General features: G+C 55.4%; 62 protein-coding genes, 1 tRNA gene and 1 pseudogene (1 of these 64 cut by a window edge). 29 read left to right on the top strand and 35 right to left on the bottom strand.

What is annotated here, in order from left to right; genetic code table 11:
* Positions 1 to 723 precede the first annotated feature (723 nt).
* The 7 genes from Q0932_RS06290 to Q0932_RS06320 all read right to left on the bottom strand — a co-directional run bounded on the left by Q0932_RS06290 (position 724) and on the right by Q0932_RS06320 (position 6,973).
* A complete protein-coding gene (locus Q0932_RS06290) occupies positions 724 to 1,968 on the bottom strand; it encodes a His-Xaa-Ser system-associated MauG-like protein (protein ID WP_299350659.1) in 1,245 nt (414 codons plus the stop codon).
* The gene (locus Q0932_RS06295; protein ID WP_299350661.1) at positions 1,952 to 2,353 is read right to left on the bottom strand and encodes a TIGR03982 family His-Xaa-Ser system protein; all 402 of its coding nucleotides are present in this window, start codon (positions 2,351 to 2,353) and stop codon (positions 1,952 to 1,954) included. The genes Q0932_RS06290 and Q0932_RS06295 overlap by 17 nt, the downstream gene beginning before the upstream one ends.
* Positions 2,328 to 2,870: a His-Xaa-Ser repeat protein HxsA gene (hxsA, locus tag Q0932_RS06300; protein WP_299350663.1), complete on the bottom strand. Its 543-nt coding sequence runs from the start codon at positions 2,868 to 2,870 to the stop codon at positions 2,328 to 2,330. The genes Q0932_RS06295 and hxsA overlap by 26 nt, the downstream gene beginning before the upstream one ends.
* A complete protein-coding gene (gene hxsC / locus Q0932_RS06305; RefSeq protein WP_299350665.1) occupies positions 2,867 to 3,850 on the bottom strand; it encodes a His-Xaa-Ser system radical SAM maturase HxsC in 984 nt (327 codons plus the stop codon). Before hxsC ends, hxsA begins: the two co-directional genes overlap by 4 nt.
* A gap of 110 nt (positions 3,851 to 3,960) precedes the next feature.
* Entirely contained in the window at positions 3,961 to 5,370 is a 1,410-nt protein-coding gene (hxsB, locus tag Q0932_RS06310) for a His-Xaa-Ser system radical SAM maturase HxsB (protein WP_299350667.1), read from the bottom strand.
* Positions 5,371 to 5,631 carry a hypothetical protein gene (locus Q0932_RS06315; protein WP_299350669.1) on the bottom strand — a complete coding sequence of 87 codons (261 nt, stop codon included), beginning with the start codon at positions 5,629 to 5,631 and terminating at the stop codon, positions 5,371 to 5,373.
* A gap of 817 nt (positions 5,632 to 6,448) precedes the next feature.
* The gene (locus tag Q0932_RS06320) at positions 6,449 to 6,973 is read right to left on the bottom strand and encodes a hypothetical protein (protein ID WP_299350671.1); all 525 of its coding nucleotides are present in this window, start codon (positions 6,971 to 6,973) and stop codon (positions 6,449 to 6,451) included.
* Between the two features lie 434 nt (positions 6,974 to 7,407).
* On the opposite strand from Q0932_RS06320, the gene Q0932_RS06325 reads away from it, so the two are divergent.
* The 3 genes from Q0932_RS06325 to Q0932_RS06335 all read left to right on the top strand — a co-directional run bounded on the left by Q0932_RS06325 (position 7,408) and on the right by Q0932_RS06335 (position 9,965).
* Entirely contained in the window at positions 7,408 to 8,271 is an 864-nt protein-coding gene (locus Q0932_RS06325; RefSeq protein WP_282094181.1) for a hypothetical protein, read from the top strand.
* A 139-nt stretch (positions 8,272 to 8,410) separates the two neighbouring features.
* On the top strand, positions 8,411 to 8,662 hold the full coding sequence (locus Q0932_RS06330; RefSeq protein ID WP_282094180.1) for a helix-turn-helix transcriptional regulator: 252 nt from the start codon (positions 8,411 to 8,413) through the stop codon (positions 8,660 to 8,662).
* A 1-nt stretch (position 8,663) separates the two neighbouring features.
* The gene (locus Q0932_RS06335; RefSeq protein WP_282094179.1) at positions 8,664 to 9,965 is read left to right on the top strand and encodes a type II toxin-antitoxin system HipA family toxin; all 1,302 of its coding nucleotides are present in this window, start codon (positions 8,664 to 8,666) and stop codon (positions 9,963 to 9,965) included.
* A 79-nt stretch (positions 9,966 to 10,044) separates the two neighbouring features.
* Here Q0932_RS06335 and Q0932_RS06340 read toward each other — a convergent pair whose 3' ends face one another.
* Positions 10,045 to 11,424, bottom strand: coding sequence for a hypothetical protein (locus Q0932_RS06340; protein ID WP_282094178.1), 1,380 nt, complete (start codon positions 11,422 to 11,424; stop codon positions 10,045 to 10,047).
* A 3-nt stretch (positions 11,425 to 11,427) separates the two neighbouring features.
* The gene (locus Q0932_RS06345; protein WP_282094177.1) at positions 11,428 to 13,578 is read right to left on the bottom strand and encodes an ATP-binding protein; all 2,151 of its coding nucleotides are present in this window, start codon (positions 13,576 to 13,578) and stop codon (positions 11,428 to 11,430) included.
* Positions 13,579 to 14,047: 469 nt separating this feature from the next.
* Between Q0932_RS06345 and dcm the strand changes: the two genes are divergently transcribed.
* The 12 genes and pseudogenes from dcm (at position 14,048) to Q0932_RS06405 (ending at position 26,671) form a co-directional block, all read left to right on the top strand.
* Positions 14,048 to 15,094, top strand: coding sequence for a DNA (cytosine-5-)-methyltransferase (gene dcm, locus Q0932_RS06350; protein ID WP_282094176.1), 1,047 nt, complete (start codon positions 14,048 to 14,050; stop codon positions 15,092 to 15,094).
* 31 nt (positions 15,095 to 15,125) lie between these two features.
* Positions 15,126 to 15,557 (top strand): very short patch repair endonuclease, encoded by a 432-nt coding sequence (locus Q0932_RS06355; RefSeq protein ID WP_282094175.1) that lies wholly within the window; start codon positions 15,126 to 15,128, stop codon positions 15,555 to 15,557.
* Positions 15,542 to 16,855 carry an MvaI/BcnI family restriction endonuclease gene (locus Q0932_RS06360; RefSeq protein ID WP_282094174.1) on the top strand — a complete coding sequence of 438 codons (1,314 nt, stop codon included), beginning with the start codon at positions 15,542 to 15,544 and terminating at the stop codon, positions 16,853 to 16,855. The genes Q0932_RS06355 and Q0932_RS06360 overlap by 16 nt, the downstream gene beginning before the upstream one ends.
* Positions 16,856 to 17,363: 508 nt before the next feature.
* Complete coding sequence (locus tag Q0932_RS06365) at positions 17,364 to 18,242, top strand: zincin-like metallopeptidase domain-containing protein (protein WP_282094173.1); 879 nt, start codon at positions 17,364 to 17,366, stop codon at positions 18,240 to 18,242.
* Positions 18,239 to 18,442, top strand: coding sequence for a hypothetical protein (locus Q0932_RS06370; RefSeq protein WP_282094172.1), 204 nt, complete (start codon positions 18,239 to 18,241; stop codon positions 18,440 to 18,442). Before Q0932_RS06365 ends, Q0932_RS06370 begins: the two co-directional genes overlap by 4 nt.
* Positions 18,439 to 18,627 (top strand): annotated as a pseudogene (locus Q0932_RS06375) (hypothetical protein); the annotation flags it as partial. The gene Q0932_RS06370 and the pseudogene Q0932_RS06375, both read left to right, overlap by 4 nt.
* Before the next feature lie 22 nt (positions 18,628 to 18,649).
* Entirely contained in the window at positions 18,650 to 18,931 is a 282-nt protein-coding gene (locus tag Q0932_RS06380) for a hypothetical protein (RefSeq protein ID WP_282094171.1), read from the top strand.
* 174 nt (positions 18,932 to 19,105) lie between these two features.
* Entirely contained in the window at positions 19,106 to 19,696 is a 591-nt protein-coding gene (locus Q0932_RS06385; RefSeq protein ID WP_282094170.1) for a hypothetical protein, read from the top strand.
* A complete protein-coding gene (locus tag Q0932_RS06390) occupies positions 19,683 to 21,491 on the top strand; it encodes a relaxase/mobilization nuclease domain-containing protein (protein ID WP_282094169.1) in 1,809 nt (602 codons plus the stop codon). The genes Q0932_RS06385 and Q0932_RS06390 overlap by 14 nt, the downstream gene beginning before the upstream one ends.
* On the top strand, positions 21,484 to 23,376 hold the full coding sequence (locus Q0932_RS06395; protein ID WP_282094168.1) for a type IV secretory system conjugative DNA transfer family protein: 1,893 nt from the start codon (positions 21,484 to 21,486) through the stop codon (positions 23,374 to 23,376). The genes Q0932_RS06390 and Q0932_RS06395 overlap by 8 nt, the downstream gene beginning before the upstream one ends.
* 171 nt (positions 23,377 to 23,547) lie before the next feature.
* Positions 23,548 to 25,278 (top strand): ATP-binding protein, encoded by a 1,731-nt coding sequence (locus tag Q0932_RS06400; protein WP_282094167.1) that lies wholly within the window; start codon positions 23,548 to 23,550, stop codon positions 25,276 to 25,278.
* Positions 25,265 to 26,671 (top strand): UvrD-helicase domain-containing protein, encoded by a 1,407-nt coding sequence (locus Q0932_RS06405; protein WP_282094166.1) that lies wholly within the window; start codon positions 25,265 to 25,267, stop codon positions 26,669 to 26,671. The genes Q0932_RS06400 and Q0932_RS06405 overlap by 14 nt, the downstream gene beginning before the upstream one ends.
* 114 nt (positions 26,672 to 26,785) lie before the next feature.
* Here Q0932_RS06405 and Q0932_RS06410 read toward each other — a convergent pair whose 3' ends face one another.
* The 14 genes from Q0932_RS06410 to Q0932_RS06475 form a co-directional block, all read right to left on the bottom strand.
* Positions 26,786 to 27,784 (bottom strand): type IV secretion system protein, encoded by a 999-nt coding sequence (locus tag Q0932_RS06410; protein ID WP_282094165.1) that lies wholly within the window; start codon positions 27,782 to 27,784, stop codon positions 26,786 to 26,788.
* A 9-nt stretch (positions 27,785 to 27,793) separates the two neighbouring features.
* The gene (locus Q0932_RS06415) at positions 27,794 to 27,985 is read right to left on the bottom strand and encodes a DUF4177 domain-containing protein (protein WP_102938029.1); all 192 of its coding nucleotides are present in this window, start codon (positions 27,983 to 27,985) and stop codon (positions 27,794 to 27,796) included.
* On the bottom strand, positions 27,978 to 28,973 hold the full coding sequence (locus Q0932_RS06420) for an ATPase, T2SS/T4P/T4SS family (protein ID WP_282094164.1): 996 nt from the start codon (positions 28,971 to 28,973) through the stop codon (positions 27,978 to 27,980). The genes Q0932_RS06415 and Q0932_RS06420 overlap by 8 nt, the downstream gene beginning before the upstream one ends.
* Positions 28,974 to 28,975: 2 nt before the next feature.
* The gene (locus tag Q0932_RS06425; RefSeq protein WP_282094163.1) at positions 28,976 to 30,289 is read right to left on the bottom strand and encodes a TrbI/VirB10 family protein; all 1,314 of its coding nucleotides are present in this window, start codon (positions 30,287 to 30,289) and stop codon (positions 28,976 to 28,978) included.
* Complete coding sequence (locus tag Q0932_RS06430; protein WP_282094162.1) at positions 30,282 to 30,977, bottom strand: TrbG/VirB9 family P-type conjugative transfer protein; 696 nt, start codon at positions 30,975 to 30,977, stop codon at positions 30,282 to 30,284. The genes Q0932_RS06425 and Q0932_RS06430 overlap by 8 nt, the downstream gene beginning before the upstream one ends.
* Before the next feature lie 3 nt (positions 30,978 to 30,980).
* On the bottom strand, positions 30,981 to 31,631 hold the full coding sequence (locus Q0932_RS06435; RefSeq protein ID WP_282094161.1) for a virB8 family protein: 651 nt from the start codon (positions 31,629 to 31,631) through the stop codon (positions 30,981 to 30,983).
* Positions 31,632 to 31,635: 4 nt separating this feature from the next.
* Positions 31,636 to 32,415 carry a type IV secretion system protein gene (locus Q0932_RS06440; protein ID WP_282094160.1) on the bottom strand — a complete coding sequence of 260 codons (780 nt, stop codon included), beginning with the start codon at positions 32,413 to 32,415 and terminating at the stop codon, positions 31,636 to 31,638.
* Positions 32,412 to 33,560, bottom strand: coding sequence for a lytic transglycosylase domain-containing protein (locus tag Q0932_RS06445; protein ID WP_282094159.1), 1,149 nt, complete (start codon positions 33,558 to 33,560; stop codon positions 32,412 to 32,414). The genes Q0932_RS06440 and Q0932_RS06445 overlap by 4 nt, the downstream gene beginning before the upstream one ends.
* Complete coding sequence (locus Q0932_RS06450) at positions 33,553 to 33,711, bottom strand: hypothetical protein (protein WP_282094158.1); 159 nt, start codon at positions 33,709 to 33,711, stop codon at positions 33,553 to 33,555. The genes Q0932_RS06445 and Q0932_RS06450 overlap by 8 nt, the downstream gene beginning before the upstream one ends.
* A complete protein-coding gene (locus Q0932_RS06455) occupies positions 33,704 to 36,070 on the bottom strand; it encodes a type IV secretion system protein B4 (RefSeq protein ID WP_282094157.1) in 2,367 nt (788 codons plus the stop codon). Before Q0932_RS06455 ends, Q0932_RS06450 begins: the two co-directional genes overlap by 8 nt.
* Positions 36,060 to 36,338 carry a VirB3 family type IV secretion system protein gene (locus Q0932_RS06460; protein ID WP_282094156.1) on the bottom strand — a complete coding sequence of 93 codons (279 nt, stop codon included), beginning with the start codon at positions 36,336 to 36,338 and terminating at the stop codon, positions 36,060 to 36,062. The genes Q0932_RS06455 and Q0932_RS06460 overlap by 11 nt, the downstream gene beginning before the upstream one ends.
* A gap of 7 nt (positions 36,339 to 36,345) precedes the next feature.
* Entirely contained in the window at positions 36,346 to 36,636 is a 291-nt protein-coding gene (locus Q0932_RS06465; RefSeq protein ID WP_039004605.1) for a TrbC/VirB2 family protein, read from the bottom strand.
* On the bottom strand, positions 36,636 to 37,214 hold the full coding sequence (locus Q0932_RS06470; RefSeq protein ID WP_282094155.1) for a lytic transglycosylase domain-containing protein: 579 nt from the start codon (positions 37,212 to 37,214) through the stop codon (positions 36,636 to 36,638). The genes Q0932_RS06465 and Q0932_RS06470 overlap by 1 nt, the downstream gene beginning before the upstream one ends.
* Positions 37,215 to 37,278: 64 nt before the next feature.
* Positions 37,279 to 37,605: a hypothetical protein gene (locus Q0932_RS06475; protein ID WP_282094154.1), complete on the bottom strand. Its 327-nt coding sequence runs from the start codon at positions 37,603 to 37,605 to the stop codon at positions 37,279 to 37,281.
* A gap of 166 nt (positions 37,606 to 37,771) precedes the next feature.
* Between Q0932_RS06475 and Q0932_RS06480 the strand changes: the two genes are divergently transcribed.
* Positions 37,772 to 38,056: a hypothetical protein gene (locus Q0932_RS06480; RefSeq protein ID WP_299350681.1), complete on the top strand. Its 285-nt coding sequence runs from the start codon at positions 37,772 to 37,774 to the stop codon at positions 38,054 to 38,056.
* A gap of 110 nt (positions 38,057 to 38,166) precedes the next feature.
* Here Q0932_RS06480 and Q0932_RS06485 read toward each other — a convergent pair whose 3' ends face one another.
* Positions 38,167 to 38,556, bottom strand: coding sequence for a MerR family transcriptional regulator (locus Q0932_RS06485; RefSeq protein ID WP_282094152.1), 390 nt, complete (start codon positions 38,554 to 38,556; stop codon positions 38,167 to 38,169).
* A 433-nt stretch (positions 38,557 to 38,989) separates the two neighbouring features.
* Between Q0932_RS06485 and merF the strand changes: the two genes are divergently transcribed.
* Positions 38,990 to 39,199 (top strand): mercury resistance system transport protein MerF, encoded by a 210-nt coding sequence (gene merF, locus Q0932_RS06490; protein ID WP_282094150.1) that lies wholly within the window; start codon positions 38,990 to 38,992, stop codon positions 39,197 to 39,199.
* Positions 39,175 to 39,399, top strand: a complete 225-nt coding sequence (locus Q0932_RS06495; protein ID WP_282094149.1) for a GDCCVxC domain-containing (seleno)protein — start codon at positions 39,175 to 39,177, stop codon at positions 39,397 to 39,399. The genes merF and Q0932_RS06495 overlap by 25 nt, the downstream gene beginning before the upstream one ends.
* Here Q0932_RS06495 and Q0932_RS06500 read toward each other — a convergent pair whose 3' ends face one another.
* Positions 39,400 to 39,816, bottom strand: coding sequence for a helix-turn-helix domain-containing protein (locus Q0932_RS06500; RefSeq protein ID WP_282094148.1), 417 nt, complete (start codon positions 39,814 to 39,816; stop codon positions 39,400 to 39,402).
* Positions 39,817 to 39,886: 70 nt separating this feature from the next.
* Between Q0932_RS06500 and Q0932_RS06505 the strand changes: the two genes are divergently transcribed.
* Genes Q0932_RS06505 through Q0932_RS06515 form a run of 3 tightly spaced genes read left to right on the top strand, consistent with a single transcriptional unit; the run spans position 39,887 to position 41,840 of the window.
* Entirely contained in the window at positions 39,887 to 40,657 is a 771-nt protein-coding gene (locus Q0932_RS06505) for a transglutaminase family protein (RefSeq protein ID WP_282094147.1), read from the top strand.
* The gene (locus Q0932_RS06510; protein ID WP_035262762.1) at positions 40,657 to 41,292 is read left to right on the top strand and encodes a cation diffusion facilitator family transporter; all 636 of its coding nucleotides are present in this window, start codon (positions 40,657 to 40,659) and stop codon (positions 41,290 to 41,292) included. The genes Q0932_RS06505 and Q0932_RS06510 overlap by 1 nt, the downstream gene beginning before the upstream one ends.
* Complete coding sequence (locus Q0932_RS06515; RefSeq protein ID WP_282094146.1) at positions 41,289 to 41,840, top strand: methyltransferase; 552 nt, start codon at positions 41,289 to 41,291, stop codon at positions 41,838 to 41,840. The genes Q0932_RS06510 and Q0932_RS06515 overlap by 4 nt, the downstream gene beginning before the upstream one ends.
* Before the next feature lie 142 nt (positions 41,841 to 41,982).
* Here the strand turns inward: Q0932_RS06515 and Q0932_RS06520 are convergent, their stop codons facing one another.
* On the bottom strand, positions 41,983 to 42,510 hold the full coding sequence (locus Q0932_RS06520) for a hypothetical protein (protein ID WP_035262751.1): 528 nt from the start codon (positions 42,508 to 42,510) through the stop codon (positions 41,983 to 41,985).
* A gap of 75 nt (positions 42,511 to 42,585) precedes the next feature.
* Here Q0932_RS06520 and Q0932_RS06525 point away from each other — a divergent pair, with 75 nt between their 5' ends.
* Positions 42,586 to 43,176, top strand: a complete 591-nt coding sequence (locus tag Q0932_RS06525) for a Crp/Fnr family transcriptional regulator (RefSeq protein WP_164644535.1) — start codon at positions 42,586 to 42,588, stop codon at positions 43,174 to 43,176.
* On the opposite strand, the gene Q0932_RS06530 is transcribed toward Q0932_RS06525, so the two are convergent.
* The 7 genes from Q0932_RS06530 to Q0932_RS06560 all read right to left on the bottom strand — a co-directional run bounded on the left by Q0932_RS06530 (position 43,173) and on the right by Q0932_RS06560 (position 47,616).
* Positions 43,173 to 43,604 (bottom strand): cytochrome c, encoded by a 432-nt coding sequence (locus tag Q0932_RS06530; protein ID WP_282094145.1) that lies wholly within the window; start codon positions 43,602 to 43,604, stop codon positions 43,173 to 43,175. The genes Q0932_RS06525 and Q0932_RS06530 overlap by 4 nt on opposite strands.
* Positions 43,601 to 44,920 (bottom strand): multicopper oxidase family protein, encoded by a 1,320-nt coding sequence (locus Q0932_RS06535; protein ID WP_282094144.1) that lies wholly within the window; start codon positions 44,918 to 44,920, stop codon positions 43,601 to 43,603. The genes Q0932_RS06530 and Q0932_RS06535 overlap by 4 nt, the downstream gene beginning before the upstream one ends.
* 8 nt (positions 44,921 to 44,928) lie before the next feature.
* Positions 44,929 to 45,795 (bottom strand): CopD family protein, encoded by an 867-nt coding sequence (locus Q0932_RS06540; protein WP_282094143.1) that lies wholly within the window; start codon positions 45,793 to 45,795, stop codon positions 44,929 to 44,931.
* A 2-nt stretch (positions 45,796 to 45,797) separates the two neighbouring features.
* Positions 45,798 to 46,139, bottom strand: a complete 342-nt coding sequence (locus Q0932_RS06545) for a copper resistance CopC family protein (protein WP_282094142.1) — start codon at positions 46,137 to 46,139, stop codon at positions 45,798 to 45,800.
* A gap of 11 nt (positions 46,140 to 46,150) precedes the next feature.
* The gene (locus Q0932_RS06550) at positions 46,151 to 46,582 is read right to left on the bottom strand and encodes a cytochrome c (protein WP_299350689.1); all 432 of its coding nucleotides are present in this window, start codon (positions 46,580 to 46,582) and stop codon (positions 46,151 to 46,153) included.
* A 618-nt stretch (positions 46,583 to 47,200) separates the two neighbouring features.
* Positions 47,201 to 47,401: a hypothetical protein gene (locus Q0932_RS06555; RefSeq protein ID WP_282094140.1), complete on the bottom strand. Its 201-nt coding sequence runs from the start codon at positions 47,399 to 47,401 to the stop codon at positions 47,201 to 47,203.
* Positions 47,402 to 47,403: 2 nt separating this feature from the next.
* Complete coding sequence (locus Q0932_RS06560; protein WP_035262737.1) at positions 47,404 to 47,616, bottom strand: helix-turn-helix transcriptional regulator; 213 nt, start codon at positions 47,614 to 47,616, stop codon at positions 47,404 to 47,406.
* Between the two features lie 199 nt (positions 47,617 to 47,815).
* On the opposite strand from Q0932_RS06560, the gene Q0932_RS06565 reads away from it, so the two are divergent.
* Positions 47,816 to 48,415 carry a hypothetical protein gene (locus tag Q0932_RS06565; RefSeq protein WP_282094139.1) on the top strand — a complete coding sequence of 200 codons (600 nt, stop codon included), beginning with the start codon at positions 47,816 to 47,818 and terminating at the stop codon, positions 48,413 to 48,415.
* A 2-nt stretch (positions 48,416 to 48,417) separates the two neighbouring features.
* On the opposite strand, the gene Q0932_RS06570 is transcribed toward Q0932_RS06565, so the two are convergent.
* Positions 48,418 to 48,732, bottom strand: a complete 315-nt coding sequence (locus Q0932_RS06570) for an Arc family DNA-binding protein (RefSeq protein WP_058289260.1) — start codon at positions 48,730 to 48,732, stop codon at positions 48,418 to 48,420.
* An 84-nt stretch (positions 48,733 to 48,816) separates the two neighbouring features.
* Here Q0932_RS06570 and Q0932_RS06575 point away from each other — a divergent pair, with 84 nt between their 5' ends.
* From Q0932_RS06575 to Q0932_RS06585, 3 genes are read left to right on the top strand one after another with little or no spacing between them, the layout of a single operon-like run.
* Positions 48,817 to 49,011 carry an Arc family DNA-binding protein gene (locus Q0932_RS06575; protein ID WP_170695082.1) on the top strand — a complete coding sequence of 65 codons (195 nt, stop codon included), beginning with the start codon at positions 48,817 to 48,819 and terminating at the stop codon, positions 49,009 to 49,011.
* Between the two features lie 24 nt (positions 49,012 to 49,035).
* Positions 49,036 to 49,227, top strand: coding sequence for a hypothetical protein (locus Q0932_RS06580; RefSeq protein ID WP_058291186.1), 192 nt, complete (start codon positions 49,036 to 49,038; stop codon positions 49,225 to 49,227).
* Positions 49,224 to 50,255: a tyrosine-type recombinase/integrase gene (locus Q0932_RS06585; protein ID WP_282094138.1), complete on the top strand. Its 1,032-nt coding sequence runs from the start codon at positions 49,224 to 49,226 to the stop codon at positions 50,253 to 50,255. Before Q0932_RS06580 ends, Q0932_RS06585 begins: the two co-directional genes overlap by 4 nt.
* A 68-nt stretch (positions 50,256 to 50,323) precedes the next feature.
* Here the strand turns inward: Q0932_RS06585 and Q0932_RS06590 are convergent.
* Positions 50,324 to 50,397: transfer RNA gene (locus tag Q0932_RS06590), tRNA-Cys, on the bottom strand.
* Positions 50,398 to 50,541: 144 nt separating this feature from the next.
* Between Q0932_RS06590 and Q0932_RS06595 the strand changes: the two genes are divergently transcribed.
* From Q0932_RS06595 to Q0932_RS06605, 3 genes are all read left to right on the top strand, one after another.
* Positions 50,542 to 51,195, top strand: a complete 654-nt coding sequence (locus tag Q0932_RS06595) for a protein-L-isoaspartate O-methyltransferase (RefSeq protein WP_299350702.1) — start codon at positions 50,542 to 50,544, stop codon at positions 51,193 to 51,195.
* A 44-nt stretch (positions 51,196 to 51,239) separates the two neighbouring features.
* Positions 51,240 to 52,649, top strand: a complete 1,410-nt coding sequence (locus tag Q0932_RS06600; protein ID WP_299350704.1) for a TolC family outer membrane protein — start codon at positions 51,240 to 51,242, stop codon at positions 52,647 to 52,649.
* Positions 52,650 to 52,722: 73 nt separating this feature from the next.
* Positions 52,723 to 53,758, top strand: partial view of a hypothetical protein gene (locus Q0932_RS06605; RefSeq protein ID WP_299350706.1) — the 5' portion only. 104 nt of this gene lie beyond the right edge of the window; the window shows 1,036 of its 1,140 coding nt (coding positions 1-1,036); its start codon is at positions 52,723 to 52,725; its stop codon lies beyond the right edge, outside the window.

Genomic DNA, 53,758 nt, shown 5'->3' on the forward strand with positions numbered 1-53,758 from the left:
TTATCACAACAACGGCAATGGCCACGGCAAAAATGGTGGCAAGCATCGTCGCTGATAGAATGACCCGGAACGGTTAAACCTTTCCAACCGACACCAGGTTTCTCTGGTGCTCTGCTTCAAACCCGGTGAGCTTTATGCTTGTCGGGTTTGTTGCGTGTACTCCTTGAATGCTCTTCGCCACGAACAGGCGCTAATAGGCTGCACTGTGGGATCCTACTTGCCTTTAACGTAATCACCTCAAATGTCAGCAAAGCGCCGGGAGTTGTCGTTGGCCGCTCAACGATCAATGGCGGCTTTGTCCGCTTAGCAGTCGCTCATGCACCACGCAGCTAAGGTCCGGTATGAGCCCAGATTGACAAATGCCGCAATCAACACGAACTGGAAATAAGGGCGGAAAGTGTGAATTCGCCGCTTTGCAGCGAGATCCTTGAGATACCGCGAAAGCGGACCTTCAATGCCGGGCGGTCTGATCGGTCTTCTTTCGTAATGGTTCTTCAGGAAATCGGTCATTCTCTGCGGCTGCGAGAGCGCGTTACCGTTTCCCAAAGCAGACATACTGAATGTCAAAGTTTCGCAGGATGCTCCTCCTAAATCCAGCACAGTTGAGTAATATTGAGCCTTTCCGCCGGAAGGTCGTGGCCAGCAACATTTCCAAGCCTGCTCCAGCACACTGGAAAGGTGAATGACACATTGGACGTTCAGCTCTAGCAAATTAGTGACGTATCAATCCACAAACTTCACAGAAACGTCACTTTCATACGACAACGTTCCTAAGAATTCAGCAATGGCGTCGATTTCGCTATCGCTTGCCACAACCCCATTTAATGGAGACCCAGACCAAATCTTAAGTCGTTCATAAAATTCAATTCTATCATTACCATCCATGTTTTTGGGTTCGACAAAAAACAATGGATCGATATGCACGCGGATCGCATCGCTCAAATTCGCAATCGAACCAGAATGCGAATACGGACCTGTCTGCGTAACGTTGTAGAGCGGCGGTGTTCTGAATCCATAGCGGTCGGCTTCATCTAATGTGACGTTGAAACGGCCGTAGTCCACGCCGAAGCCATTTCGTCCAAAACCGACTTGTGGAAAAGGGATTGCATGAAAATCGAAATCTGTAAAATATGGTCCGTTGTGGCACCGTGAGCATCCTGCACGGCCGTAAAAAAGAAGGCCACCTTCAATCTCTCGATCTGTTAGCTTGGTATCGCTGAATACGAATTGATGAAACTTGGTATCTTTCACACGAAAGTTGAAGCGAATGAACGCCGCAATGGCCTCGGCAACATCAATGAAAGCAAGATCTTCCAACGCTCGATTTCTAGCATTCGCAACCTTCTGCCCCAGAATAGGATCAAGTTGAATCCGCTCTGTGAGTTCAGTGTACAGGCGTTTGGCTGTTTCGACGTCTTCCGTTTGCAGCTCTTCCGTATCGCGCCGATCAATCACCATCTCACCGATCTCGGCTGGAGGCAGATGAACTGCCACGACCAAGGGATCCAAGGACGGTGCATTCGCACCGAACTGGCTAACTAGTCTGCCAGATGCGCCATCGACCTTTCCGTCCCAAAAAAAAACTTCGAACCCGACGCCGCCTCTGCCCCAGAATGGCAACACGTTACGCGGCACGATGTCACCACCGTTGAGTACTCGGGCAGAACCGAACCCCTCACCTTCGGTTCCGATCGCGTTCGGCAAGCCATCGGTTGATCCAAAGCGATCAAGATGGCAGGACGCGCAAGCTGTGTCGTTGTTGAAAGAAAGGAGGCGGCTTTCGAACAGGAGCTTACCGACATTTACAAGGTCCTCGGATTGTTCGACGGACAACTGGTTTGCAGGCAGTAGACCGGCGTCCAAAGCTGCGTCCCGCAAGACTCTCTCGCGAAGGCCCTCTGCCAACGCGAAGGTCGACATAACGCCAGAAACGACGAGTGCGACCGCAGACCTAGTAGCGTATTTCATGAATTCTAATCACATCCCGAAGATCCGTGCCCTTTGCTTCGATAGCGAGAAGCGACATTTCGCTGAGTTCGTTGTCTGCGAGTCCCCAACGGAGGAGTTTCTTCCGCATGAGATCATAGTCTTGACAATCAAGCAGGCCAATTTCCGCAGCTTGCAGTGCGTCCGAGTTTTCCTCGGATGGAGATCCCACGAGCCGCTGCTTCGCCAAGAGATGCCCGCGCATGGCGTTGTCGCAGTCAAAAGTGAGATCAGCAAATTGCGCCTGGTTAAACCGCATGATCGCAAGCTTCCAAAGCGGCCAACCGACATAAGCGGCTGCTAGACCAATGATGACACCGACAACTGCGCCAAAAAGAAAGCTATTTCGCTGCGATGCCAAATGCATCTAGCACCTCCGGTGTGATCGTGCCGGTCACTTTCAGGCCATAATCCGTTTGGAATCGCGACAAGGCACTCTTGGACCCCGCGCCAATAATGCCATCGATCGCCCCATTGTAATAACCATATGCTTTCAACGCAGTTTGAACCTGTATGGCTATCCTCTGAAATGTTGCACTGTTTCCTGGCAGAACCTTTGCTGCAGCAGCCGGAGGGCTTGGCAGGATAGAAGTCGGCGGGGTACTCGTAGTGTTCCTGTTGGTTTGCGGCGTGTAGAGAGGTGCGGGCTTCGCGGCACGTGGGGTGGTGTACCCGCCCGAGGATGACGACCTGTGGCTTGAGTGTGAGCCATGGCTGGCGTGCGAGCTGTGCCCCGCCAAAGTATATTTGTGGGTTTGTCTGAACACGTCGAACATCGGCGTCTGATCGCTATCAATAAGTGTGAGATTAGAAACTGCAGCTTCTGAAGCTCCGCTCGGAAACCCGGCCGCTACCAGCGATGGAATCAGGAATCTCTTGCTCATTGCGCTCTTATCTCACTAAATCCACGATTTTCGGGGTACCATTCAAAAAAACCTGTGCATGAAGATCGTAACCGACAATCATCGCAGGTCGATAGAAATTTCTGTTTCCAGTCTGAAATAGAAAGTGTGCAGTATTCCCGGTAGGCTCGCGGAACCGTACAAAGAGGAAAGTTGTAAAGCTTGGTCCTAAGTCCCCGAGCAAGAGCAAGATCGACTGCAGTTGCGATGCCGTCGAATTCTTTCGATGTATCGCAGAACTCGGCATCCCAATTCATGCGGGCGTAACCAATATTCTCGAGCTGCATGATTGCCCAGACGTGTGCAAAGCGCAGATTTCGAGTGAGATGGTTCGCTAATTCTTCGAGCTCTGTGATATTGGCGTTAAGAACGACTGTTCGGAGTTCCAGGACAGCACCGGCCTTGGCCAGCAAAGCAAGGTTTCTTTCCAAAATCTCGAAGGCCCCTTGTTTTGCCACTATCCGGTCGTGGATGCTTCGATCTGCAGCGTAGATCGGGACCCCCCAAAGGATCGATGCCATGTTCAGTGATTTGAAGCTTGCTTCGTCAGAGGGCTCAAAATGCTGACCGTTTGTCAGGATGTGAAAGCGAATATCTGGCCGGGCCGATTGGGACTTTCTCAGAAACTCCAGCAACCGCGCTTTATGCAGAAATGGTTCGCCACCTGAAAGCCCGATCGTAGCCGACGTCGGCGCTAAGGCGACTGCCTGCAGGAATTGATCGAACATGTCCGTGTGATATTTTTTTGGTGGCTGCGAACACATGATGCATTTTTGATCGCACTGCTCGGTTATCAGCAGAGTGTTGTGGTTTGACGAGGCGCGGATAAGGCGATGGAGAGTACCGCGACCTGGGACAACCAACACGACATCCCCATCGAGGCTCTTGTAGTGGCGAGTATGAACGCGCAAGGAGAAACCATTGACGTCGAAGTCGGCCGTTTCGGTATCGTGTGACACCATCCTCGCATCGTGATCACTTGTAGTTGTCGATGAGCCAGGCAAGCTGGTTCGAAGACGAACGACCAGCGGTTCGACAATAGGAATTGGGTCAACCTTTAGCTGCAATTGTATCATGAATGCCTTTGTGCCAACATCGGGCTATACCTTGCCACCTGAAGCCAGCTTGCTATCGATTTGTGCACGTTGGGGTCGTCAGAATAGAGAAGTTCAAATGCGAAGTCGAAGAGGTCCATATGACTTCGGCAATGTTCGGTCTGGTGACTCGGGATATCGATTCGCCCATAGCGAGAGAGGTCGTCTATCAGATCTAGGCCACAATATGGCTTGTATACGCAGTGCACACAGTCTGGATCATCGAAGTTGGATGCGTGCAGGTTGAAAAGCGAAATCCTCTCTTTATCCAAACCAGCGTTTAGTGATCCAATTGACAAGTCAATCTGGCCGACACGTGACACCATGCGAGCTTCGTCCGTTGGGTAGAGCCTTCCGTCGAAATCAACCACAAGATAATCGACCCCCAACCAATTGGGATTGCGCAAATCGACATGGTTGTGGTGTCCACCTTGAAGAATCCGCCGCAAGGTGTGGCTGAGGTAGTACTCCTCGATCGTGTTTTCGGCGGTGGCATTGTGGCTGATCAAAGCACGCACGAAACGGCGGTAGTAGTCTGTCCATTCCTGGTGGGATCTATCCAAGCCATATTTTTTGCGGGCAAATCCTTGGTAGTTCACCCGCCTTAGAAAAATAGAACCAAAACCACGCGCTGCAAACGCAGCGATGACATCGGTCGGTTCCGGCGGGTCAGATGGGTCTAAAGTTGGAAGCGCCGATACCCGAGCTGGACCGATGCGGTGCAATGCTGCATCCAGATTTGCATTAAACTGCTCGTGCGCCGTTGCGGTTTTGGTGCGTTGCGTTTGATGGAGTTTGGATGTTCCATCAAAAGATGTACTGACGAAGGTGTCTTCAGCCTCTAGAAAGCGCCATGCATCTTCGGATACGTCCTGCAAGTTTGTGCAGACGACGAATTCAGAAATTGCAAATTTGCGTCGACAAAACGTGCGGACGGCCTCTAGCAGATCAAGACGCAAAAGCGGTTCGCCACCCTGAAATTCGATCTTAATTTCTGCAGTCGACTGACGATCAAGAAGTGCCAGTACCTGTGCAAGCTTTGTCTCATCCCAATCGAAACCTTTTGCAGTCTCGGCTGCCCGGGACACCTGACAGTAATCGCACATCAGGTTGCAGCGCAGGGTAGGAACAAGAATGACGTACCCCAGCGGCGTCGCAGAGTTGATCCTTTGCGTCCAACGGGACGCGAAACCGACGAATGCGGGATCACCGATATCATCAAACGCGTGTCCGCCCCGCCTCAGGAACGCGCTATCGCTTTCGCTTAACTGATTCTCAACATAACGGGTTAGGAAGGCCTCCGACGATCTGAAAAACGCGCCAGCGTCATCGCTAAACAAGAAGTCATTTTCGTCAAGCTTGCGGAATTGAAGGGGCCAGACCTTCATCTACTGAAAGAGCGCCGCATAAAGCGCTTTCCTGTCTTGCTGACCCTCTGTACGGATCTTCTGGCGCGCAAGTCCATACCAGATTTCTTGAGTGAGCATGGCCCGGTCAAGTTCGGTGTTCGATGAACAATCAATTCCAGCCTGAGTGACGCGGAACGTGATTCCTGGAAAGAGATATGCCAATCGGTCGACAGTATCTTGAGCAAACGGCATTAAGGTTGGAGAAATGGTAAATGTTGCTGTTTCGGGAAGCTTGGCCAAATATCGCATCCTAGTTGAAATGGTTTGCTGAACGGTTTCGTTACATACAGAATAATCTAGCTAATCCACCCTGGGTAAACCAGCAGAAACCTGCAACTGGAAGCCATACGAGACAAGTCCGATTTTGTGCATTGAGCCTACCAGTGGGAATTCAAAAGTCTGCTTTCGTGGGTACTATCTGTTGCAGCACAGACGTTATGGTAGGCTGACTTTGGGCCGGCAGCAGCCCTTTCTAACAGCGGTGGTTTTTCCAATACCGATCCCAGCGAGTAGCCCAACCTCCATCTACCATAGCGCAATTAATGTCTCCCACACTTGGAGATACGCACCATGAGGCCGTGCGGTTTCCTCCGGCAGAGCCGTCAGACCGACATGTAAGTGTTGGCCCGGTCAACATGATATGTCCGTGCCTGCTCACCCCAGTGCGGACACCCAGAAACGCCGCCAAGGCGTCGCGGGCGTCTTCAGCACTTGCGCTCGGACATGGATGGCCGGGCGAACAGGTGCCATCGAGCTCTCTAGCTGCTATTCCCGCTAGGCGAAGCCGCGGCCCTTCTTCACACCAAATCGGACCATCGCCATCCCAAACATGGGAAGGGGTACAGTTGAAGGTTTGACCGCGCGAAATGACTGGTACATCTGCTTTTGCACCAAGAGGACCCAAAACTAGAACAGCTAGTCCAAGAATAGCTTGGGGTATCTGACTGCTGGTGATCGCTGAATCCTTCATGTGTTTTGGTTTGTTACGATTCTAGCACCCTATTCGCTGCGTCGCATACTGCCAAGCGAAGGATGGCAAGCAAGAGCTTTTGCAGGTTCAGAGAATGACCGCAAAGTGGGCTGCGACCACAGCATCTTGACCGGTTTGTGAAAGGCAGGTTTGGGCCGTTAGTGACCATGTCATCTGTCCGTGAAACGGTCCTGTCCGGTCAGGCATTCGCGCACAGTGATGGTGTGGCCGCGATGGTCCAAGGGCTGTTCTGATTGGCCCTTTTAGACCTATTGGCACATCTGCGGCATCATATTGGTGTGACGACTGCCCGGTCGCCGACTGCTCGCTGGAATACTCAGTACCACCGCGATTGATGTCAGCGCCAAGCATGGCGTCCCGTGCCGCACCGTCGCCGTGATAGACCAGCCGATAATCTTTGACCTTATGCTGTCCACAGCGGCGACACCGCGCCCGCTCAACGGCCTGTGCGACCGTCTCGGGTGGTTTGCTCAATGCGAGCAATACCGGCACCGGCAGGCTGGCATGATGACCACAGGCACACTCGCACCAGATCAAATGTTTTGGGATACTGGTCAGGTGTGTTCCGCCAGCTTTGAGTCGTGCCGCCATGTGTCCGAGTATAGATTGCCAAAGGAAAGAGAGCGAAACGACCCCCGACAATTAGGGGGAATCCGTGTACAGAAAACCAATTCCGCCCAAATCCCGCCCAAGATCGGGCTGCGTATCCGTTAAGTTGTTGATTTTATTGGAGGCGAGTACCGGAATCGAACCGGTGTACACGGATTTGCAATCCAGAAAGACAGGAAGCAAAAACAACGGCTTAGGGGTGCAAAACACCCCCTGACAAAAAGTGAACAAAAAGCGAAAGTTTCAAAGCCAAATTTGCCGGTTCAAAACGAAAAAGGCCCCGTCACAGCGGCAACTGTGAACCGGGGCCAAATAGAAAAAGCCTGTCAGCTTTCGAAGCACATTAGCACAGGCCAGCGCCGCACCGCAAACGCTCAGTCTGCTTTTTCGTGGCCTCTGACCGGTGAGGTGGTCCAATGAGCTGGCGCATCGCAAACGAATGCGCCGAGCGCCGCTTTGGCAGTGCTGCGCGCAAGCAGATCATCATGTTTCTGGCCGACAAGGCGAGCGATGACGGCTCTGGCATCTGGTGTTCCAAGGGGACGATCCAGCGCCACACAGAGCTCAGCGAGAGCACGGTGAAGCGCACAATCATCGACTTCCTGCGGGAAGGCATTCTGATCGAGACAGGGAAGCGACACTGCAAGAACGGCTACACTGTCATTTACCGCATCGTTCTGGAGCGCGTGGCCGCGCTCGAACCCACGGCTGAGCCCGAGATTGAGACGGGGGTCACTGTGAACCCCGTCCAGCCTGAACCCGGTACGGGGTCCACGGTGAACGGGGTACGGGGTTCACGGTGGACCCCAAACCATCCTAAAACCATCCATAAACCACCTACGCGCAGGCGCGAGGCGGCGGAGGAGGTTGAAGATTTTGAATCTGAGAAGATCTTGGCGGCCTATCCCGAAGACAGGATCCGAGACCGGCGAACCAGTCTGCGCCTGATCGCAGCGGCCGTGAAAGCAGGGGTGAAGCCCGATGATCTGCTGCAGGCGGTCAAAGCCTATGCCAAGGAAAGCGAAGGCTATACGCGCAGCAAGGTCTGTTTCTCGGACAATTGGTTCAAGACGCGACGTTGGGAGAAAGGGCTTGTCCAGATCCAGGCCGACCGCGAGAAGGCGCGAGATGCCGAAGCCAAAGGACGCGCCAGCCTCGCCGAGTGGATCCACGAGCGGCATCCCTTGTGCCGCCATATCACCAAGCGGCAGATCGAAGACTTGATTGCGTCAAAGCTTGTGACGCCCGAGCAGGTTCGTGCTGCAGGGCTGAAGGCGTGAGAGCATTGGCGAAGTCTGGAAAACAGCTACCGATGCTGTCGAGCATTATGATGCTCAGATCATACTGCGGCTTTATGACTTGGAGATCATGTTGACAATTTATGATTTAGAGGTCATATCCAATGGCAGGAGAACCGCCATGAAGCACCTCGTTCGTACATCAAAAAACTTGGGCCACGCAATTCGCGAGGCTCGGAAGGCAAAGAATCTTACTCAGAAGGAACTCGCCTCGATGAGCGGTGTCTGGCAAGAGACAATTTCCAAGATCGAGAACGGCAGCGGCGGAGCCAAGCTGGAAACGGTATTCGATTTGATCGCGGCCCTGGAGCTCGAAATTACGGTGACCGAGCGCAGCAAGGGCACATCAGACGGGCTGGAGGACATTTTCTGACATGGGCCGCAAGCGCAGCTACACACCGCTGAACGTTTTCCTGAATTCGCGGCTCGTGGGCCAATTGGTACGTGAGCCCTCGGGCGGCGTCAGTTTCGCCTATGCGCGAGACTGGCTCGAATGGGAGCACCGGATGCCGGTGTCGCTATCATTGCCATTGCAAGAGAACCGCTACAGCGGCGCACCTGTGCTCGCCGTTTTTGACAACCTGTTGCCCGATAGCGATGTCATCCGCCGAAGGGTCGCGGAACGTGTCGGGGCCGAAGGCGTCGATGCCTTCAGCTTGCTTTCACAAATTGGGCGGGACTGCATCGGTGCGCTTCAGTTTCTGCCCGACGGGCAAGAGCCACAGCCAATGTCCGAGCTGACTGGAGAACCTGTCGACGAGGCACAGATCGGGGCCATTTTGAGCGACCTCGATCTAGCGCCACTGGGTATCCGCCGAGAGAATGATTTCCGCATTTCTGTCGCTGGTGCACAGGAAAAAACCGCGCTGCTTCGTAAAGACGGCCAGTGGATAGAGCCAACCGGTACGACGCCAACCACGCACATCATCAAGCCGCAAATCGGCAGGCTGCCCAACGGTATGGACCTGTCCGACAGCGTTGAAAACGAATACCTGTGCCTGAAGTTGATGGAAGCGTTTGGGCTTCGGGCTGCGAATGTCGAAATGGTTCAGTTTGGCGACAAGAAAGCCTTGGTCGTTGAGCGTTTTGATCGGCGCTGGACGTCAGATGGCCGCTTGATCCGTCTGCCGCAGGAAGATTGCTGCCAAGCGCTATCTGTTGTGCCCACGCAAAAGTACCAGAACGAGGGCGGCCCCGGGATCTCGGACATCATGGATCTTTTGTTGGGAAGTGATGATCCCAACATAGACCGGCACGACTTTTTCAAAGCGAACGTCCTGTTCTGGTTGCTGGGTGCAACAGATGGCCATGGAAAGAACTTCAGCGTCAGCCTCTTACCCGGTGGCCGTTTCCGCATGACACCGCTTTACGACGTGCTGACGGTGCAGCCGACCGTCGACGCCCGGCAGATCGAGCGGAAATACTTCAAGCTCGCTATGAATTTCGGAAACTCAAACCACTACAAAGTGGCAAATATCGTAGGCCGCCACATCGTGGAGACAGGAGTTCAATCCGGGTTGTCCCGCGCAGTCGTGCAGAGCCTGTTCGAAGAGCTGCAGGAGACTTCGAACGCGATCGTTGAGGCCACGTTCAATCAGCTTCCGGAGGGTTTCCCTGAGGCGCTGGTTTGCTCAGTCGACGGGGCTTTGAAGGCGAGGTTGCATCTGCTGACTTGATGCCGATGGTGCAATAGCGCAGTGTGGATTTGAGTTTCGGCTCATGTTACATCAGCAGTACATCCAAAGGAAACTTGGTTCAATCATCTGGACTCATCGTGAGAATGCCGGGTCTTGAAATGTGGCGAGCAAATTCTTGTGTCAACTTTGAGACCAATTCTTCCCTAAGCCGATAGAGAGTATTCCAGTTTGCAACCACTCCCCGTTTCGCGCTGAAAGTACAATTTAGGAAGACCGACAGCTTGCCCGGTACTAAGTCACCACCAACCAAGATGCTGGGTGTCTTCCACTCTAGCCCAGATTTGCTGGTCTTCCTGGCATGGAGTTTGGCATTATTGGCTTTAGAACCATCATCGTTTTGGAACGGCCATTCCAGAGCTAGAAGGTATAGCAAAGGACCATCCTTAGGTTGTGCATGATCGCAAGAAGCCCCAATCTGTACGAGCCGCAAAGCACACTTTTCCCAATCCTGTTCGTGCATTCCGAAGAAGGTGTCTTGGCGGAGTTTTTCGACCGAGAGATCGAACAAATCATTCAAAGCGTCTTGCGCATTCTCGAATGGAAATTCGATAACCGCTCCCAAATCTGAAGGTAAAATGGGTGCGCTATTGGGTGACGTGGCTCTCGACACATGGATGGCTGTGTTGATTGCGGCTTGCACTGGAACAGGAGCAAACTTGTCCGGGTGGGATACAATAGCGCTTTTCCAAGCGTCTCCCGCATCACCTTGCGGGTCATGTTCGGTTATCCTGTCCGCCAAGATGGGAACTAAAACGTGGTTGATTGCCTCTCTTGGGTTTTCTTCGGCCCGATCAATACCTGCTCCTGCCTGGGACAACCGAAAAAGAACATTTCCCAGCTCTTCGCTGAATTCTTCTGAAGAGCGCTTGTCCATCGGCACTAAGTTCACGATTGATCTTAGAACAGCACCTGCGGCAACGGAAACGTCGGTCTCCCAGCTCAGAAGCGCTTTCATTTGTGGGTTCTGAGAAAGCCGGCTTACTATGTCTTCTTGAAGTTTAGCAGGGTCTTTGACCGTTCCATCGCTCGTGTCGATGTACTCACCCTTCTGAAGTGCAGCAAAAAACACAGGTAAGTAGCGGGCATCATCACCTGTAAATCGCTCAAAAAGACTGGCTTTCAAGGCGTCTAAATCAGGTTCTTCTGCCCACAGAATTAGCCCATACGGGCCACTATCAGGGCAGATAACCTTTGTGATTACATCCTGTATCGCAGTAACCGCAACCTTGTTATCTGCAGTTCCGAAAGTCGCCCCTGTGACAAGGTTCTGATCCAGGAAAAGGATTCTAGTGCCAGGCAGGGCAGTCCAATCACCTACGGCTTCGTCCTCATATAGTTTTGAGTGACAATCTAAGCGAAGTGAATCCAGTGTTTCTTTTATACCCCTTAAGTGATGCTCTTTGTCGTCCACAACGACAAACTTGGAGTGCAAAAACATTAATTAGTCCTTCAAATCAGCAAATTGGAGCGCGATAACCGCTCCTTCAAATTCATCTGGCACATCCGCTTCTGAAAAATCAGGAAATACAAGCGCCCCGTCATTCAGTTCCATGACCATATTGGCGTAGTAAAGCCCCATGCCCATACCCTCAGGTCTTCTTGTATAGAATGGGCGAACAAGTTCAGAAGGCGCGTCCAGGAACCCTGGTCCGGTATCAGCGATGATGACAGCCGGACCACCCTCGAAGTCCTCCTCAATACCAATGTATATTGCGCGTCCAGTAACATCCTCATTCGGCCACTTGGCCCGCATCCAATAGATCGCATTGTCAATGATGTTAGTAATCGCACCCAGAGTTAGGCCATAAGCACAAGACACCATAACTTCCGGGGCATCGTCTTCGACAGCTGGACAACTCAGCCGTATGTTATGATGCCTGAAACGAATTTGGTTCAAGTCTCGCGCGCGGCGGATGAGTTTCCTCAAATCTACGGGCTTGCGATCCTTCTTGCGTAACAGGTCGGAGAACCCGTCCAGAAGCTTCATCATCTCTTCCACCTGAGATGCAACGTTCTCCATCTCAGGGCGGTTTTCCATGTTTTTGTAAAGAGACCTAACTCCTTGTTCGATCTCGTGAAAAACAACGGCTAAGCTGGTGCCTGAAATTCCCGTCGACAAAAGACGATTCTTCATCTCAGCATATTCATGCTCAATGCGATCCAACAAAGGGTCGATTTTGCCCGAAAGGTTGTTCTTACTTGCTATAACTCGGATCTTTGAAACAGGTTCCATAATACTGCGGACTTCGGGGTCCTGCGCTTCACCCAAGAGTTCTCTTATGGCTTTGCGGTCGACTTCGCGTTCGCGTTGCAGTGGGTCAATTGCGCCCAAAACCACTTGTTTAAACCGCTCGTAAGCATCGTTTTCTATGAAGCCTTCACGATTAGACTTTTCGATCAGGTCGGGACTCTCATCCTGACCAATTGAAACATGCCCAACTACAATATTGCGGCTGAGGCCACGGGTTGGGTTATTCACTCGCTTCAGGTCAAGGCCAAGCCAGTCGTTATTTCGCTCGCCGTAGTCATAAACGCGAATTCCATCCCGATAGACACGAATTCCCCCATTTTCGTCCAAGAAGTCCTTAATTAATTTCGTTTCTCCCATCTGCTTTGCAATGCGAGGAGTCAGGTCAAAAACATAAAACTCGCCAGAGACCGGGCCTATGCCTTCGATCGTTTGCAGGTCAGCAATTACTTTGCGTAGGGTCGCCGATTGCGCTTTGCCACTGAAGAGCGGATCGTCATCATCTACTTCGTGCGGGGGGACAAGGAGCGATACTTCACCTTCTTCTACCTCGCGTGTTTGGCGCGGAATTCCCGGAATTCCTCTGAATGAATAGTGATATTCAAAGTTCGTGCCATCAAATTTGAAAGAATATTTCCAGGGTGCTCGTTTAAGCAGTTCTATTGGGTCAGGTAACCGTTCTATCCATTGAGGAACGTCTGGAACCCGAAGAATAGCCCGGAAGTCATCCCTTCCCACCTGGCCGAACGGAGATGAAATTGATGTAATTTGACGATACAGTCGGCGTATCTCGCCACGTGTCCAACGTTTGTCGCGTAGTTCAGAGATTTGCAGCTCCGTGCCAGTGTTCTCTCCGAGGAAAACCTCCGGATCGCGCAGCTCGACCTCGACTTCGGCGTCAGAAAGAAACTCGTGTTCGATCATTTTATCCCAGTCAATATCGACTACGACCTCTTGTTCCTCCGCAGCGCGAGTTATCATTCGGATCCTGTTTCCAAGCTTGTGCACAGATAATCGCCCCAAGCCTTTGGACCCAAGGGGTAACCGCCCTTTTTTTGTTCGTTCATGCTTTGCGAGCTGCTTTTCTTTGTGATCGTGGGCAATGACAAGCCAGATGTCTTTGACGGTGTCTAGAGACATTCCAATGCCGTCATCAGAAACCCGAATAGATGGATGGTTCGTGCCGATTCCAGAGATATCAACGATGACTTCTGAAGCATCAGCGTCATATGCATTCTTGACAAGTTCAAAGACCGCAAGGCGAGGCGTACCAATCAATTGGTCGCCGAGGTGCTGAAGAAGGCGCGCTCTTGGTCTGAAATGCCTGTCAATTTTTGCTTGCATACTGGGCAGTACCTGTTTCTTCGTCGAGTTGAAAATTCCGCTTCCTGAAGCAGCTTATACTTAAAGTTGCGCGCAGCCTAGCCGACATGCGCTACAATGCGCCTTATCGGGTTGAGTATTTTTGCGGGCTTGTGTCGTTTGCCGTCTTTTGTAAATCCTTCGTTTTTCTAAACATAACGGCTGACTACCTCAATGGGGGTACATCGGTGTTTGAAGCGTACTACAGTCAAACCGCAACCAAGACCCGAAATGCTGTCATCCTAGTGGGTTCAGGAATGGTCTAAACTGCACGGGTGAAGCTGTGGAGCTGTCGCACAATGTATGGAAGGCTGGATCAGTTACTTCCAATCGGCTTGTTGAGAACAAAATAGGAACAAATTTGTGAAAAACTGATTGGATAGTTGCTATTACTGGCCTGGACCGGGCCGTTAAACCCATATATAGTGAATAAAAAAGAGGTGCGACCAGGATGAGCCAAGGCTTCACATTTATTGATCTTTTCGCCGGAATCGGTGGTCTGCGCCAGGCTATGGAGAGCATCGGCGGGCATTGTGCCTTCACGAGTGAGTGGGATAAGTTCTCAATACAGACCTACGAGGCCAACTATCGAGACAACCGGGCTATCGCCGGCGACATCCGCGAAGTAGCCGCTGAAGACATCCCGCCGCATAATGTTCTGTGTGCCGGTTTCCCCTGTCAGCCATTCTCTTTGGCAGGTGTTTCCAAAAAGAATTCGCTCGGACGAGAGCACGGGTTTCGTGATGAAGCACAGGGAACACTGTTCTTTGATGTTGTCAGGATCCTTGAGCATCATCGGCCTGAAGCCTTCATGCTCGAGAATGTCAAAAACCTGACGAGCCATGACAAGGGAAAAACCTTTGAAGTGATCATTGGCGCTTTGCAGGAACTTGGATACTCGGTTAAGGCTCAGGTCATCGACGCTCAGCACTTCGTTCCTCAACATCGCCAGAGGATTGTGATCGTTGGTTTCAAGGAAGACACCGGTTTCACTTTTGAGGACCTCCAGTTGAAGCCGAAGGGCAGTATCAAGCTTGGGTCGATCCTTCATCCTCAGAATGGAACTGAGGCAGCCGAAACTCCTTATACTGAGGGCCCGGATGCCAAGGTGAACCCAAAATACACACTGACGGATAAACTTTGGGAATACCTGCAGAACTACGCTGCCAAACACAAAGCCGCAGGAAACGGCTTCGGTTTTGGTCTGGTCGGACCCGAGAATGTCTCTCGAACTCTGTCTGCACGGTACCACAAGGACGGGTCTGAGATCCTGATTGATCAGGGGGAGGGTAGTAACCCTCGCCGTCTGACGCCACGTGAATGCGCTCGCCTTATGGGATATTCTGATAACTTCAGAATTCCGGTGTCCGACACCCAGGCCTATCGCCAGTTTGGGAACAGCGTTGCCGTTCCGGTGTTCAAGGAGGTTGCACGCATTATGGCACCTCATCTCGCGCACGTGATGGACAGCCGCCCGAAGGAGGCAGTCTCTGTCTGATGTTCACGACCCAGCTACCCGCAGCCGAAATATGGCGGCTATTCGCAGCAAGAACACGAAGCCAGAACTTCTGATCCGCCGCGGGCTTCATGCTCGCGGCTTTCGCTTTCGCCTTCATGAAAAGTCGCTCCCTGGGACACCAGACATTGTCCTTCGCCGATACAATGCTCTGATTGATGTGCGGGGATGCTTCTTCCATGGACATGACTGCGACCTATTCCGCCTACCGCGCACCCGAAGGGATTTCTGGGAGAGGAAGATTTCCTCGAACAAAGAGCGTGACGTCAAAACAGCAAGGGAGCTTCAGGCGATGGGGTGGAGGATCGCAACTGTCTGGGAGTGCGCCCTCCGTGGCTCAAAGAAATTCAATTCGGAAACTGTTATTGACTCCCTCACCCAATGGTTGTCCTCTGACAAAAAAATATTTGAAATCAGAGGCGTCGACTCATGTTCACCTCCCTGAGCAACCTTATTTCAGTAATGCAGGATGCGGGGGCAAAGCGGTTTTATGCGAAGCGTCTCGCCCCAAATGACAACTCGAAGAACCAAGTTTACTTGGGCGGGGGCTTTGATGCGCTCAACATCATTCCGCATGGTGATATCGAGACCGATTTTTCTGAAAAAGCTGGCGCTGTCCGGCGGCGCGACAAAGCTTCTGTCGAGTTCTATTGGATAGATAGCCAGGGAACATGGCGAGCACCCAACGCCCAACTCATTCTTTACCCCAAATATCCCGAAGTCAGGATGTCGGGCTTCCTGCAGAACGCTGCGAACGCACCGAAGGGCCTCATGGTGTCCCGCGCTGAAGGAAGGGTGATGTTCTTCGGTGTTTCCCCCGAGGGGCGCGTTTACGGCTACGTAGACGCCCATGACTCTGACGTAGTCGCCGAGCTTGACGCGCAGGGTGAGTTTCCGGCTGAAGGTGTATTTTCGAACATCACAAGACTTGCAAATACAGAAAGTCGCAACCCTCGTGAGATTCTTTTGGAAACACTTCGGAGCGTTCACGGCAAAGGCTGGATTTCCGGACAAAGACTACACTCCGATGGTATAGTCAGGCCGTATTCCGCACAGAATGGTGGTGGATATACCCTCGAAGCCGAACTGGGGATTATCCCCAACGGTATCGCGGAGCCTGATTTTATGGGGTGGGAGATCAAGCAATATTCTGTTCGGGATTTCGTGAATTTTCGTGCGAAATCACCAGTCACACTTATGACCCCAGAGCCAACCTCTGGAGTTTATGTCGACAATTTCGCGCTGTTTATGAATGACTTTGGTTACGACGATACCAAAGGTCGGCTAGGGCGCAGGAACTTTGGCGGTATCTACAAATACGGATCCGAAGCGCACGCTCGAACTTCAGTTCGGATGCTCGTTGAAGGATACGACCCTGTAACGGGTAAGATCGAAGATATGGGTGGGAGAATCTTGCTGGTTGCTCCGGATGATCGCATTGCTGCGGGTTGGGAGTTCAAGAATCTGCTCAACCATTGGAACCGGAAGCATGCAAAGGCAGCCTACTTGCCTTCGCTGTCATCCGGCACCCCGAGACAATATCGATACGCCGATAGAGTCCAGCTTGGGCAGGGGACTGATTTCTTCAGGTTCATGCGCCTCATCAGTCAAGGCGGTGTCTATCTCGATCCGGCTGTAAAGGTCGAAAACGGAAAACAAAAAAAGAGAAATCAGTTCCGGGTGCGCCACGCCGATCTACCGGGGCTCTATGAAAGCCTTGAAACGATTGTTCTGACACCTTAGCCGCTTTACTTCATTGCACTAAAGGGTTTTGCCCGTGTTTTTTTGCATACCTTCATGCCTGATCTCTTGCATTTGACATTAGAATTAATCGGAACCCGCGCTTTGCGCGCGCGGGCAAACGTCACCTAATAGACTGCACCGGGGCTCAACGGTCCGTTGGCCCGCTCACCCCGATTCAGACATCATTCTTTTTGTTTGGTCCGCCCAACATCCCTGTCCGGGTCGGTCAACCTTAGTCCATCCCCAAAATCAGCCACCATTTTCCCCTGTCTCGCGAGCGAGCCATTCCTCGCGGGGCAAATTGGCGTCTGATTTTGGCGCAGACATTTTCTTCGCAAATGTGGCCGATTGACAGCCCCGTTCAGGGCCGTGGGTCGGGCTTTGCCCTCTCCCACTCTGTTCCGCCGAATACATGCGTATTCGGTCAGATCAGGTGACCGAGGCGCAGCCCATCGGCGGAAAGGGGCGCGAAGCCTCACCCGCGTCACTTTGATCGAGGAGGCCAAAAATGGCACCGAAGTTTGATGTTTATGCCCATGTTACCGACACCATTATTGCAGAGATCGAGGCTGGCACACCGCCATGGCGCAAGCCGTGGACCGGAAGTGCGTCCGGCATTGCCCTGCCGACCCGACACAACGGCGAGGAGTATCGCGGGATTAATGTTCTGATGCTCTGGGTCATGGCGGCGAAGCATGGCTATGTGTCCAGCCGCTGGATGACCTACAAACAGGCGCAGGAGCTAGATGGTCAGGTCCGCAAAGGTGAGACGTCGTCCACCGTGGTCAAATACGGGACGTTCACCCGAGAGAACGAACTGGGCATCGAGGAGGAGCTGCCCTATGCGCGCGCCTACCGCGTGTTCAATGCGGAACAGATCGAAGGCTTGCCCGAGGACTACTATGTCCGGCCTGAGGCCCCGCGTGACCTTGGCACGGTGGCGGATCCTGAGCTTGAGGCGTTTTTCAGCCGCTCAGGGGCGGAGATCCTCACCAGCGACGACCCGCGCGCCTATTACAGCCCCGCGAAAGATCACATCCACATGCCGCCAGTTGCCACGTTTCACAATGCGGCAGGCTATTATGGAACATTGGCCCATGAGGTGATCCACTGGACAGGCAGCGAAAAGCGGCTGGAGCGGATCAAGAAGTTTGCGAACCGTGAGGCCTATGCTTTTGAAGAGCTGGTGGCGGAAATCGGCGCTTGTTTCCTCGGAGCTCAGATTGGGGTTGCGCCGGAAATCGACCAAAGCGCCGCCTATGTCGAAGGGTGGTTGAAAGCGCTCAAAGAAGACAAACGGGCGATTTTCCGCGCGGCGTCCGAGGCGCAGAAGGCAACCGACTTTGTTTTGCACGCAGCAGGTCAAGGCGAGGAGGAGGCGGCATGATCCCTGATTTTCACAGCGATGATTTTGCGACGGCGCGTCTGGAAGACACCGTCAGCCTGCGAAGCGCAGCCCGCGAGGCGCGCGCCACGCTTTATGCGGTATTGAACCGGCTGGAACTGAACGATCTGGACGGCGAGGAGCAGCCCTATATCGACGATTGTCTTGGGGCTCTCGCAATCCTTGAGGAGGCGTTGCGATGACTGTGGAAGAGATCAAAGCAGCAGTGGACGCGGGCAACCGCGTTCACTGGGTCAACAGCGGATATATGGTGACGCGTGATGGCCTCGGGCAATACCTCATCACCTTCACGCGGAACGGGTCTGCTATTGGTTTGACCAGTCTGGATGGCACCCGCCTGAACGGCAAGCCTGACGAATTTTTCATCGAAGAAAGCGCCGAGGTTTGCCATGCAGTATTCTGACATCAGGCAGGCGGCCCTAGAGGGCCGCGCCAGCGTGCATCTGCATGGGTTCTGCAATCTGCCCGATGGCGGGCAGGAGTACTGTGATGATCCAGCACTGATCGATGGCTGGGCGATCTATGTCAGGGTTGAGACCCCGGACGACCCGCAACAGCCCTTTGATCTGTACGAGCTGCCCGATCATCAAACCTATGCCAGCGCCGAAGGCGCGGCCCGCGCAATAGCGCTGCAATTGCTTGGCGATGCTGAGGCGTGGAACCACGACTAGGGGTGTCATGCCTTGCGCATGTGGCCGGGCTCTGCCCGGCGGTCGCAGCCTATGGCTGCTCCAAACGGAATACAGGCAGTTGGTGCAATATTATAATATTGAATCAATTGTGGCGAAATGCCATAACAAGGCTGCCTGTATGATGCTGGCAAGAAATAGGGATGATTACTTCACATGGGGCGACCGCGCGCACCACGGCATAAGCGACTAACGCAAAACCAGCGTTTTGCTATCGTGCGCAAGCGTGCGGAGGGGGTGCCGATCGAAGATCTTGCCCACGAATTCGGTGTCACGACCCGCAGCATCTTCTATACGTTGAAGGCCGACCAAAGCCGCAAGTTGGATGCACGCGTGCGTTCAGAACTAGTGAATGTCCGGCTCACGGCAAAAGAGCTTGCGGGCTTCGATGCGGTATTGACGCGGCATGATATCAACAGCCGGGCGGAGGGGTTGCGGCGGCTGATCCATGCCTCAAACGATCTCTTTGTTCCCGACGATGAACTGGCCAATCAGATGCAGGGGCTGTCGGCATCGCTCAATCGCACCGGCAACAACATCAACCAGATTGCACAGCGCCTGAACGAGGCAAAGCGCCAGGGCAAGACACCGCCCTATGGCAATTCTGCCCATGCCCAAGTCCGCGCCTTAGCCGGGCTGATCTTCGATATTGCGGACCAGGTTCAGGACATGGCGCAGCGCCGCCGAAGTGCGCTGTCTGGCGAGGTTGCCCGAGTTCTGGGAGGCTTTGCCGATGGCCCGGAATAGCGCCGTTGCCGCCGCGCAGGAGGCCTTCTTTGATGGCGACTGGAGCCGCATTCGCGGCAGCGTCCCCCGCGCACGTGCCAAGCAGATGGCGCGCGCCGCCATGGGGCATTCCCCCGCGATCTTCAAAGCCATTCGAGACGGCGGCACACACAACAAAACGCAGCTGGGCAACCAGCTGGAATACCTGACCACCAAGTCGAGCTTTATCATCGACAGCCGTGGCACCTATGACGGTCAGAGCATTCTGTCAGCCAAAGAGATCGAGCAGGTCACACGCCGGTTTTCAGCGCAGTGGAACGAGGGCTTTCATCCCAAGCTGGGGCACACTTCTCATTTGTTGATGGCCTTCCCGATTGGCACGCGTGGCGAGGATGTTGCCGAGATCACGCGCGAGATTTGCGAGCGGTTCTTTCAAGGCGACGGCAGCCATTTTGACTACATCGCCGCCGTGCATGAGGACCGGGATCACCCTCACGCCCATATCGTTCTGAATCGGCGCAGCAAGGACGGTGAATTCTTCTTTCTGAAAGAAGGGCACCACTTCAACTACGACAGTTTTCGCGAAGCGATGGTGGAGGTGTCGGACCGCTATGGGCTGCGGCTTGAGGCAACGCGAAAGCTCGAACGTGGGATCACGACAAAAAGGCCAAGCGATGTTGACCAACGTCGCGCGGAAGCCACGGGCCAGAAGCCGACCGAGCGCGAGCGCGTGGGCTCCGAGCTGGACCGCGCCTTGGCGGACATGGCGCAGAACGCGCGGCTCTATCGCGGTTTAGCAGCCGAAGCTTCGCGCGAGAACCAGCACGACATCGCGGCGGCTCTGGACAAGGCCGCGACGCTCTTGGCGCAGGGCAAACCGATTGAAGCAGATGGAAAGGTATATGGTATGGCCGAAGAACAGCATTCGTTTGATGAGGTCGTGGATGCCTTTCACGACAAGATCAACCAAGCTGAACGCATCGTAGCGGACGCCCCGGTGGAGCGGCGTGCGGCGCTGGAGCATGAGCTGAACGACATCTATCGCTCTTTGTCGCATCTCAGCCCAATGGGAACGCAGTCCCACACCTTGCTTGAAGACGCGTCCCAAAGTGGGATCTATTCGGCCGGGAATATTCAGGCCGACGCCCAAGGCGCTTTGCAGGATTCAGCTCTTTCCGAACGTCTTCACGAGGCTTTAAAAGGCACCGGCATTGACGCGCAGGAGGTGACACGTCGTGTCGAAATCGGCGCGGGCAACGCCGCGCTCGAGCAGCAATGGCTTGGACAGGATCTGAAGGCGATTGCCGAGAAGGACGGCTTTGACCTATCGCGCGCCGATGAGCTCGAAAAAGCGATCGACCGCCTGGACCAGGTGCACAGTGATCTGGGCCGTGTGTTGGCAGATGCTGAGGTTCTTAAAGACAGTGGGACGGTGGAGACCGACCGGCAGGAAGCCATCATCGACCAGCTGCCGCCGACCACTGCTGAAATCCTGAGCCGTATGAGGGACGACCCAACCGCAGAACCATTCCGAAACGATCAGGAACGCGAGACCTTGCGTGCTGAGATGGAGAAACTGGTCGGTGAAGAGGGTACCCCGGACTTGGCGATTGGCGATGAGACCACGCTGGAGGAACATATCGAAGACCGTCTGGACCGGCTTTATGCGGCCAAGGCCTATCTGCAGAGCGATGCCGCTCTGGCGAACAGTGTGGCGATGGAGCACGTCCTCGACGAGATCGCCAATGAAGAAATTGATGTTCAACGCGAGCGGCATGTCGATGCCGACGGCGAGAAGGGTGTGACGCATGGGTAAGACGCGGATCGCAATTGGCGTCATGAGCTTTGCTCTTCTCGGCGCTGCTTTGGGCTATGTGCTGGCCTCCGCCTATCTGACTTTCCACTGGTTCGGGGTCGGCGCGGATATCGATTTCCTGATGCTGGCGCGCAGCTACGGGGTTCTTCGAACAACCCATCCCGACGATATGCAGATTGTTCACTTGATCGTGGGGATCAGCACTTGCGCCGGTGTTTTGCTTAGCGCTGTGTTGATGAACGACGCGCTGACTAAATTTGGGGAAACCAACTGGCAGCACATGTCCGAGATGAAGCGCAACGGTTTCTTCGGCAAGCCTGGCCACGGCTTTGTTCTCGGTAAAATGGGTAAGCCCAGGAGCCGCAAACCCTTCGTGATGTCCAAGGTGTTCCCCCATGCCCTGATCGTCGCCCCGACCGGACGCGGCAAAACGACGGGGTTTGTCATCCCGAACCTTCTGACCTATCAGGGCAGTGCGGTGGTGCTCGACGTAAAAGGCGAAAACTTCGAAGCAACATCGCGCCACAGGGCAGCGCAGGGCGACAAGGTTTTTCGGTTCGCGCCCACTGACTGGAAGGATGGCCGCTCGCACCGATACAATCCTTTGCTGCGGATCTCGGCGCTGGAAAACGTCGACCGCCAGCAAATGGAGCTGCAGCTCTTGGCCTCATTGTTCCTCCAAGCTGATAACGACCGAGTTCAAGGACTCCTCGATGGCGGCATCGACCTATTTGTGGCGGCAGGGCTTTTGGCGTTTGAGCGCAAGCGGCCGACCCTGGGCGAGATTTACCGCATCACCGCATCTGGCGGGGACAAGCAGAAGGAATATCGCCGCCGAGCCGACGAAGCCGTTAATCCAGCTGCCAAGCTGATCTTCATGCGCATGGCCTCGACCAACAACGACACGCTCACCTCTTATCTGTCGCTCTTGATGACGTCCGGCCTGAAGCAGTGGTCAAACCCCGCCATCGACCGTGCGACCGCAACGTCAGACTTCGATTTCCGCGACATCCGAAAATCGCCGTTTTCGGTTTATCTAGTGGTCGAACCGCTGATGGTAAAACCGCTCGCGCCGTTGATCCGCTTGTTCTTCTCGGATTTGCTGGCATCGCTTCAGGATCATGAACCCGGCAAAGACGAACCCTGGCCGGTGATGATCATGCTCGATGAGTTCAACCGCTTGGGAAAAATGCCGATCGTGCTCGACAGCATCGAAACTCTGCGCTCCTACCGCGCAAATCTCGCGATCGTCACCCAGACCATCCCTGCGCTTGATGAAATTTACGGTGAAAATGCCCGGCGTGCCCTGCAGGGCAACGCGGGCATCAAGCTCTATCTGACGCCCTCAGATGAAAAGACCATCGAAGAGCTCAGCAAAGCCGTCGGCAAAACCACCAAGCGTGTTGTGACTCGCTCGCGCTCGGTCGGTCGCAACCCTTTTGCCGGGCGCAGCATGTCTGAACGGACCGAAGAAACCGCGTTGCTGCCCGAGGATAAGGCGCGACGCATGGATCTTGATGACATCGTTCTGGTGGTTGACGCGCAAATGCCGGTGCGCGCCAAGCGGATCAAATACTATGATGACCGGTTCTTTAAGCAGATCTTCGATAAGCAGGCTGGGAATCTGCCTTACCCCTCAGCGGGGGACCAGATGCGCGGGCTGCAAGGGCAGATCAAGGCGCTGGAGGCAAAGATTGGAGCGCTGGAGGTGCCAAGAGAGGCTGCCGTTGATGCCTTTGAAGTTTGCGGGAAACGGCGCGATGAGATTGAAGAATTGGCGTCCGGCAATCAAAATGCACAGTCAGCTGCTCAGGCCAGTTTGGGTGACTATCAGGCAGGAACTGAAAGGGTGGGAAGGTTTATGGAAGAGGCCGCTCGGGGATGACGGGCTGAGAGATGCTTTTCGCTTCACAAGAGCTATTCACGCACCGGATAGAACTGAACTGGCGTTCAATCGATTGACAGAGCTAGTAGGTACATGAATTCAAGTAAGGTCTTATGCTTCTTCGGCTTCTCCGCTAGGTTGTGAAGAATCTGGTTCGGGAAGCTCAGTATTTTGCCCAAAATTGTCTACTTAAACGTTCAAAACTTCAGATCGATAAAAGAGTTGTCGTGGAGGCCTAACCACGGCATGAATTGTCTGATCGGGGTCGGAGACAGCGGTAAGACCACAGTGTTGGACGCAATTGACTACTGTCTTGGTGCGAGACGTTCCGTGCAGTTTTCTGATTACGATTTTCACAAGACCGACACCAGCGAGCCAATAAAGATCTTGGCCGCACTTGGTGCACTTGAACCGTCACTTCTCTCAATTGATGCCTACAGCGACTATTTTTGCGGCTACAACCCGACTACGGGAAAATTTGAAGATGAGCCTGGCCACGGATTAGAAACAATTTTGGTGCTCCGACTGAAGGTTGAAAAAGACCTAGAACCACAATGGTCACTTTTGTCGAAGCGGGCGAAGGCTAAGGGTGTCGAGCGAAATCTACGGTGGGAGGATCGCCAAACTTCCTCCCCATTGCGACTCGGGGATCACCCCGACTGGCACCTCGCATGGCGACGTGGTGCGCTGTTTGAAAGGCTGACGGATGAAAAGCTGGCTCTAACGGAGGGCTTGTCCGATGCCGCTCGAAAAGCCCGAGCAGACTTTGGCAGTACAGCAAACAAGGAACTGACGGACAGCCTCGATGTGGTGAAGAAGTCTGCCGATGAGTTGGGCGTACCGACGGCTGGGGCGGTACACGCGCTACTCGATGCGAACTCAGTGAAGTTTGGCACGGGAGCGATTGCGCTGCATGACGCGAACAACATACCGCTTTCATCTTTGGGTACTGGATCAAAACGCCTGCTGGTTGCAGGCTTGGCAAGAAAAGTCGCATCATTCGCTAGCATCGCCTTGGTTGATGAGTTGGAAACGGGTCTGGAACCGCATCGGATACGAAGCTTGCTCAACACGCTGGGTGCGAAAGACACGTCGGCCACCCAACAGGTTTACGCAACGACCCATTCGCCAGTTGTTTTGAGAGAGCTAGACCACACCCAGTTGACGTTGCTGCGTGTTGACAAAACCACCGGAAAACACCGGGCCCATTCCGCTTCTGGGAGTGCTCAGGGATTGCTGAGAAGTAACCCAGAGGCTTTTCTGGCGAAGCGAGTAATCGTTTGCGAAGGCAAATCTGAAATGGGCTTCATAAGGGGGTTTGATCAGCACAGTAGCGGGTGTGGAAACGTCTCAATGGAAGCGCTTGGAACAGTGCTAGTTGACGGAGGTGGAGCCAAAAAGGTGCTTTCTCCAGCGAATGAACTCCTCCGCCTCGGGTACAATGTATCAATTTTCATGGATAGTGACGTTCCTCTAGAGGCCGCTGATGAAGAGGCTTTTGTTACTGGAGGAGGCACGGTATTCAAGTGGCCAAACCAATGTGCTCTCGAAGATGCAATTTTCCGGTGTGCCACCGGGCAGGTCATTGCGGCGTTGTTGGACTACGCCGTTTCGTTACCAAACGGTGACAAGGTCGACGCGCAGATTTGTACGGCATCAAAAAACCAATTCAATCTGGCTCAAGCAAAGAATTGGGCGGAAACAAATGCGCTTCAGCCTGCAACCGCTGGCATACTGGGCCAGGCAGCGCGTAGTGGAGACGGTTGGTTCAAGCGGATTGCGCCATATGAACATGTAGCAAAGAACATTTTAGCTCCCAGTTATTCCTCGCTACATGCCGATCTGACGGGCATCACTACAGCGTTGATGAATTGGGCTTGGGGTCACAATGACCGAACCTGATCCTCTCCAGATATCAAAAGGGTGCATACAGGCTCCCGCTGGATGCGGAAAAACCCACCTAATTGCGGAAAGTTTAAAGCGCTGTAAAACTGAGAAACCAGTCCTCGTTTTGACTCATACGAATGCGGCGGTTGCGGCGCTTCGGCAGAGGCTGGACAAGGGTGAAGTACCTCGATCTAGCTATCGTCTCGCGACCATTGACGGTTGGGCTATGAGACTGGTCGGCATGTTTCCATTGAGAAGCGCCGCAGACCCATCCATTTTGCAGCTGTCCAACCCAGGAACTGATTATCCTGCTATAAAGCAGGCTGCCCTCGGTTTGCTGCAAGGACGCCATATCGACAACCTTCTTGCCGCAAACTACTCTCGCCTACTAGTCGACGAATACCAAGACTGCTTGAGCGCCCAGCACCGAATTATATGTGAACTTGCGAGAGTGCTGCCGACTTGCATTTTCGGCGATGTCCTTCAAGGGATATTCGATTTTGGGGACACACAGGTAGACTGGAACGCCGAAGTTCTTCAGGATTTTCCGTTGGTAAGTGAGCTATCTACACCGTGGCGCTGGAACCTTGCCGGGGCTGGATCATTGGGCCGGTGGCTGCTGGACTTGCGACCAATACTTCTGAGGGGTGGCCAAATTGACCTCACTACGGCTCCATCAGAATTGGAATGGGTACCCATTGCAGGAGATCAGGATTTCGAAAAAATTCTTGCGGCAACTCATGGTACGTCAAAGGACATCGAGAGCTCGCTGATTATTTGCAGCAGCCGCAACCGTCAGAGGCAACAACAAATCGCTCAGTTTACAAAAGGTGCGTCAGTCGTAGAGAATGCGGACCTTACGGACCTAGTTTCTTTTGCTCGTCGTTTCGATTTTGCCTCTCCCAACGCCACCGCAGAATTGCTCAAAGAAGCCGCAAGCGTTCTTCGCGGAATAAGCGCGACCGAAATGTTAGCGAGAATTGTCTCACTAAAGGCAGGTACAAACCGGAAGCCAGCCACAGCTCAAGAAATGGCGGCCCTGAGTTTCGACGCGGAGAAGACCCCTCAAAAGGCGGCGGCCCTCTTGTCAGCTCTGAGCAATCAGTCCGGTGTGTCAGCCTTTAGAGGAGAAGTGTTTAGAAACCTTCTGAAAGCACTGCACGCATCTGCAAGCGCAAACGACTTTGCGGACATGGTGCTCAAGGCACGAGAGGAGCGGCGCTTTCATAGCCGTGCCCTCGGAAAAAAATCTGTCGGCAGCACGCTTTTGGTAAAGGGCCTGGAAGCCGATCAGGTCGTAATTGTCGATACACATGAAATGAATGCCAAAAACTTGTATGTTGCGCTCACCAGAGGGGCGAAAAGAGTAGTTGTATGCTCAGCATCTCAGTATTTGCCAGCCACATAGCACGTCAGAACAGTACGCTTCTTGAAAGTGCTGCGCGTTGCACGAATGGCTGGCCCGGTTAAGCTGCGATTCGGAATCCGAACGGTCGGTGGAGGTCGAATCTGGGCCGAATTCCTATTCCAGTCGCTTGGCTCGTTCCGCGACTCTCTGAACCACTGAAGCGGTCGCACCACCTGCCTGACGTATCCCAGCCCCGGCGATCTCTGCATTCGACCTCGTCCCAAACCTTGCCCGCGCTCGCGAGCCTTTGGTGCCCATCAAACCCTTGGCGAAGCCGCCCGGACCCGGAATGCTCGGCGGTCCGGCCATCATGAAGTTGCCTGAGATTGAGCGGACGATCAGCGGGGTGGCGATGATCATGCCGCCTGCGAGGAACATCATCATGAAGAAGGGCACAAGCGCACCGATGTTGCTCGCGCCGGAGGGATCTCCGAGTTCGGTCATGAGCGAGCGGGACATGCCGACGACGGTGGAAAACACCCCTGCAATCACGAGAGGGTAGAGCGCATAGGATACCGTGCTGGACAGCCAACGGTGGAAATAGTCCTTGCTGACGTCGAACAGCGAAAGCGCGATCATGATTGGAGCGATGCCGATCATGAAGGCCAGCATGATCTTCGCGAATATCAGAACAAGGCCGCAAAGCGCGCCGATGACGCCTAGGAGGAATGCGCCGATCGCGCCGATCAGGGCTCCGGCCATCCAATGCATGTTGTCACCTGCTGCGTTCAGGTAGTCGCCAAATTCCTCGATGAGATCGTCGAAGGCCTCGGCAAAGTAGGATGCACCTGCGCCGCCGCCGCCAAGCCCTGCCACCATGCCGCCCGCAAGTTGGTCTAGGCCATCAATCAGGGCGCTGGCCACCGCGTTGAATTGGACCCAGTTCATCGCAAAGAGGGAGATCAGCATTAGCTTGAGGGCGAACCAGAACGCAGTCCGCCCATCCATGGACTTGTACTGAAACACCATATTGAGAAAGACGCCGATCACAGCGAGTGTCGAGGCCACGGCAATGACACCGCCAAGCTGACCCGCGACGTTGCCAAAAGTGGTTTGGGCCGCGTCTTCCAGAAAGTTGTCGGTTGTCTCAACCATCCAGGTGACGACGCCCATCGGGTGCTCCTATGCTTTCTCGGTCGGTTTGACCCGCCAGATGTCGCGCTTCAGGAAGGCCTTTAGGATGTGTTCGCCGTCGAAATCCGGCACGACCGAGACCAGTTCCCAACCATCCTGACCAAGGGCCGTCAGCTGCGCTTCGATCTTTGGCGGCTTTGTTTTGGCGGTGTTGATCTGTTCAATCTTGTACTCAAACATGGTCTGTTTCCTTCGCTTGGGCTGGATCAATCGGCAGGTAGAATTCGGTGATGCCGCGCGCGCCTTCATGGCGACCGGCCTGGATGATCACATCTATCGAGCGGATGATGTAGTCGTTCATGTCCTGGTAGGTCATGGGCACATCTGTCTTCAGGGCTGCGATGGCGAGACGCTGGACGGCCAGCTGAGGCGTTTCAGCGTGCAGCGTGGTGAGTGAGCCACCATGGCCGGTGTTGATGGCCTCGAGGAAGGTCATGGCTTCCTTCCCGCGCACTTCGCCCAGAACGATGCGATCCGGCCGCATGCGCAGGGTGGAGGTCAGGAGGACATCAGCACTGCGCGTGGCTTCGTCGCGGTCAGACATCAGCGTGACAACATTGGGCTGCGTTGGACGCAGTTCGGCGGCCTCTTCGATCGTGATGATGCGTTCGTCGGTTGGCACGAAGGAGAGGATTTTGCGCGCCGCAACGGTCTTGCCCGTTGAGGTGCCGCCAGACACGATCATGTTGAGCTTGTGGATGACACAGAACTTGATCGCTGCGTCGATGTCGCCGGTGGCCACGACATCGCGCAGCTCGGCATTGCGCTTGCGTCTTGCACCCTCGTTGCTGCGCTCTTTTCCGAAGAGATAGGACAGTTTGATCTTCTCCAATGGCAGGTCGGCGAAGAACCGCAGGGAAATCGCGTAACCGCCATCAACGGCGGGAGGCTGGATGACTTGCGCGCGGATCGGGCGGTCACGGTAGGTGATGCTGACCGAAACGATGGGTTTCGTTCGGCTGAGCGTGGTGTTCGCGGCGGAAGCAATCTGATTGCCAAGGTCTTTGATTTCATTTGGCGAGAGCTGTTGATTGACGGACCGCATAAAGTGATCTCCCTGAAACTCGGCCCAAAGCGTGCCATCAGGATTGATGCAAAGCTCGATCAGCTTTGGGTCACGCGCCTCGGGGATCTTGTCCATCGAGCTTTGCAGATAGCTGGCCGCCATGATCAGAAGATCTCCAGATCGCGGTCGACCATCACTGTGACGCGGGCTCCTTGGTCGACATAGATCACGGGCGAGACGGAGAGATATTCGCCAATCACGCTTTGCGCGCTGTCCTGAAGGTCTTCGCCAATGCCCTCGAGGACATCTGAGGCGATCTCATCTTCGGTGTTCTGGGCGGCCACGGCGGGCAAGGCTCCGATCAGCGATATAAGGGCTGCTGACCCGAACCGCGTGCCAAAGCGGCTGTCGACGAAACCGGTCGTTCCGGAGCGGCCCAGTTCATCGCCTCCGAAGGCGCTGATTTCGACGGTCTGATTGCTGGGCAGAATGATCCTGTCCCAAGCGATCGTCACGCGTTGCTGCGCTATGTCGAGGCCGGATTGATACCGCCCGATCAGACGCGCGCCGCGTGGGATCAGGATCCGCGAGCCGTCATAGGCGTGGACATCTTCCGATACCATCGCGCGGACCTGACCGGCGAGCGAGCTGTCGATCGCTGTCTCGAGCACGGCCTGGATCATCGTACCCTGAACAACAGTGTTTGACGGGTTCACGATCACCTGGGCCTGGGTCACCTCAGCGGGTTCAGCGCCGTTGCGGACAAAGTCTGTGTCGCCATCAAGCCGTCGTTGCTGCGCGGCGGTTTCATTGTTGCCGTTACCCGAGCCGCCAAAGGCGATGATTGGGCTGGCGATGCGGGCTTGGAGTTCGTCAAGTTCGGCTTGCCGCCGCCGTTCCAGCTCCTGAAGGCGCAGTTCCTCGGCCGTGGGGCCGGTTGGTGCGGGCGTGCGCGGGGCTTCCAGGCGTGCAAGCTCCAGATCGTTCCGCAGACGCTGGATTTGCCGTGCGCGTTCTTCCAGTTCTTCGCGCAAGGCGGCTTGCGTTGCTGCTGCCTCGCTGCGCAGGGCGTCGATCTCTGCGCCTAAGGTTTCCAACGCTTCTGTATCGACGGCCGTAGTCTCAGGTGCTGGCGCGTTGCGAAGCGCCTCAAGCTCGCTCTGCATTGCATCCATTTGCGCGCGCAGTTCTTCTGTTTCGCTGTCTGCTTCCGGCTCCGGCGGTGGGATTGTGTCAATCGGTGCAGGCGTGGGCTCGAGCGCACCAAAGCCCGGTCCCGCTGCTTGGAATTCATCCGGTGAGGCGGTTTCCAGGCTGTCGGGTTCAGAGCCGCCAGAGAACAACAGCATGAGACCCCCAAGGGCCGCGATTGCCCCGATGCCCAGAGCGATAGCGAAAAATGACGGTCGCGCTTTTCGAATTTGTGGCTTATCTTCAAGCGATTCGAGGCGTTTCTTAAGTTCAGATGTTTCACTCATCGTGGTTTGCCTCGCTCATCTCTTGTACGCAGATCTCATCCTCGCTGAGCCTGAGAACCCATCGATCGCTGACACCTGAGACGCGGATCACGCCATCTGGCCGCGCGAGCGCATTCACACTGCGCTCATTGCCACCGGACCAGCGAAAGATCGCGGGTAACGGCGCATTCGCGGCAAAGCGGAAATAGGTGAAGGTGCCATCGTCCCAGATTTCGCGCGGGGTGATCTCGGAACGCGCGCTGACGCCATAGGCGTGGTTTGCTGGCGCGGTGGCGGCCACACGCGATTGTCGAGGGGTCGCCTCGGGATAGGTGAAGCGAATGACGTAGAAGGTCGGCGAGCTCGCCTCAGTCACGTTGAAATAATAGCTGCGCCGGTTGGTGTAGACGGTGATATTGGTGTGCGCGCCGCGCGAGACCGGCTTGATCGCAAAAGCCTGGCCACCGGGAACGCCGTTCAAAAGGAAGCCTTCGGTGTCGCCCGCAATGATCGAGCGGATGGTCTCGCCTCGGCCAAATTCAATGCTGGTCACATGGGTCAGGCTTGTGCGGATGCGGTAGACCTGCCCATCTTGATAGGTGGCCAGCCGGACGCGGGCGTCATAGGGACCCTGGCGCGGCTGAGTTTCGGCGAAAGCCGTGCCAGCAAGTGGAACAAGGATGGCGAGGATCAAGAACAGGCGGCGCATTAGTTACTCCAAACGATCCGAGCGGATCGCGTATTCGGTGACGGTGAAGCCAAAGGGGTTCTGCCAGACATCGTCGATTGACCGGCTATTCTCGGGCCGAAACTCAAACATCAGCGTTGCGGTAAAGAGCCCGTTTTGACTGCCGCGCGGTGAATTGAGCCGCTTGCGCAGGCGCACCTGGGCACGGTTGGCGCTGATGTGCGTGATCGACAACACCTCGACATCAAGCCGGGCATCTGTTCCGTAGGTGTCGGGCGGATAGGCCTCATGGCCGCTGGTCCACAATGCGCGTAGCCCGGCGGCGGCCGATCCGTCCGACTGATCCAGGACCCGCCGCACACGCACGTCATTGTCGAGCTGATTATACGTCTCTCGATCAATCACATAGCGGTAGACCTGTGCCTCAATGATAGCGGGGCGTTCCGTGAGTGAGACCGCTTCAACCATGGCATTGGGGAGGGCCATGCCGGTTTCGCTATCAAAGGGAACGATCATGGGCGGCGGGTCCGCGTCGAACAGGGCCACGAGGGCGGCGGCGAGGCAACCTGCCATGCCAAACCCCATGCCTGTCAGTCCCAGTTTCTGCCACATGAGCTCGCGTCTTCGTGCGCCGTAGACGAGCTCTTCTTCGATGAATTCCGCTCCGCTGTTCATGGGATCAGTCCGCGCGCAGGTCTGGAAGGGTGAAGTCCATATAGCGGCGCTCTTCGGCCAGCGTGGCGGCATCGGCAACGCCGGATTGGCCTGCGCCGACGGTCTGGATGGCTTCCAACTCCCACATGCGCGTCATAGCGATGGCCAGCTCGGCGGTGACGCGGGTGTTGTGATCGACGGCTTCCTTCAGTGTTTCCATATCCGGGATCAGCGATACCAGCTGCTCGACCCGTTCCAGAGATTGCGCGGCCTCTTCGTAGCTGTTCTCGGCCGCTGCCGACATCACCGCCCCGGTGCCTGCCTGGCTGGCAATGCGTTCCGCCCCTGGATTGCCGCTACTGGCCATGTCGGACAAACTGTCTTGGTCAAAGCCCGCATCCTCCAAGGCTTGTGTCATGCGACCTTCAATTTGAGGAGCTGCGTTGCCGATCAGGCCGCTGAAATCGCCGCTTTGGATTTGCCGGATGGTGCCAAGAAGATCGCCGAATTCTTGGTCTAATAGACCATCCAGATCACCGCCCATTGCCATCTCGATTATATCCGTCGCGCCGGTTAGGGCGGCATAGGTCTCGTTGAGCGTGTCCAGCTGCTGTTGCACCAGATCGAGCTGTTCGAGAAGCGTGTCGAGCTGGTCGGTCTGAATCCCGAAATCCTCCAGCATCTGCTGCAGTTGGCGAATTTCCTGAGCGATGTTGCGCGTGTCGACCGTCGGCACACCTTGAGCAGCTACGGGTGAGGCAACCAGCAACGCGCAGGTGGCAACAGTAGAAAGAAAACGGATCATCGGAGTGCCTCCAGATCGAATTGCATGAAGTCTTGTTCGCGGGCCTGTGCGGCTGCCATGGCCAGCTCGGTCGCGCTAAGCGGGCGGGTATGGGTGGCCTTGAGGCGCGTGCGAATTGCGATCAGTCGAGCGAGTTCGGCGCGCGCATAGGTGTTGAGCGACATGGCCGCGTGAATGTCATCTGTCTCGCCAATGCGGGTTATGATGTCCTGCACCCGAAGCGCGGCCGCTTGCACCGAGACCAAGGAGTAATCGCCATAGATCCCTGCACCGAACGAGGTCAGGCTCATGGTCGAGTTAGCAAGCAAAACGGGATCAATCGTGCCAAGCGCGTCAACGCCGCCGACGCGGGCAAGGTAGAGATTGTAGCGTTCGGGGACGACCTGAACGTAATGCTGGGTCTCAGCAAAGGGCGGCACGCCGCTGTAGCGCTGAACATTGCCAGGACCAGCATTGTAAGCCGCCAGACCGTGAATGACGTTGCCATCAAACATGGCCAGCATCTGCGCCAGATAGCCCGCGCCGCCGGTGACCTGGATGTAGGGGTTCTCATAGTAGGCCGGGTAAATCCCGAGATCCTGTGCTGTGCCTGGCATGATCTGGGTCAGGCCGAATGCACCAACAGGGGAGCGCGCGCCGATGGTGAAACGGCTTTCTTGCCAGATCAGCGCCTGCAGGAGGCAACGCCATTGCTTGGGCGACAGACCCGCCGCGCGCACGCCAGACATATGGTGCGTTTCCTGAGAAGCGCGAATGATCAGTTGTTCGATCGAGCCAGAGGCGTCGCCGAACATCTGGGCTGCGCCGGGGTTTGGATCAACCGGACCGTAAAGCGTTTCTGCGGCGCTTTCAGGTGATGAACCAGCTTCCAAACTCGCAACCAGTGCGCCTGAGTTCCCGCTGGCAAGCGTCGAGGCATCGAGAATGTCTTCTAGCGCCTGGAGTTGCTCTTGCTCGAGTTCTTCAAGCTCTTCGTCTTTGGACAGCCGATCCCGCTGCAGCGCCAGATCTTGTTCGCCCTGCTGCAGAACGCGCTCGCGTTGCAGAAACATGCCCGCATCAAATGTGGGCACGCCTTGGGCATAGGCCAATGGCGCGGCGAAACAGACCAAGCCCGCATAGATATGCAGGCGGTGCTTACTCACCGAGACCACCAATCGGCCCGAGCAGCTCGAAATTGCAGTTGCTGCGGCTGACCTCGGCAAAGGAGTTGAAGCATTCAGCTTCTGACGGCCGGTATTCCGCGCAGGCTGTCAGGGTCAAAAGGGTGAGAGTCAGCACGCAAAGTTTAAGCATCAATATGTCTCCAAAAATCGGGGTTCTGGCGATAATCCGCGCCGACCAGCGCTTCGCCTTTTTCCATGCCGCCAAGGATCGTGAGATAGGGCCCAAGGGCGCTTAGATCGGCATCGATCACCACCGTGCCTTGATCATCACGCACCAGCGCCAGACGGGAGTTGCTGCCGGTGCCGAGCAAAACGCTGAGCTCTTTCTCAGAAAGGCCCAGCATGGTGTAGTCGCTGGCTGAAGCGCGGATGTTGGGAAGCAGGAGCTGCGTCGGAACGGCCTCGACAATCGTTTTGCCGGTGCGGGTTTTCTCGAGTTGGCTTGCGTATTGGGTCATCATCACAACGACGGCGTTCTGCTTGCGCGCGGTCACGAGCCAATTGCTGAGCCGGTCCGCGAAATACGGGTTATCCAGCGCCTTCCAGGCCTCATCGATGATGATCAACGTCGGCTTGCGATCCTCGATCACCCGCTCCACCCGCCGAAACAGGTAGGAGAGAACCGCCATGCGTTCTTTCTCGCTTTCGCTGTCGAGAATCCCGGTCAGGTCGAACCCCACGACATCACCATCGAGCGAGAAGGTATCCTCGGAGCTTTGACCGAAGATCCAGCCATAGCGGCCATCCGCCGTCCATTCCTGGATCCGTTCAAACAGATCCCCTTCATCCGCCCCGGCCACAAAGAGTGAGGCCAAATCCTGCCAGTTGCGAAGGGCGGCATCGCTCGCCCCGGCGTTCTGGCGCACCACTTCTTGGATGCGGTTGATCTGGACCGGGCTTAGAGGCTTGTCAGCGCGATGTAACAGCGTCGCCAACCAATCCGACAGCCAGGCTTGCCCGCGCCCGTCGATTTCTGTGTGCAACGGGTTGAGACCGGTGGCTTCACCCGCCTTGATTGCGCTGTAACGCCCGCCATTGGCCCGCACCGCCATTTCCATGCCAGCGCGATAATCGAAGACAAAGACGCGCGCGTCGCATCGACGGGCTTGGGTCATGAGGAAGGCCGACAAAACTGACTTGCCAGAGCCAGGACGACCGAGGATCAAGGTATGCCCACCGGTCGGCTCTTTGTCCGGCTGACCCGTCTCATGGTAGTTGAACAGAAAGCCAGAGCGTTCAGGCGTCGGAAAAAGGGTGATCGGCTTGCCCCAAGGCACTTTGTGTCCGGGTTTGCCCAGTTGACCGCGATGCAACGCTGCGAGGTCGGCAAAGTTCGTATTGGTGATGGCGGCCTTACGGCTGCGCATCTGCCCATTGCCCGGATGCTGCGCGAAATAATGGGTGCGGGCGGCAAAACTTTCATTGGCCAGATTGACACCTTCACTGGCGGCGATGTTGCGCACCTCGGCAGCGATGGCCTCCAACTTTTCTTCGGTTTCGGCAAAGACAGTGACAGTCATGTGATGATCACCAAAGCTGAGCCGCTTGGATTCCAGATCATCCAGTGCGTCGACCAGTTCTTCGGCCAATGAGATGGCTCCGTCATCGCTGGCCTTCATCAAGCGCTGTTGCCGTTTAATCCGGCTGGCCATGATGTTGCTGTTGATCGGTGTGAAGGAGTGGGTGACGACCATGTCGATGGGCAGATTGAGCTCATCGAACATGGTGCAGCTTGTTTTTGCAGGATAGGTCTTGATCGCGAAGCTGGTGCCGAACCGCATGCCTGCAGTTCCGTCGTCCAGCTTGAAGCTTCGCCCCTGAAACGTAACCCGTGTGTTGGCCACATCCTCGGCAATAATACCAAAGCGCGATTTCGCGAAGAGCGGCCGTTCCTGACCTATGTTGAGCGCGCCAAGAAAGCCCAGCAGCTCGCCGCTTTCGGCCCCGAGCAGGCGCGGGTTCATCTCTGCAAAGGACGACAAGAAAAACCCGACGACCTCGCTGAGCTTGCGCAATTGCTTGGCGGTCTGGTCTTTGAGCTGGGCAATCGAGTCTGAGCGTTTCAGGCGCAGCCGCGCGCCAGGGGGCGGACGCTTTAGAACCGTGAGCGTGAGTGTTTTGTCGCGCAGGCCTGCTTGCGCCATCGCAGTTTGCCACCGGGTGTCGAGCGCCTGCGCAAATCCTCCGTCGGGCACCGGTGGCAACGTGGTCTCGATCGCTTTTGAAACCTTATGTACGTAGAAACTGTATTCCGGCCCGATCTGCGCGATGATCGCAGCAAAGAGGGCGCGGATCTTCTCCAGATGCGCGTCATCGCTGGTCATGCTGTTGACGCCGTCAAGACGGATGCACTGGAACAGTGCATTGCCGCGCGTGCGGATCGTCACATCATTCACGAGACTGATATAGGGAAGCATGCTGGCCATCGGGCGCTCTTGGCGCGCCCAGTCCGGCAGCATGGCAAGATCATCCGAAGGATCACGGAGCATAGCTGTCCCCCGAATGGATCTTGCGATTTGGCGTCGGGGGCGTTTCCTGCAGCGCGGTGACCATCACCTCGAGAAAGGCCGGATCCCAGTCAGCCGCTTTCCACAGCGCAGGATAGGCCACGGCTGCGATGATGATCACCGGCCAGCTCTGAACCCAGAGAAACAGCAACACAAACCCGAACAGCCAAACCATGGCATACATGATCGGCAAGCCGATGAGCTTTGGCGGCCGGATCAGGCCGAGGAAGAGGCGGGTTTGCGTTGCCATGTCGGTTTTACGCGCCCCAGATGGCGGTCACGATGGTCGGCGCAGCAGCGATGCCTGCAATGGCAACCAGCACCCAGAGGGCTTGGCGGAAATCCAGAATGCCAAAGAGCCAGGAGAGGAACACACCAATCAGGGCCAAGGTGCCGATAACAATGCCCAGGGGACCGGTGATCGTGTCGACGATGCCTTGCAGCAGGTTCTGGACCGGGGAGAGGTCGATACTTTGCGCGAGCGCGGGATTGGCAATCATCAAACTGGCCAAAGCCAGCGAAAGGATCATGCGAATTTGTGTGTGCATTAGGAGGCTCCAGTCAGTCGATCACGCACGGCCATGACGCGGCGCACGTGATTTTGGGTTTCTCGGTAGGGAGGAATGCCGCCATAGCGCGCGACCGCATCAGGCCCCGCGTTATAGGCAGCGAGCGCGAGTTCGGGCGTGCCAAACTGCGCCAACATCATCAAAAGGTAGCGGGCAGAGCCGTCGAGGTTGGCTTGCCAGTCATGCGGATCAACACCAAGTTGCGCGGCCGTCGCTGGCATCAACTGTCCAAGGCCAATCGCGCCTACGGGACTGCGCGCATTTGGGCGATAGGCACTTTCGATTTCGATATTGGCCTGGAACAGCGTCTGCCATTCCGTCACCGAGAGACCGGCGCGACGCAACGCCGGATGCCCACCATAACGGTGAGCGGTGCTTTCAAGGGCTGCGAGGATTTCGGGGCGGGGAACAGCGCGGGCGGGTGCATGAGGCGGAGCTTCAGGCGCAGGCGCTGCGAACACGATCAAATCTGGTGGGTTTGCGCCAATCCCGTTGACGTAGCTCTGCGCGAAACCTGATTGCGGTGCTTTGGTCTCGAGCTGGCCATCGGCCCGCATGGAAAGCACGAAGCCTTCAGAATAGGCGGGGACAGCAAGAAATGCCGCGAGAACGGAAAGTAGCTTAGCCCGCGTCGTCCAATTTGTGAGAGGCGATCTTGCCTTCGAGCATCGGGATCGAGACGATCGAAACTCCAAGTCCTGCAAGGAAGCTGGATAAGCCGTTGATTGTCCTGAACTCTCGAGCGGCCATGTTGTTGCGCGCAGTGACGAGCAGGCGACGCGTCTCGCCATCAGGCGAGACGCAATGCACGGTCCAAACTCCGGACCACTGAGCACCTGTACGTTTGGGCGTAACCCGGCACACAACATCCGCCGAATGACCCTCGGCAAGCAGCGTGCGCAGCCCGTCTTCACTGACAACATTGGGGGCGTCTTGCATCAAATTCATAGGATCGAGCCTTGCAGAATTGTGCATTAGCCCGGCAGTCCCTCATGGACTACCGAACCGATACAATATTATAACCTTGCAATCAATAGGTGCGTTTTGAGTTATTACACCTTTCATGCGTTGAAACGAATTTACTGCAACGGAGTGGCTGAGCCAAGATAATATGGTGCTTTTGAAACAAACATGGGCGATTATGATCGTTCTGAGCTGGAGTTCTGCGGCGATCGCGGGCAGTTGTCTGCCGCCTGCTCCGCCCTGGATGCCGACCAATGCCGATGACGTATGGGCCTATGCGGACCTGTTGATGCGTGATGCGGAGACGTATTTTACCGAAGTTGAGCGGTACTTCCGTTGCCAGGACCTGGAGCGTCGTGAGATCTTCGAGCAAGCGCGCGTCGCCAGCGAAGACTACGCGCGCGTTTTGGAGCTTCTGGACGACGTGAGGAAATGACACCTGTCCTCACGTAGAGAAAGATGCCTTTCAACAAAGCGGCGGCGAAGGTCGCCAACGCGCTGACGAAGTAAAATTGCGCTGCGACTGAACCAACGTCGACTTTCCAACTAGCGGGCTTTTAAAGCATCCAACATCGGACAGTCGCTTTGTCCCTTTGCGCAGTTCGCGACCAGCTCGACCAGAGCCTTCTCAAGTTTCCGAAGCTCCGCCAGTTTCGCCTGAACGTCCGAGAGATGCTTGCTTCCAAGTCGCTCGACCGTCTCACATGCATCGGACGGTGCATCGGCGAGATTGCGAAGCGCAACTGCGTCTTGGATGGAGAACCCAAGATTACGGCACCGTTTGATGAAGCGAAGCTCCGAAATCTCTGTGTCCGAATAAGCTCGTCGACCAGAAGCAGTGCGGACTGCCTTTGATATTATCCCCTCACGCTCATAGTAGCGGATCGTCTCTATTGAAACGCCACTAAGGCGGGATGCCTCACCAATCGCAATCATGTGATCAAACTCCGCTTGCTTCTGTAGTTACTACAGGATGCATAAGATCAGCCATGATGTCGAATCCTGAATCTCTTCAAGATGAAACCAACGGGCCAAACCGACTGCTGATCGGCGGCGCTGGTCTGTTGGCTTTGCTAAGCGCATCCTGCTGCGTGTTGCCGATTGGCCTTTCAATCATAGGACTGGGTGGCACGTGGCTGGTTTTGCTTGGGCCATTTGTCGAGTATCGCACCGAGATATTGGTTGTCGTGGGACTTGTACTTGCTTGGGGATGGTTCCGCCTTTGGCGGCGTTGGGTATGCGCAAAACGCAGGCGCTCAACTGTCGTTATGCTTGGCTTCACGACGCTGGCTTTCGCTCTCGCTGCCAGTTCACCTCTCTGGGAAGAAGACGCGGCGAGGACGATGTTTGCCTTGTTTAGGCAGTATCGATGAGGGGCTGGTTGCTTCCACTGAGCCTGGGCGGTTCGGGATTGGCCGCAGTTTGCTGCCTGACCCCTTTTCTACCTTGGCTGTTTTCGCTTTTTGGGATCAGCGGAGCACTCGGTTACGTCTATAGAGACGACGTGCTGCTGCCAATCCTTGCTGGATTTCTACTACTCACAGGATACGCGCTATGGCGACGCAAACGAGCGAAGTGAACCTTCAATCCACACTTACATGCCCCGAATGCGGGCACGTTGCCGAAGAGACGATGCCAACCGATGCATGTCAGTGGTTCTACGAATGTAAGTCCTGCCACACGGTTCTAAAACCGCTCGAAGGGGACTGCTGCGTGTACTGCTCCTACGGCACGGTCAAATGTCCTCCAATCCAAGAGGGAGGCTCGTGCTGCGGGTGATCAGTGCTCGTTTTCGCAATGCTCATGGTCAGCAAGTGACGCCAGAACGTAGCAGTCCTCGGACACACCAAGTCCATCACATCCCTTGGATATGCGGGTCAGTTCCTTTTCCAGCAACTTCAACCGTTTGATCTTCTCACGCACGTCTGAAAGCTGCGAAACGGCTATGTCTGTCGCGGTTTCGCACGATCTGTCCGGGTGGTCTTGCAACTCGATCAGGGACAAGATTGCCTCAATCGAAAAGCCCAGATCGCGTGCATGGCGGATGAAACTGAGCCGTTCCAATCCGGCTTTGTCATAGCGTCTTTGATTGCCGCTCGTGCGCTCGGCCTCCGCTAAAAGGCCCATTTCCTCGTAATAGCGGATGGTCGGCACCTTAACTTTTGTGCGTCTTGAAAGCTCGCCGATAGAAAACATGAAGAAACCTCTTGAACCTCTAGTCACTAGAGATTGTAGATAGAGTGGGACACAGCTGCAAGAGGCCACGATGACTGATCAATACCTGTCCCCAACACTCCTTCTGGATTTCGAGGCTGGCCCCATTATGCGCCTTGTTGCTGATCGTGGCTGGATGACCCTATCAAACGCCGACCGTATCGGTGCCGCCTATGACTTTGTCCGCAACGAAATCCGGTTCGGTTACAACTCCGATGATGCGCTGCCTGCGTCCAGGGTGCTGTCTGATGGCTATGGGCAGTGCAACACGAAAGGCACCTTGCTGATGGCGCTTCTGCGCGCCCTTGAAGTGCCGTGCCGCTTTCATGGCTTTACCATCGACAAGCGGTTACAGCGCGGGGTCGTGCCAGAGCTGGTTTATCCGCTTGCGCCTGCCAACATCATCCATTCATGGGTCGAAATCTATCACGGCGGGGCGTGGCTGAACTTGGAGGGTTTCATCCTGGATGCACCCGTCCTGGCGGCCCTGCAAAATACCTTTCCAGAGCGTAAATCGCTCTGCGCCTATGGTGCGGGCACGGATTGCCTTCAGAACCCAAACGTCGAATGGCGCGGGGTCAGCACCTACATACAAAAGACCGGAATCAATCACGACTTCGGCACCTTCGATGACCCCGATGCCTTTTATGCAACCCACCGTCAGCTGACCGGCGTGAAGGGGCTTCTCTATCGTGTCATCATTCGCCATTGGATGAACCACCGCGTCAGGAGGATGCGCAAAGGCCACGTGCCGGATATTCCCGGCGGCGAAGCAGCCCTTGTTCCAGATCAATCAATCCCTGAAACGCAGGAGGCAACCTAATGCCTGGATGCTGTGGACACGATGCCAAATTCGAAGGCGTCTCGGACGACTATAAACGGCGGCTTTGGATCGTCATTGCCCTGAACGCAACTATGTTCGTGGTCGAGATGGCTGCGGGTCATCTGGCCAACTCGCAAGCCCTGCAAGCGGATGCCCTCGACTTCGCAGGCGACGCCCTGACCTACGGCATTTCGCTGGCGGTCATCGGGGCTTCAATCAGAGCGCGCACGAACGCCGCCTTGTTCAAGGGGATCAGCCTTCTGTTGATGGGGTTGTGGGTCTTCGGCTCTACCGTCTACCGCGTCTTCTACGTTGGTGTCCCAACCGCCGAGATCATGGGTGCAGTGGGCTTTCTTGCCCTGCTCACCAATCTGGCGAGTGTTCTCTTGCTTGTCAGATACAAAGACGGCGACGCCAACGTTCGGTCAGTTTGGCTGTGCTCGCGCAACGACGCTATTGGAAATGTCGCGGTCATGTTTGCTGCGTTAGGCGTCTGGGGCACGGCAAGTGGCTGGCCGGACTTGATCGTCGCAACCGTCATGGCGGGACTGTTTCTGTCCTCGGCCTATCAGATCGTGCGCCAGGCTCTCGCGGAGCGCCGCCAGATGATCGAGCACGGGCATGTAGAAACATGATGCAGACAGCTATCATCTATCTCGGCTTCGGGGTTGCAGCAGCGACGCTCATAGCAATCCTATGGTCGATTGTTTTTCCCAAGCGCCGCATATGGCCGCCGAAACAGTATACCGCCCTTACGCCAGTGTTCGTCTGGGTGCCGACTTTCACGCTGTTCGGCATCCTCATTGTCTTGGGGATACTGGGCTGGGGCAACGTCGCCATTCCGAGTTGGCTGCGCTTCGGGGTCGGACTTCCACTAATAGTGATCGGCAATATCATTGTTTGGCTGGAGGTCTCACACTTCGGAGTGCCCCAGACGGGTGGTGCCAAGGGCACGCTGCGCACCGAAGGCATGTATCGGTATTCTCGAAATCCGCAATATGTGGCCGATATTGCTATCGTCGGCGGGTGGATGATCTTGTCAGCTGCGCCCTGGGTGTTCGCGGTTGGCGCTCCGGTAATTGCGATATTGGTGGTCACCCCATTTGCTGAAGAGCGTTGGCTAAAGGATCAGTACGGCACTGCGTTTGAGGATTATGCTAAACGGGTCAGACGGTTTTTCTGAACAGTTGAATGAGCGACAAAACCGACCTTCGCTATTTTACGCCAACCTGCCGTCCAAAGTTGCTCAATCTTATGGTGACAGTCTCGGGCAAAATACCCGTTGGCTGTGCAAGCTCCAATCACTGCGTCTTGGTTGGATCGCATCAGTGATGCGGATCTTCACCTGAGGCCATCTGTATGTGGTGCGCCTGATGGTGCGCACCGATGGTCATAACGCCGAAGAACCCGAGACCAAGGACGCGGGCAAGCTCCTGTTCGGTTTGAACCTCGATGTGCATGGTCACTCCCCCCGTGGAGGGTTGAGCAGTCACTGTCCATCCGGTTGCCGTTTCCAACATCGGTGAATGTGCCGTCGCCATGCGTGCGACGGCATCGGCCACAATCCCTTCGCCGGTGACGCGAAACTCGACTATCCTGCCTTCGGTCTGAGTGTTCACGGTCGCTTGGGTCGTGACCAACTCCATATCCACGAGGTGATCGCGCAGCGCCTGAATATTGACCTTGGTCCAGTCGGTACCGGGGTCGTCTGACAGGATTTGTACGATTTCCGAAATTGCGGCGAAGGCGGACTGCCCTGTTTCCAAAGGGCCGTCCGAGCCCTGATGGGCATGTTGGGCGGCGGCTGGAAGGGCTATGAGCGCCACGATGGCGCAAAGTGTCGTTCTGATCATGGTATGTCCGTTCTTGCATTTGGGGTTGGTGGCTTGCTACACCCCAGACGCAGATCCGAATATGATTGAAATCACATGTTACCCACCCCGTTCGGCGCATTGGATGAAAAATCTCTGTCTCAAATGCGTTATTCCATTGGAGACCACGTGTTCCGGCAGGGCGACACCACAAAGGGCATATTCTTTGTGGCGTCAGGTGGCATCTGCCTAACTCGCGTGACGGAATCTGGAAACTCCGTAACGATCTACAACGCTCAGACTGGCGACATGTTTGCCGAAGCATCCATTTATTCGGATCACTACCACTGCGACGCGATTTGTACTGCTCCATCCGAAGTTGTTCGGATTTCGAAGCAAGCCATCCAGAAGCAACTACGTGAAGACACGGCTTTTTCGGAAGGGATCACCAAGCGATTGGCGGTGCAGGTGCAGGATTACCGCCAGCTATTGACGCTGCACGCTTTGAAATCAGCGAACGACCGCGTATTGCTGGCGGTAGAATTGGGCAAGCTGACCGGTTCGGTCACACAATTCGCCAACCAGATCGGGTTGACCAAAGAAGCCTGCTATCGGGCCCTCAGAGATCTGTCTGATCGGGGATTGCTGACAAAAACCGGGCGCGGGCGCTATGCTCCCACGCCACGTAGCGAAGACCGCCTTCCTTAGTTGTGCGGTGGGTTGCGACCGGCTTGAATTTGCTGAACGCGGTCCGGCCAGGTTGATCTGATATAGGTCAGGATGTCCCAAATATCGTCATCGGTGAGAGCATCGCCAAAACCCGGCATACCGCTTGCGAAGCCGGTGACACCGCGCGCAGCCAATGCTTCCTCTCCACCAAGCCGAGTGTATTCGAAGAGAAGCTGGTTATCGTGGTGCCATGTGTGCCCGGTCTCATCATGGGGTGGTGCAGGCAGAACGCCGTTTTCGTCGGGCGTGCGCCAGTCGGGCTGCCCTTCGAGATTTGCGCCATGGCAGGACGCGCATTGTTCGACGTAGAGGACCCGCCCATTGGCCAAGTCCCGGTCATCCAGTTCGTGACCGGCGATTGCGCCAGTCGCGACGCTACAAGCAGCGATGATCAGAATGCGTTTCATGCGACTTCCACCCATGTTTTCATACCCGCCGCCTGATGCCCCAGCATGTGACAATGCAACAGCCATTTTCCGGGGTTGTCGAACACGCAGACGATGTCGCGGGTCTCCCCCGCGTCCACAAGTGTTGTGTCCCGGATAGCGCCCAGTCCGTCGTCAGCCCCGACCTCAAAGAAATGATGCCCGTGCAGATGGATGCCATGCGGGAAACGGGTGTCGTTCACCAGACGAATACACGCTGTCTGCCCACGTTCGAACAGATGAAACGGGGTATCCGTCAGACCGGACTGCCCGTTGAACGCCCAGATATCGCCACCCATCATACCTTGCATCATGCGACGGCTCATGGCCCCACCTTCCATGGTAAGCGTCAGGGAAACCGCATTGTCTAAGTCGGGCTGCGTAACCTCGTTTGGTGGCAACGCAGAAATCTCCGATGGTTGCCGCTCCGTGTTCGCGTCCTCAACGGGGATTTCACCCAGCAAGTAGGGGCCGTCCTGCGTGGGAAACATGAAGGCGATTTGGTCCGGGGAAGTGACATCCGCGATGATGTCCGCGCGTTGGGCCGGGGCGAGAATGAGACTGGATAACTCCTGTGGACTGACAAGGGGCATTCCGTCATTTGCAACGATCTTGCCGTCGACACCTTCAATCTCAACCGGGAAAATCCTGTCGGTCGCGACATTGATCAGACGAAGTCGCACACGATCACCACGACGGACGGGCGTGCTCGGTTCGACAAGAGCACGGGCATAGTTGCCGAGCCGCCCCTGATGCGCCTGATCGTGCATATTTTCGAAACCATCGGCCAGCGTGCCCGCTTCGGTCATGCGCCAATCATCTATCAACACGATCAAATCGTGATCCACGTCCGGTGGCGTCAACTCGTCCACGATCAACGGGCCATAGAGCCCCTTTGCAACCTGTTCCCAAGATCGGTTGTGCGAATGGTACCAGAAGGTGCCTGCATCCGGCGCACGGAAACGATAGGCGAACTCGGCATCCGCTTCGACGACGTCTTGCGTCAGGCCCGGAACGCCATCCATTGCATTGTCGATACGCAGCCCATGCCAATGCACCGTCGATCCCTCGCCGATCTGGTTCCGGAACCAGATGTCAAAGACTTCGCCCTGACGTGTCCGCAGCACTGGTCCGGGCGTGCTGCCGTTGAAACCCAACATTGGCGTAGCCGGTTCTCCGTCGGGCAGGATTTGCGCGCTGACCGGCTGCGCAATCAACTCCGCAGGGGTTGACGCAATCGAGATACGCGGAACCAGTGCCGCCACGCTTGTCGTGATCAGGAATTCTCGTCTGTTCATGGAAAACCTCAGTTCGGAAGGGTCAAAACACTGGTGAGTGTTGCCGTTGCCGCAAGCACCACCAGTATGACCGCCGTTTCAATTTCGATGGAGCGCGCCAGATGCCGCGCGGCTTTGCTGTCCCCGGCCTGCATGGCGGGAACAAAACGAAGTTTGTTTGCGGCTGCCAGAATCAGGATCGCGCCGACAAGCACCAGCTTGATCAGAAGGGTTTGCCCATACCCGGTTGACAAGAGTGCCCTCAGATCGCCCAGCAACAGCCAGGCCATCAACAGGCCTGCCAGGATCAGCACCGGGACAATCACTGCCGCCGCTTGCCCAAAGCGATGCCCCAGCAGGGCCGCGTTGTCCAAGTGCTCTGGCAGTCGTGACAGGCTCCGCAAGGGGCCAAGGATGCCAATCCAGAACGCTATGCCCATAAGGTGCAAAAGAAGGAGCAGGCGGACGCCAGTTTGCTGCAAGTCAGGTACGTGCCCGATCTTTGCAAAGGACCATAACGCTATGGTCCCGCCCGCGAGAGCAATCCTCGGCCCAACACGGGGAATATACATTCCCGAGATTATGAGTGCCGCACCAGCAACCCGATATACCAAGACGTCCCCAACCGGTGTTTGCCACAACAGCCCGAGCATTTCGGGGTCGGTCATGCCATCGGCTCCACCCGTCAGAGCGGCCCCGCGCAGCATGAAGCCGAACACCGCTGCGAAAATGGCAAGTCCCGCCAACACCACAGCCTTCGCCTTGATCCGGCGGCATAGTGGTAGCACCAGATTTGGAAAGGCCGCTAGAATGATCACAAGCCCGGTCGACCCAACGACGCTAAAATACAGCGTCAGTTTGGCGAATATCGCGGCTATTTCCCAGATATCCGGCATGGTCATTCCACCGTGAACGAGAATTCGCCCTGCATGGCGTGCCCGTCTGAACCTAATCCCCGCCATTCGATGCGGTAGGTGCCTTTCCCCATGCCTTCGAGGGGCAGCGTGAACACACGGTCAAAGCTCGTCTGATCCCCGAGATCAAGCCGGACAGACGGATGATCCTGATGGAGCATATCCACCCGTGTAAGACGTATATCATTGGCAAAGTTGAAGCTGATCTCGGGCGGGACTTCCGTGATTGTCGCGCCATTCTCAGGCGTTGTGTGATCTACGGGTGAATGCGCAAACGCACTGGTCGCCAGAACGGTCATCAACGCAAATGTGGTAAGTTTGTTCATTGGGGTATCCTTTAGTTAATTCCGTTGGCGCGCTGGATTTCGCGGATGTAGGAGATGACCATGGCAACGTCGCCACGGGTCAAGCCTTCGACCGGTGGCATGTCACCAAAACTCCAGTGATGGCTTCTGACTCCGTTCGCGACAGCGCGCTGAAAGGATTCGTCAGCGTGATGGCTGGGCTCATAGATCACATGGATCAATGGTGGTCCCGCGCCCTCAACACCAACAGCGTTGGTGCCGTGACAGGCGGTACAGGTATTCTCGAATATGCGTTGGCCTATCGCTGCGTTGCCGTCGATTTGCGGCATCTGGATCGCAACAATTGCGTTACCTCCAACAGGTTCCACTTGCGCGACTTCCTCTGCGGGGCCGGGTCGAAGAACGAGGTATGCAGCGACGGCTGCCACAGCGCACGCGCCGATCACGATGTTTTTTTTGTTCATGGAATGGTCCTAACCTTGTGAAACAGGGGCGGGCCGCAGTGTTCCTGCGACCTTTCTAAAACGCTGATCACTCACGCAAGCAGCGCTGAAATCCTGATTCAAAGGTTGGGTGGTCTGTCCGGGTTGTCCGGCTCTTCCAGAGTTGAGAGGTGGCCAACCTGCCAACCCAATACGGCCTCGGATTGGTCAAAAACTGCGTCGGAAGTTAGCAGTATTAGCGCGAGAGAATTGCACAGGAATGGATTGCATTCGTCATGCTCTATCCCATCTGATCCAAGCAGTGTGCTGCTCGTCAATTCCCCCAAAGCGTGGCCAGTGTGATTTTCGACCACAGGCATGACCTTGTGCTCGTCACAATGCCCACCAACGCAACCCATGGATAAAGCATGCGAAGCGCTGCTCAGCCCCGTCATAAAGACCAGAAGAACAACAAGCAGTATTGAGGTTATGTTTCGAAGGCACTTCACACAGCGAAGCTATCTCAGTTTCCGATCCATTACAACGCGAGCCCTCTGTCAGGTGGTATGAACTCCAACCGCCCTAAGAAAAAAGCCACTCACCCGATAGCAGACCTCCAGGCAACACGCCGCATTTGATAAAATGAGATTCTTCCGGCCGTTAGCTGCGGTTTGCGCCAATGTCCGTTTCAGCGGGATGATCTGAGCAGTTTGATGTTTCAGGATGACCATCATCGTAAAGCGCCGCCTGCGTCTCACCATTGTCCCAATGATACAGCAAGCCAATTTCTTCGCCTGTCTCAATACATGTAATGCGGCCGATGGCTTCGGCCGTTGTGCGAGCACTCTCAAATTCGGGCAAAACTAGCCCCTCTCGTTAAACAATTCCTTTGGATCGACGCCGAGAGCATCCGCGATCCGCTCCAGAACATCGATTGATGCCGAATTTTTGGCGAGCTCGATCTCGCTGATATAGCTGCGATCGACTTCCGCAGCTAAGGCTAATTGTTCTTGGCTCAATCCTCTGGAATTTCTTAGATTCCGTACATTTAGCCCTACTCGTTCCCGCAATTTCATGGCCTGTATTCGGCCAGATCACAAGAACTGCTCTACGGAATATATTCCACAAAACGCGCGCGAGCATCACAAATGATGTTCTCGTATATGGTGTGAAGGGGGCTGTTGGAGCTACATTTACAATAATACAGTAATGTAGCAAAAGGCATATATTGATATGTGGTGCAGATCTATCAGGAATTGGTTCTTTGGGGTCGCAATGTCTCTGCTTTCCAGTGTGGCTCCACAGGCGGCAAAAGCCTATCAGGTTGACTGCGCCATTCTGCTTTGCCTGGCTGGTGGGTGGCCCGCGTCAGCAGAATGCGCTCATGCCCGTGCTGTGTTCATCCGTCGGATCACGCCTTGGCCGATTGAGCCACCTCTGCAAATCTGGCGTTGTCCGATGGGTGTTGCGGAGCGCGCGCCTATGCAAAGCACGGCCCCGACAACTTGGGAGGCCAGCAACCAAATCGGCCAGACACTTGGTCACGTCATTCTGGCACAGGTGGTGGAAAGTGGCGCAGACATCGACATCAGCGGCCTAGAATTCGATTTCGTGCGCTCGATCCGCGTCTGGGATGTTCGGCACTACAGCCATCGCGAACGTGGTCGCGACGATGATTGTTCTGAGAGTTACAACATGCGCCTCGGGACCTACGGCACGCGGGGCGAATTCGGCTGGCAACGCACGACACCAGCGGCCGCCCCGCAATGGGTTTTGCCGTCGCGACGCTGTTCGTCATCGAATTGGCGACGAGGCGTCGGCGTTGAATGGGAGGATCACGAAGGCAACCACGGATATGAGTGGGTGGCCTATTAGGGCTATTCCCCGATATCCTTCATGCGTTCAGAGATATCGACCGCAATGCGCTCATACAAGGCTGCTTGCTTGTCTCTGGGAGAGCCGGGCTTCGGGCTTCTTCGGCGGATGCGCTTCGCGAGCCAGAAGAGCAGCCGCGCGGCGGGGTCTTCCAGTTTTTCCGGCACAGGGGCCGGATAATTTTCTTCGAGTAGGGCAACGACCTCAGCATTCATACTGCGGTGGTTGGCCTCAGCCGCGAGGCGTATCCTATCGCGCAGGCCGTCCGGCAGCCGCACGATAAATTTATCCTGATTCTGAGAGCTTTGTTCTGCCATGGTGGCACTGTGCCATAAAAAGCGATTGACGCAATAGTGGCTAAATGCCACTAACGGGATATTGTTTCAACCTGGAGGCGTTTCATGAACAGTCGTAAACCAATGCAACTTCGGCTTCCGCAAGAGCTCAAGGAGTGGATCAAGGCGGAGTCCGATCGCAATGGCAACTCCCAGAATTCTGAGGTGATCCGCGCAATTCGCGCGGCAAAGGACAGGCGCTCCACTCCCGCTTCAATCGGAAATATCAATATAGATCAGGGTGATAATGCGCGTTGTTAACGAGGTGAGAGAGGTGTCGATAAGATGACGAAAGTAAGTGCACAGACGAAAGCGAAACAAGCGGCCTCGGCTTTTATCCGCGAGGCGCGGGAGGCAGGTTGGCAACGCGCGAAGTTCGAGATCAAGCCAGATGGCAGTGTCATCGTCGATGCCAACATGGTCGCGCCAGAGGCAGCTGACGACTTTCTCAACAGTGATCTGAGAATGGGCGAATGACCCGCAAGAGCCTTCCAAAATACGTCTACAATGACAGAGGATACCTTCGGTTCATCCGGCGTTCGCGCGGCATCTCTGTCATGATGCATGAGGAAGCGGGCACTCCGGAATTTTGGGATCATTACAATCGCCTGCTTAAAGGAAAGCCAGCGCCTGCGCCGGTGAAGCGTAACTTTGAGGCCTTAATCCTGAGCTACTACGAGAGCGACGCCTACAAAAAGCTGAAGCCCCGGACGAGATCCGACTATCGGCGGTATATCAGCCACATTCGTGAGATCTGGGCCGAGAAAGACCCGGCCAGAATCGAGACCCATCATATCTACGAATTGCACCGCGCTAATGCGGATCACTGGCGGCAAGCCAATTATCTCGTCCAGGTCATGGTCGTCTTGATGAACCACGCACGATTGATTGGCTTTATTAAGAAGGAGCACGGCAATCCGGCGAAGGGCATTCCGCTTTTCAAGCAGCAGAGCGACGGCTGGGAGCCGTGGCCAGATGATGTTCGCGCCGAGTTCGAAGCGCTGGCTTCAAAGAGGGCGCGGCTGGTTTACGAGCTTTGCGTTGGCACAGGCCAGCGAATTGGCGACGTCGTAAAGATGAAGTGGGCACACTTTTCCGACGAAGGATTCGATTTCACTCAGGGTAAAACCGACAAGCCGCTGTGGATCCCGCTCACTGACCGTCTCAAGGCTCACCTGGACGGGCTCGAGCGAACGGACGGCACGGTCGTGACCGACACCAAGGGCAGGTCGGTCAGCTATCGCATCGTCGCTGAGGAAATGCGCTCCATCAAAAAGAAGATGAAGCACGAGAAGGCGAGTTACTACAAAACGCACGGTCTCAGGAAAAATGCGACGATCGAACTTTATCTGGCTGGATGTGATGACGAAATGGTCAAGGCTGTCACCGGCCACTCAGGCGTTGAGATGCTGAAAAAATACGGCGGGCCGATCCGCCAGAGGGAACTAGCTAGGCGCGCTCAAGAGGCAAGAAATCAAATGGAACGAAGCAAGACCGAAACGTGAAAGTTTCAACACTTGTTTCAAAAAAGGCAGTGAAGGAGATGTGGAATGACGCAAGTCATTGATTTTATTGGAGGCGAGTACCGGAATCGAACCGGTGTACACGGATTTGCAATCCGCTGCGTCACCACTCCGCCAACTCGCCGTCCGTGGTGTTGGCCGGACTTAGCTGATCTGTCGCAGGGCCGCAAGAGGTGAAGCGACGGAAATACCATCGCCGCCCGTTGATGATCCCGAGCTTCTGTGGCAAGACAGTCTGAACCCCGAGTCTGAACGAATGAGTTTAGTTATGACCGACTACACCGCTCTCCGCACGACCATGGTCGACACCCAGGTGCGCCCATCGGATGTCACCAAGTTTACCGTAATCGAAGCAATGCTGAATATTCCTCGCGAAGCCTTTGTGCCACGTGACAAACGCGATGCTGCCTATGTTGGCGAACATGTCGCGATGGGCGGTGGTCGCGTGATTCTGGATCCACGCACTTTGGCCAAGATGCTCGACGCAGTGGACATCCAAAATGACGAGTTGGTCCTCGATATCGGATCAGGGCTGGGATATTCGGCAGCGGTTATTGCCCGCATTGCCGAAGCGGTGGTTGCCGTTGAAGATGATGCCGATCTGGTTGCCGAAGCGCAGTCGACGCTTTCTGAACAAGGTGTAGACAACGTCATTATGCACGAAGCGCCGCTGACCGAAGGGGCGGCGAACCACGGCCCTTACGATGTGATCATGTTGCAAGGTGCGGTTGGTTTCATGCCTGAGAGCATCACATCGCAATTGAAAGAGGGCGGGCGGATTGTTTCGCTTGAAATGGACGGTGCTTTGGGCACAGTGCGTGTTGGATACATGCTGAACGGTGTGTTGAACTGGCGTTTTGCCTTCAATGCGGGGGCTCCGGTTTTGCCGGGCTTCGAAAAGCACCGCGCCTTTACACTGTAACGATTTCTGGCTGGTTTTGGCCCGCACAATCCTTCGGGGGACTCATGGCAAGGCATTTTTTCGACAATATTCGTGCCGGAGCTCTGGCAGTGTCACTTGCGTTTACGATGCCAGCAGCCACATCGGCCGAGAATCTCGCCGATGCGCTTGCTCACGCTTATGAGCATAGCGGACTTCTCGAGCAGAACCGAGCATTGTTGCGGGCGGCAGACGAAAACGTTGCGCAAACCTATGCCAGTCTTCAACCCATCCTGAACTGGTTCGGCTCAGTCGATTACACCTTTGGTAGCAGTCAGGTCAGTTCGATCAGACGCAATCTGGACACAGCGCAAAGCAGCATTGGTCTGTCATTGCAAATCTTGGTGTACGACAACGGACAAAGCAAAGCGTCGCTGGCGGCCTCGAAAGAAACGGTTCTCGCGACACGGCAGGCGTTGATCAACGTCGAGCAACAGGTTCTGTTTGATGCCGTGCAGGCCTATATGGCCGTGATCCGCGATACGCAGATTGTTGAACTGCGCCAAAACAACTTGCGCCTTGTAGAACGTGAACTTCAGGCCGCAAAAGATCGTTTTGAAGTGGGGGAAGTGACCCGGACTGATGTTGCACAGGCCGAAGCCAGCCTTGCAGGTGGGCGTGCGGAACTTGCTGCGGCTCAGGGCGACTTGATGCAATCTCAGGAATTCTATTCGGCGGCAATTGGCCATCGACCGGGCGTGCTGGTCTCGCCGCGTCGACTGCCACAGGTGCCCGCGACGATGGAGCAGGCCAAGGCCGTTGCCATTCGTGGTCATCCAAACATGTTGCGCTCGCAATTGGATATTTCTGCCGCCGAATTTCTTGTATTGGCCGCCGAGGCCGCGATGGGGCCGCGCATCACGCTGGACAGCACTTTGTCGGTAGAAGAAAACTTCAGCAACTCTGACCATAATCACGTCGGTGTTGTTGGGTTGACTTTTAGTGGCCCGATTTATCAGGGGGGGGCGTTGTCCTCGCTCGTGCGTCAAGCGATGGCGCAACGTGATGCAGAACGCGGAAACTTGCATGTGGTGCGCCATACGACTCGCCAAAATGCCGGCAACGCCTGGGCTTCTTTGGCGGCGTCCAAGGCGCAGGTCACGGCCACGGCGCGTCAAGTCGAAGCCGCTCGGATTGCTTTTGAGGGCATTCGCGAAGAATCTAAACTGGGCGCACGGACCACATTGGACGTTTTGATCTCGGAACAACAACTTCTGGACGCAGAGGCGTCGCGCATCACGGCGCAGACCAATCAGATTACCGCGACATTCGCGCTTTTGTCATCCATGGGTCTTATGACGACAGATCACCTGAACCTCAAAGTTCAGCGCTATGATCCCGAAGCCTATTATAATGCTGTCAAAGATGCTCCAGCCGCGCGCAGCGAACGGGGCAAGCAATTGGACAAGGTTTTGCGCTCACTCGGCAAAGAGTGACAATTTTCCCTATCTGTTGTGCGAAAATGCCCGAACGGGTAGACTCTTGCGCCAGCTGGAGTAGTGTTTTCGTATGTCTGATCCTGTGACCAATGTTGAAATCGAAGATGTCCTGACATCGATTCGTCGTCTCGTGTCCGAAAATGGACGCGTCCCCGTTGCCGCGGCCCAAAGTGAGGCTGAGCAACAGGATGAAAAGGCTGGTGATACCGAAGAAGCTGCGTCAGAGCGTCTTGTGCTCACGCCCGCTTTGCGCGTGTCCGAAACCAATGAACACGTGGATGATGACACTGAGGCTGAGGCCCAAATAGACGACGGGCCTTCTTACGAGGCCGAAGACGCTGTTCATACGGAAATAGCCGAAGAGGAAGAGGTCGAGGCCGTTGATTGGGGTGCCGCAGATTCTGATGCCCATGAAGACGAGGCCGGCGAAACGATTGATGATGTTACGCCAGACGAGTCCTTCGATCCTGATGAAGGCATTGCATTGTCAGATGCTCAAGCAATGGACTCGCGTTTGGTTCAATGGGAAAGCATGAGTGCTGCTGAGCAAAGTGGCCCCTACGAACCCGACGAGCCTGGCGATAGTGATTATGCGGGAACCGAGATCGGTGGGTTGACTTGGGTCGGAGTCGGGGCAGAGCCTGTTGAGCCTGCCCAGGAGAACGCCGAGGTGTCAGACACGACGCCTACGGTAGACGACGCAGATGACAGAATGGAAATGCCGACGTTTTTGCGGGCATCAACATTCACCCCTGCGTCCTCAACTGAGCCGGACGAGGTAGTTGCAGCTGACTTGGAACCTGCCGAGGCCGCCGAGGAGTATGCAATAACGAACGCTGACGCAGAAGATGTCTCTGATACGCTGGAAGCAGAGTTTGTCGATGTGTCAGACCTCCCACCAGCCGGTGCGGAAAGTGAAGCGGAGCACGTGGAGACTGTCGAAACTCAGTTCGCAGCCTTCTCTGATCGTGTCGCGGCTGAAGCCGTCAGCTACGCCGAAGAAGAGATCGAAGGCACGGTTGCTCCTGAGTTGGAAAGCCTTGAAGTCGACGAAACCTTGATGCTGGACGAGGCGATGCTGCGCGATCTGGTGAGTGACATCGTAC

Source organism: uncultured Shimia sp., from assembly GCF_947498095.1.
GTDB lineage: Bacteria > Pseudomonadota > Alphaproteobacteria > Rhodobacterales > Rhodobacteraceae > Shimia.

What these genes read in the sequence shown, in the direction of transcription:
- Q0932_RS06290 (WP_299350659.1), bottom strand. Translation starts at nt 1,968, where the DNA reads ATGAAATACGCTACTAGGTCTGCGGTCGCACTCGTCGTTTCTGGCGTT.
- Q0932_RS06295 (WP_299350661.1), bottom strand. Translation starts at nt 2,353, where the DNA reads ATGCATTTGGCATCGCAGCGAAATAGCTTTCTTTTTGGCGCAGTTGTC.
- hxsA (WP_299350663.1), bottom strand. Translation starts at nt 2,870, where the DNA reads ATGAGCAAGAGATTCCTGATTCCATCGCTGGTAGCGGCCGGGTTTCCG.
- hxsC (WP_299350665.1), bottom strand. Translation starts at nt 3,850, where the DNA reads ATGGTGTCACACGATACCGAAACGGCCGACTTCGACGTCAATGGTTTC.
- hxsB (WP_299350667.1), bottom strand. Translation starts at nt 5,370, where the DNA reads ATGAAGGTCTGGCCCCTTCAATTCCGCAAGCTTGACGAAAATGACTTC.
- Q0932_RS06320 (WP_299350671.1), bottom strand. Translation starts at nt 6,973, where the DNA reads ATGGCGGCACGACTCAAAGCTGGCGGAACACACCTGACCAGTATCCCA.
- Q0932_RS06325 (WP_282094181.1), top strand. Translation starts at nt 7,408, where the DNA reads ATGAGCTGGCGCATCGCAAACGAATGCGCCGAGCGCCGCTTTGGCAGT.
- Q0932_RS06330 (WP_282094180.1), top strand. Translation starts at nt 8,411, where the DNA reads ATGAAGCACCTCGTTCGTACATCAAAAAACTTGGGCCACGCAATTCGC.
- Q0932_RS06335 (WP_282094179.1), top strand. Translation starts at nt 8,664, where the DNA reads ATGGGCCGCAAGCGCAGCTACACACCGCTGAACGTTTTCCTGAATTCG.
- Q0932_RS06340 (WP_282094178.1), bottom strand. Translation starts at nt 11,424, where the DNA reads ATGTTTTTGCACTCCAAGTTTGTCGTTGTGGACGACAAAGAGCATCAC.
- Q0932_RS06345 (WP_282094177.1), bottom strand. Translation starts at nt 13,578, where the DNA reads ATGCAAGCAAAAATTGACAGGCATTTCAGACCAAGAGCGCGCCTTCTT.
- dcm (WP_282094176.1), top strand. Translation starts at nt 14,048, where the DNA reads ATGAGCCAAGGCTTCACATTTATTGATCTTTTCGCCGGAATCGGTGGT.
- Q0932_RS06355 (WP_282094175.1), top strand. Translation starts at nt 15,126, where the DNA reads ATGGCGGCTATTCGCAGCAAGAACACGAAGCCAGAACTTCTGATCCGC.
- Q0932_RS06360 (WP_282094174.1), top strand. Translation starts at nt 15,542, where the DNA reads ATGTTCACCTCCCTGAGCAACCTTATTTCAGTAATGCAGGATGCGGGG.
- Q0932_RS06365 (WP_282094173.1), top strand. Translation starts at nt 17,364, where the DNA reads ATGGCACCGAAGTTTGATGTTTATGCCCATGTTACCGACACCATTATT.
- Q0932_RS06370 (WP_282094172.1), top strand. Translation starts at nt 18,239, where the DNA reads ATGATCCCTGATTTTCACAGCGATGATTTTGCGACGGCGCGTCTGGAA.
- Q0932_RS06380 (WP_282094171.1), top strand. Translation starts at nt 18,650, where the DNA reads ATGCAGTATTCTGACATCAGGCAGGCGGCCCTAGAGGGCCGCGCCAGC.
- Q0932_RS06385 (WP_282094170.1), top strand. Translation starts at nt 19,106, where the DNA reads ATGGGGCGACCGCGCGCACCACGGCATAAGCGACTAACGCAAAACCAG.
- Q0932_RS06390 (WP_282094169.1), top strand. Translation starts at nt 19,683, where the DNA reads ATGGCCCGGAATAGCGCCGTTGCCGCCGCGCAGGAGGCCTTCTTTGAT.
- Q0932_RS06395 (WP_282094168.1), top strand. Translation starts at nt 21,484, where the DNA reads ATGGGTAAGACGCGGATCGCAATTGGCGTCATGAGCTTTGCTCTTCTC.
- Q0932_RS06405 (WP_282094166.1), top strand. Translation starts at nt 25,265, where the DNA reads ATGACCGAACCTGATCCTCTCCAGATATCAAAAGGGTGCATACAGGCT.
- Q0932_RS06410 (WP_282094165.1), bottom strand. Translation starts at nt 27,784, where the DNA reads ATGGGCGTCGTCACCTGGATGGTTGAGACAACCGACAACTTTCTGGAA.
- Q0932_RS06415 (WP_102938029.1), bottom strand. Translation starts at nt 27,985, where the DNA reads ATGTTTGAGTACAAGATTGAACAGATCAACACCGCCAAAACAAAGCCG.
- Q0932_RS06420 (WP_282094164.1), bottom strand. Translation starts at nt 28,973, where the DNA reads ATGGCGGCCAGCTATCTGCAAAGCTCGATGGACAAGATCCCCGAGGCG.
- Q0932_RS06425 (WP_282094163.1), bottom strand. Translation starts at nt 30,289, where the DNA reads ATGAGTGAAACATCTGAACTTAAGAAACGCCTCGAATCGCTTGAAGAT.
- Q0932_RS06430 (WP_282094162.1), bottom strand. Translation starts at nt 30,977, where the DNA reads ATGCGCCGCCTGTTCTTGATCCTCGCCATCCTTGTTCCACTTGCTGGC.
- Q0932_RS06435 (WP_282094161.1), bottom strand. Translation starts at nt 31,631, where the DNA reads ATGAACAGCGGAGCGGAATTCATCGAAGAAGAGCTCGTCTACGGCGCA.
- Q0932_RS06440 (WP_282094160.1), bottom strand. Translation starts at nt 32,415, where the DNA reads ATGATCCGTTTTCTTTCTACTGTTGCCACCTGCGCGTTGCTGGTTGCC.
- Q0932_RS06450 (WP_282094158.1), bottom strand. Translation starts at nt 33,711, where the DNA reads ATGCTTAAACTTTGCGTGCTGACTCTCACCCTTTTGACCCTGACAGCC.
- Q0932_RS06455 (WP_282094157.1), bottom strand. Translation starts at nt 36,070, where the DNA reads ATGCTCCGTGATCCTTCGGATGATCTTGCCATGCTGCCGGACTGGGCG.
- Q0932_RS06460 (WP_282094156.1), bottom strand. Translation starts at nt 36,338, where the DNA reads ATGGCAACGCAAACCCGCCTCTTCCTCGGCCTGATCCGGCCGCCAAAG.
- Q0932_RS06465 (WP_039004605.1), bottom strand. Translation starts at nt 36,636, where the DNA reads ATGCACACACAAATTCGCATGATCCTTTCGCTGGCTTTGGCCAGTTTG.
- Q0932_RS06470 (WP_282094155.1), bottom strand. Translation starts at nt 37,214, where the DNA reads ATGCGGGCCGATGGCCAGCTCGAGACCAAAGCACCGCAATCAGGTTTC.
- Q0932_RS06475 (WP_282094154.1), bottom strand. Translation starts at nt 37,605, where the DNA reads ATGAATTTGATGCAAGACGCCCCCAATGTTGTCAGTGAAGACGGGCTG.
- Q0932_RS06485 (WP_282094152.1), bottom strand. Translation starts at nt 38,556, where the DNA reads ATGATTGCGATTGGTGAGGCATCCCGCCTTAGTGGCGTTTCAATAGAG.
- merF (WP_282094150.1), top strand. Translation starts at nt 38,990, where the DNA reads ATGAGGGGCTGGTTGCTTCCACTGAGCCTGGGCGGTTCGGGATTGGCC.
- Q0932_RS06495 (WP_282094149.1), top strand. Translation starts at nt 39,175, where the DNA reads ATGGCGACGCAAACGAGCGAAGTGAACCTTCAATCCACACTTACATGC.
- Q0932_RS06500 (WP_282094148.1), bottom strand. Translation starts at nt 39,816, where the DNA reads ATGTTTTCTATCGGCGAGCTTTCAAGACGCACAAAAGTTAAGGTGCCG.
- Q0932_RS06505 (WP_282094147.1), top strand. Translation starts at nt 39,887, where the DNA reads ATGACTGATCAATACCTGTCCCCAACACTCCTTCTGGATTTCGAGGCT.
- Q0932_RS06510 (WP_035262762.1), top strand. Translation starts at nt 40,657, where the DNA reads ATGCCTGGATGCTGTGGACACGATGCCAAATTCGAAGGCGTCTCGGAC.
- Q0932_RS06515 (WP_282094146.1), top strand. Translation starts at nt 41,289, where the DNA reads ATGATGCAGACAGCTATCATCTATCTCGGCTTCGGGGTTGCAGCAGCG.
- Q0932_RS06520 (WP_035262751.1), bottom strand. Translation starts at nt 42,510, where the DNA reads ATGATCAGAACGACACTTTGCGCCATCGTGGCGCTCATAGCCCTTCCA.
- Q0932_RS06525 (WP_164644535.1), top strand. Translation starts at nt 42,586, where the DNA reads ATGTTACCCACCCCGTTCGGCGCATTGGATGAAAAATCTCTGTCTCAA.
- Q0932_RS06530 (WP_282094145.1), bottom strand. Translation starts at nt 43,604, where the DNA reads ATGAAACGCATTCTGATCATCGCTGCTTGTAGCGTCGCGACTGGCGCA.
- Q0932_RS06535 (WP_282094144.1), bottom strand. Translation starts at nt 44,920, where the DNA reads ATGAACAGACGAGAATTCCTGATCACGACAAGCGTGGCGGCACTGGTT.
- Q0932_RS06540 (WP_282094143.1), bottom strand. Translation starts at nt 45,795, where the DNA reads ATGCCGGATATCTGGGAAATAGCCGCGATATTCGCCAAACTGACGCTG.
- Q0932_RS06545 (WP_282094142.1), bottom strand. Translation starts at nt 46,139, where the DNA reads ATGAACAAACTTACCACATTTGCGTTGATGACCGTTCTGGCGACCAGT.
- Q0932_RS06550 (WP_299350689.1), bottom strand. Translation starts at nt 46,582, where the DNA reads ATGAACAAAAAAAACATCGTGATCGGCGCGTGCGCTGTGGCAGCCGTC.
- Q0932_RS06560 (WP_035262737.1), bottom strand. Translation starts at nt 47,616, where the DNA reads ATGAAATTGCGGGAACGAGTAGGGCTAAATGTACGGAATCTAAGAAAT.
- Q0932_RS06565 (WP_282094139.1), top strand. Translation starts at nt 47,816, where the DNA reads ATGTCTCTGCTTTCCAGTGTGGCTCCACAGGCGGCAAAAGCCTATCAG.
- Q0932_RS06570 (WP_058289260.1), bottom strand. Translation starts at nt 48,732, where the DNA reads ATGGCAGAACAAAGCTCTCAGAATCAGGATAAATTTATCGTGCGGCTG.
- Q0932_RS06575 (WP_170695082.1), top strand. Translation starts at nt 48,817, where the DNA reads ATGAACAGTCGTAAACCAATGCAACTTCGGCTTCCGCAAGAGCTCAAG.
- Q0932_RS06580 (WP_058291186.1), top strand. Translation starts at nt 49,036, where the DNA reads ATGACGAAAGTAAGTGCACAGACGAAAGCGAAACAAGCGGCCTCGGCT.
- Q0932_RS06585 (WP_282094138.1), top strand. Translation starts at nt 49,224, where the DNA reads ATGACCCGCAAGAGCCTTCCAAAATACGTCTACAATGACAGAGGATAC.
- Q0932_RS06595 (WP_299350702.1), top strand. Translation starts at nt 50,542, where the DNA reads ATGACCGACTACACCGCTCTCCGCACGACCATGGTCGACACCCAGGTG.
- Q0932_RS06600 (WP_299350704.1), top strand. Translation starts at nt 51,240, where the DNA reads ATGGCAAGGCATTTTTTCGACAATATTCGTGCCGGAGCTCTGGCAGTG.